Source organism: Luteibacter sp. RCC_6_2 (assembly GCF_041360655.1).
In the GTDB taxonomy this organism is placed as follows: domain Bacteria; phylum Pseudomonadota; class Gammaproteobacteria; order Xanthomonadales; family Rhodanobacteraceae; genus Luteibacter.
On sequence record NZ_JBFUPQ010000022.1, the window covers coordinates 1 to 41392 of the forward strand.

Sequence of the window (41392 nt, forward strand, 5' to 3'; positions counted from 1 at the left end):
GGGCCGGCCTGGACGGCCGGCCGTTTTCGCTGAGGCAGGAGCCGAATCGAAAACCCCGCCCGGCGCGACGGGCGCGATGGGGCGCCAGCCATCAGACACGGCCGCGCAGCGGCACCCCTTCCCGAGCGACGGTGGAACCGGAGCGACGAGGGTGGCGGCCGACGGCTCTGCTCCGCACATCCCAATGCGAGGGCGAAGCCGAGCCGCGCAGAAGAAACTGGCCCGCTGCCGCGGGATCGCCGACAAGGTCGGCTCCCACAAAAGTCGGCTCCCACCAGGTTTTCGCTTGCCGGCAGGTCAGTAGTCCTAATCCGGCGGAGTCAGTGGTTCTTATAGCGCGAGCACGTCGCCGAGCAATGCCTGGGCCGTGATCTCCGGCCCCGCTCCCGGTCCCTGGATGACCAACGGTGTCGCGTGATATCGGGTGGTCGTCAGCGCGAACTGGTTGTCGGTGCCCGACAGCCGCGAGGCCGGATGATCGTGACCCACCTCGACCAATCCGACACGCGCACGGCCTCGCTGGTTGAGCCGCGCCAGGTAGCGCAGCACCTTGCCGTTCGCCTTTGCCTGCGCGTGACGTTCGCGCAGCGGCTCGTCCAGCTCTTCCAGCCGCTCCAGGAACACCTTCGTATCCACGCCGCGCAGCGACTCGGGCACCAGGCTTTCGACCTCTACCTCATCGCTACCGAGGGCGAAGCCCGCATTGCGCGCGATGATCAGCAGCTTGCGCGCCACGTCTTCGCCGGAGAGGTCCGAGCGCGGATCGGGCTCGGTGAAGCCGAGCCGCCGCGCATCGCGCAGGAGGGATGAGAACGGGCGGCTGCCGTCGTACTGGTTGAACAACCACGATAGCGAGCCTGAGAAGACGCCTTCGAGGGTGAGCAGGCTGTCGCCACATTGGCGTAGCCGGCGCAGGGTCGAAAGCACGGGCAATCCCGCGCCGACCGTGGCGGCATCACCGTATACGGCGCCTCCCGCCGTCGCGCTTTGCAGCGCGCGCCAGCCTGACAGGTGTCCACCCGCCAGGGCCTTGTTCGCGGTCACGACGTGGTAACCGGCGGCGAGCCACTCCGCGTGGCGGCTCGCTTCGATGGCGCAGGCCGTGGCGTCGACAACGACCTTCCGCGTCGCACCGGCCGCATCGAGCGCGGCCAGCAAGGGCAGGTTGTCCCGGCCTTCGCGCACCTTGGCCAGACGCTCGGCCACCTCGCCGGGCGTGACGCCATCGGCCAGCACGTGCTGGCGCCGGGAGTTCGCCGCCCCCACCAGGCGCAGCGAACGCGCCGCGGGCGTACCGAGCAAGGTCAGCAAGGCGCGTCCGACCACGCCGGTCCCCAGAAGCACGATGGCGGTGCGTGGTGCGGCCCCGGCCAGCGGGGCGATCGCCACCGCGCTCATGCGCCGACCTTGCGTTTCGAAGTCACCGAGGCCACCGCGGCGGCGCGAGCCAGGCCGGCTTCGATGTCGGCGATGAGGTCGTCGCCATCCTCGATGCCGATCGACAGGCGCAACAGGCTATCGGAGATGCCGGCGACACGTCGCGCTTCCGGCGCCATGGAAGCATGCGTCATGGTGGCCGGGTGCGCCACCAGGCTTTCCACGCCGCCGAGGGATTCGGCCAGCGAGAAAAAACGCAAGCCGTCGACGAAGGCCTCGATGGCATCGGTGCCACCGTCCAGTTCGAAGCTCAGCATCGCGCCGAAGCCACCTTGCTGACGCTGCGCCAGCGCATGGCCCGGATGCGAGGCCAGGCCGGGGTAATACACGCGCTGCACGGCCTCGTGGGTATCGAGGCACGCGGCGACGCGATGCGCGTTCTCCTCGTGCGCGCGCAGGCGCACGGCCAGCGTGCGTACGCCACGCAAGGTCAAGTAGCTGTCGAACGGCGAACCGGTGAGGCCATTGCAGTTGCCCCACCACTTCAACTGTTCCGCGACGGCCTGATCCGCGGCGATCACCGCGCCACCGACGACATCGCTATGGCCATTGATGTACTTCGTGGTGGAGTGCACGACGAGGTCGGCGCCGAGCTTCAGCGGCTGCTGCAAGGCGGGCGAGAGGAAGGTGTTGTCGACCACCACGAGCGCACCTACCGCATGCGCGGCCTGTGCGACATGGCGAACGTCGGTGATCCGCAACAGGGGGTTCGAAGGTGTCTCGATCCAGACCAGGGAAGGCTTCGCGGCGAGGCCCTCGGCAAGGGCGGACGGATCGGTGAAGTCGACGAAGCGCACGCTGAAGCGGCCTTTCTTCGCCCATGCGTCGAGCAGGCGCCAGGTACCGCCGTAGCAGTCGTGCGCGGCGAGCACCAGCGATCCAGCGGGAACCAGTTCGAGCGCGAGCGCCACCGCCGACATGCCGCTACCGGTGACGACGGCGCCGGCACCCTCTTCCAGCTCGGTGAGTGCGTCCGCGAGCAGGTCGCGGGTGGGATTGCCGCTGCGCGAATAGTCATAGGCGCGCTTGCGGCCGAAACCGTCGAACGAATAATTCGTGGACAGGTGCAGCGGCGGTACCACCGCGCCGTGCTGTGTATCGGATTCGATGCCGGCGCGCACGGCGCGGGTACAAAGACGGGAATCGGTCATGGCTTAGCGGTCTCCGCGACAGTCGTTGAGTGCGTGACGCAGCACGGGAGCGAGCTGCACGGTTTCTTTCAGGAAGGCGTCGTGGCCGTAGGGCGAATCCACGACCTCCAGGGTGGCGGTGCCGCCGAGGCGGCGCTGCAATTCGCACAGGTCGGCCAGCGGAACGAGACGATCCGACGGGAAGCCCACGAGCGTGGTTGGCGTGGAAACGCATTCGGGCGAGATGTCGTGCAAGTCGATCGACTCGGAAAGCGCGAGGAAGCGCTCCGCTTCGAACCGTTCGACGAAACGCCGGCCGGCATGCTCCAGATAGTCTTCCACCGGAAAATGAAAACGGCCGTCGCGCAACTCGGGGCCTGCGGCGAAGCGGCGCGAAAACTCCTCGCTGCCGCGATAGGTGGTCATCGCCAGCTGCCGTGCCAGCGCCAGCGCCTCGTCGGTACGGCCCGAGGCGATGCCCAGCCGCACGATGCCACGCTGCACCGAACGCTGCGCGGTCGCCAACGGATGCGGGCGGTGCGCGCCGGCGAGCAGCACCAGCGATTTCAACTTTTCCGGATACAGGGCCGCGAAGGCCAGGCCGGTCATCGCGCCGTAGGACGAACCGACGAAGGCGTGCACGCGACCGATGCCGAGTTCGTCGACGAGCGCGGCCAGCGCCGAGGCCTGGTCTTCACTGGAGACCGAGGCGACGTTGCCCAGGTCCTCCGGCACCAGCCAGTCGATCGAGAGTACGCGGCATGCCGCGAGATCGATCGCGGCGCCCTGCCCCACCAGCTCCTGCCACCAGCCAGCGGCACGTTCGCGGCCGGCGCAGACATCGCGATCGGCCGAGATGCCACCCTGCACGATCACCGTCGGCGCATGCGGCGCGCCGCACCAGAGGTAGCGCACGTCCACCGCGACCGTGTCGCTGCCGTACTTCGGCGTGAAGGATACGCGGCGGGTACCGCGCTGCTCGGTGAGGTCGGCCGCGCAACGCGGCGCGGCGGGGGCGGCCGCTTCGGGGAGGGAGATCACTTTGAGGGGCTCAGCTGACATGTCCGGGTTCCTGCGTTCGGGATCGAGCCCTGCGGATACCGTGTACGGACTGTCGGCGTGGCGGGTACGCAAGAGCGCGCCCGAAACGGACATCCCATCTATCGGCTGACGTGAAACACGCCCCGCAGGAGTTGGCACCGTCGCGGAAATCCGCAGGTTGCCCCGGCTTCAAAGGGCCTGTCCCTCAGCCGGTCTCGATGAGTGGAACCGACGATACGCCTCGATATGGTTGGTGTCAACAGCCGTTTAGACGTCCAGATGTCCATACTTCCATTTCTTGCGAACAGGCCCGGCGGGAGCCGAGAGGGCCTGGTGGGAGCCGACCCTGTCGGCGATGGGTGCTTGCCGAGGCCTGGCCCGCTGCCGCGGGATCGCCGACAAGGTCGGCTCCCACCAGGTTCTCGGCTCCCGCAAGGTCGGTTCTCACAAAGATTGATTCCCACGAGGGCCGGCTCCCTACCAGGGCGCGCCTTGAAAGCGGCTTGCGGGTGGGCGGGTTAACATCCGGGCATGACCATGCATGCCTCCTTCGCCGCCGCCATCGGCCAGACGCCGCTCCTCCGCCTGCGCCATGCATCGGAGGCCACCGGTTGCGAGATCCTGGCAAAGGCCGAGTTCCTGAACCCGGGTGGCTCCGTGAAGGACCGCACCGCCCTGGGCCTGCTCGATGACGCCGAACGGCGCGGCCTCGTCCGGCCGGGATGCGTCCTGGTGGAGGGCACGGCCGGCAATACCGGCATCGGTCTGGCCCTTCTCGGCGCCAGCCGCGGCTACGCCACGCTGATCGTCATGCCCGAGACCCAGAGCCGGGAGAAGATCGACGCCCTGCGCGTCACCGGCGCCGAAGTACGACTGGTTCCCGCCGCCCCTTTCAAGGACCCCGGGCATTACGTGCATGTCGCCCGGGCCCTGGCCGAGAAGATGAACGAGCAGGCGCCGGGGAGCGCGTGGTTCGCCAACCAATTCGACAACACGGCCAACCGCGACTGGCATGAAGCCCATACGGGGCCCGAGATCTGGGAACAGACCGGCGGCAAGGTGGACGGCTTCGTCTGTGCCGCGGGCACGGGGGGCACCCTGGCCGGCGTGGGTCGCGCCCTGAAGGCCCGGCGGCCGGATATCCGCATCGCCCTGGCCGATCCCGGCGGTTCGGCGCTGGCGGCTTTCGTCAACACCGGCGAGCTGATCGCCGAAGGCACCTCGATCAGCGAGGGCATCGGCAGCAGCCGGATCACGGCCAACTTCGCCGACGCCCCGGTCGACCTGGCCTGGACGATCCCGGACACGGAGTCGGTCCCGGTCCTGCACGACCTGCTCCAGCGCGAGGGTTACTGCGTGGGCGGCTCCAGCGGCGTCAACGTGGCCGGGGCGATCCGCCTGGCCCGGGAACTCGGCCCGGGCCACACCATCGTCACCGTGCTCTGCGACGGGGGCATGCGCTACCAGACCAAGCTGTTCAACCCGTCCTTCCTGCGCGGCAAGGGCATCCCGGTGCCGGAATGGCTGGACCGGGCGTTCCCCTAGCCGGCGGCTCCCCCAACCTTCCCTGATAGAATAGGGGGTTAGCCAGATCAGCGACCCGAGAACGATGTCCTCACACCTCACCGAAACCCGCCGTCGGCGCAGCTTCGCCATCGTCAGCCATCCCGACGCCGGCAAGACCACGTTGACCGAAAAGCTCCTCCTGTTCGGTGGCGCCATCCAGATGGCCGGTTCGGTGAAGAGCCGCAAGGCCGCGCGCCACGCCACATCCGACTGGATGGCGCTGGAAAAGGAGCGCGGCATCTCGGTCACCTCGTCGGTGATGCAGTTCCCGTACAACGACGCCATCGTCAATCTGCTCGACACCCCGGGCCATGCGGACTTCTCCGAAGACACCTACCGCGTGCTCACGGCGGTCGACTCGGCGCTGATGGTCATCGACTGCGCCAAGGGCGTCGAGGAACGCACGATCAAGCTGATGGAGGTCTGCCGGCTGCGCGATACGCCGATCATGACCTTCATCAACAAGCTCGACCGCGAAGGCCGTTCGCCGATCGAGCTGCTCGACGAGGTCGAATCGGTGCTCGGCATCGCCTGCGCGCCGCTCACCTGGCCCATCGGCATGGGTTCACGCCTGAAAGGCGTCTACCACGTACTGCTGGACGAAGTGCATGTCTTCGAGCCGGGCAAGAACTTCACCCGCCAGGATTCCACCATCTTCAAGGGCCTCGATCATCCGGACCTCGCCGCCCGCATCGGTCAGGCCGCGCTGGACGAACTGCGCGACGAACTCGAGCTCGTGCTGGGCGCGTCCAATCCGTTCGACATCGACGCCTACCTCGCCGGCAAGCAGACCCCGGTGTTCTTCGGCTCCGCCGTGAACAACTTCGGCGTGCAGTTGCTGCTCGACTTCTTCGTCGAGCATGCGCCGTCGCCGCGATCGCGTGAAACCCTCACGCGCGAGGTGGAACCCGAGGAAGAAAAACTCACGGGCTTCGTGTTCAAGATCCAGGCGAACATGGACCCGGCGCACCGTGACCGTGTCGCGTTCATGCGCGTCTGCTCGGGCACCTACACCGCCGGGATGAAGATGCAGCAGACCCGTACCGGCAAGGAAGTGCGCATCGCCAATGCGCTCACGTTCATGGCTTCCGACCGCGAGATCGTCGAGCGGGCGTTTCCGGGCGATGTCATCGGCCTGCACAACCACGGCACGATCACCATCGGCGACACCTTCACCGAAGGCGAGCCGCTGTCGTTCACCGGCATTCCCAACTTCGCCCCGGAACTGTTCCGTCGCGCGCGCTTGCGCGATCCGATGAAGATGAAAGCGCTTCAAAAGGGACTCGCCCAGCTCTCGGAAGAAGGCGCCACGCAGTTCTTCCGTCCGCTGATGTCGAACGACCTCATCCTCGGCGCGGTGGGCGTGCTGCAGTTCGACGTCGTGGCCTATCGCCTGAAGGACGAATACAACGTCGACGCGACGTTCGAACAGGTCGGTGTCGCCACGGCGCGCTGGATACATTGCGACGATGCCAAGAAGCTCGAGGAATTCCGCGAGAAGAACGCCGGCAACCTCGCCGTCGACGGCGCGGGCGAACTGGTTTACCTCGCACCGACCCGCGTCAACCTGCAACTTGCGCAGGAACGCTGGCCGGCGGTGCGATTCTCGGCCACGCGCGAGCACGCGTCCGCGGTCGAAGTCTGAGTTCGCCTCCCGGCGAACCCGACGGTCAAACGGGAGACGGGCTGAGGAACCGGTGGATCGCCTGCACGACCACCGAGCCCTCGCCCACGCTGGACGCCACGCGCTTGATCGAACCCGAGCGCACGTCACCCACCGCGAACACGCCACGCAAGGTCGTCGCGAACGGTGAAGGCGTGGCGTAGCCGTCGGCGTCGCGTCCGGTCAGCACGAAGCCCTTGCGGTCGAGGTCGAGGCATCCGTCGAGCCAAGCCGTGTTCGGTTCGGCACCGATCATCACGAACAGGCTACCCGCCTTGATCCGCGTCTGCGTCCCGTCGACACATTTCCAGCCCACTTCCCGCAGATAGGCATCGCCGTCGAGGTGGTCGATCTGGCAGCGGGTATGCAGGGTGATCCGCGGCGATTGCGCGATGCGCTGCACGAGGTAGTCCGACATGGTGGCGGCGAGACCGTCGCCACGCACGAGGATATGCACGTGGGCCACCGTGCGCGCCAGGAACACCGCCGCCTGGCCGGCGCTATTGCCGCCGCCGACCACCACCACGTCCTCGCCTGCGCAGAGCGTGGCTTCCATCGCCGTGGCGGCGTAATGGATACCCTGGCCTTCGAACCGTTCGTAGTCCACGTGGTCGAGCTTGCGATAGCGCGCACCGGTGGCGACGACGACCGCACGGGCGGCCACCGATGTGCCGTCGTCCAGCAAGAGGCGGTAGGGGTGTCTGGAGCAATCCATGCCTTGTACGGAGCGCGCTATCGCCATGTGCGCGCCGAACTTCATCGCCTGCACCTGCGCACGACCGGCCAGCGCCTGGCCCGAGATGCCGGTGGGAAAGCCGAGGTAGTTTTCGATCTTCGAGCTGGTACCAGCCTGCCCGCCTGGTGCGAGCGCCTCGAGCACCAGGGTATCCAGCCCTTCGGATGCCGCGTACACCGCCGCGGCCAGGCCGGCCGGGCCCGCGCCGATCACGGCCACGTCGTGCACGTGATCGCTGTCCAGCACAATGGTGATGCCCAGTTCATCGGCCAGTTCGGAGGTGGTGGGACAACGCATCACGCGGCGGTCCGGCATGATCACCACGGGGCATTCGGACGGATGCAAGCCGAAGCCATCGATCAGGTGCCGGGCATCTTCATCGATGTCGGTGTCGAGCAAGCGGTAGGGATAGCCGTTGCGGATCAGGAAGCTGCGCAGGCGCACGGTATCGGCGGCATGCGCGGAACCGGCAAGGGTCACCCCGCCCTGCCCGCTCTGGATCAGGCCCACGCGGCGCAGGATGAAGGCGCGCATGATGATCTCGCCGATGTCCGGCTCTCCCGAGACCAGCTTGCGGAAGCTCGACGGATCCACACGGACCAGGCGTGTGTCGGAGCCGGTCCGGCCGTTCACCATGATCTGCCGTTCGCTGAACAGGTCCACCTCGCCGGTGAACTGGTTCGGTCCATGGACCGTGAAGACGTTCGGGTGGCCGTCCTCGCCGATGTCGTAGATCTCGATGCAACCGTCGATCACGAAGAAATAATCGATCCGCCGGTCGCCCCGCCGGAACAGGACCGTGCCCGCCGGGACCACTTCCTCCACCCCGTACTTCACCAGGCGCGCCGCCATCTCTTCGTTGAGATGGGGAAACGTTTGCTCGCGTCGGTTCGTCGGGCTGGAAGGGTCGTTTTCGGAGGGAATGGCCATCGCGTGAATTCCAGGTCCGGGCGTGCCCGCCCATGGCCGCGACCTTAATGGAAGCGGCGTCGCACTATCTTGTATCGGAGCACCATCATGCCTGCGTAGACTGCGTGCGCAAGCCCCTCCATGCGAGATGCCCATGTCAGCCGAGCCGACCGTCGTGACCCGCCCCGCCTTGCCCTTGCGCTTGCTCCGCTCTCCCTTGGGGCGGATCGTGGCCTTCGCCGTGACGGCCTTCCTCATCGGCATGGTCCTTGGCCGGATCTACGATGGCCTCGGCCTGCCCAAGGGCGCCATCCCTTTTCGCGACGTCACGCCGCTAATCGAGCTCTTCAGGCTGGCACCGGTGGTGCTGGCCTACTGGCTGCTGGTCCGGACCATCGAGAATCGCCGGGTCGACGAGCTCGCGCCACGCAAGGCCGTGCCTCACGTGCTCCTCGGCATCGCCGGCGGCGCCGTGCTCTTTTCGCTCGTCGTGGGCGCCCTGTGGGCCCTGGGGGCTTTCGTGGTCGATGGGGTGAACCATGACGTGCCCTGGCTGGGCCCGATCCTGGTCCTCGGCGTCGGCGCGGGAGTCGGCGAGGAAATCGTCAGCCGCGGCGTGATCTTCCGCATCGTGGAGGAAGGCCTCGGCACGTGGGCCGCGTTGCTGCTTTCGGCTGCGGTGTTCGGCGGCCTGCATGCGTGGAACCCCAATGCGACCGCCTGGAGCGCGCTCGCCATCGCCATCGAAGCCGGGCTGCTCTTCGGCCTGCTGTATCACGTGACCCGCTCGCTGTGGATCTGCATGGGTGCGCATGCGGCCTGGAACGTGGCGCAGGGACCCGTCTACGGCATCCCCGTGTCCGGCTTCGAACAGCACGGCCTCCTCGCCTCGCACGTGCGTGGCCCCGACTGGCTCACCGGCGGGGCGTTCGGCGCCGAAGCGTCGGTGGTGGCGCTGGGCCTGTGTTCGGTCGCCACGGCGGCCTGCCTGGCGATCGCCGTGCGTCGTGGCACACTGGTTCCACCACCATGGCGCCGGAATCGTGCGCAAGCCGCCTGAGCCATTTCGATAATGTGATGAACCGGGGCGAGCCGCCCCTATCCTCCTCCCTGGGTCGTCCCATGCCTTCGACTGAAAAGAAATACTCCTGGCTGGCCAACCAGCCCCTTCAGCGCAAGATCGTGCTCGCCATCGGCATGCTGCTGATCCTCTTCGTGGCGGTCGGAGTCAGCAACCTCGCATCGCTCGGCCGGGAAGACGACTCACGGGAGTGGTCTTCGCATACGTACCTGGTGCTGCTCACGCTGGCCGAGGTGAGCGACGACGCGCAGACCCGGCAGGCCGGCGCGCGCGGCTACATGCTCAGCCAATCGGAGGATGAATACGCCGATTTCGAGGCCGCCGATCGAGAACTCGATCGCGACATGGCGAGCCTGCGCCAGCAAACCGCGGACAACCCTTTGCAACAGTCCCGCATCGACCGCCTGCAGGAGATGCTCGACCGGTGGAAAAGGGAGGTGCTGAGCATCGGTCTGGAACCCATGCGGGCCATCGGGGACGCCGCCACACCGGAAGGCATCGCCGCTCGCGAAGCCATCCGCCGGGGCTATTTCGTGCAGCGCACGGTGTTGATGGACGATATCCGCAAGCACATGCACGAGATGGCGGACACCGAGCGCGCACTGCTGGCCAAGCGAAACGCCGCCCTCGACGCCGAAATCAAGACGATCCGTTACGTCGACATCGCCTCGCTCGTCCTTTGCGCGATCATCGGCGGCCTGGTGATCGCCATGACGTTCCGGCTCATCACGCGGCCGATCGTACGCATGACCGGCTTGATGACACGCCTGGCCAGCCACGACCATTCGATCGAGGTGCGCCAGCTCGAGCGCAAGGACGAAATCGGCGAGATCGCCCGTGCCCTCCAGGTCTTCAAGGAAATGGCCATCGAGACAGCCGGGCAGACCTGGCTGAAATCGACCGCCACGAGCATATCCAACCGGCTGCAGGCGACCACCTCCTACCGTGAATTCGCCGATACGCTGCTCTCCGAACTGGTGCCGAACCTGAAGGCCGGCCTGGGCGTGTTCTATGTCTTCCGCGAGGAAACCGGCCGGCTCGAGTTGCTCGGCAGCTACGGCTACAAGCAGCGCCGCCACCTCACCGTCGACTATGCCCTCGGCGAGGGACTGGTCGGGCAGGCCGCCACCGAACGGCGGACGATCGTCCTCCAGGATGTCCCCGACGATTACACGCGCATCCATTCGGGCAGCGGGGAAGCGCCGCCACGCAGCGTCGTCGTGGTGCCGGTGCTCCTTCGCGACACCCTGCTCGGCGTCATCGAGATCGCCAGCTTCGCCCATCTCACCGACGTGCAGGAGCGACTGCTCGACGAGTTGACGCCCATCGTCGCCCTGTCGCTGGAGAACCTCGCCCGCGCCCTGCGCACCCGGGCGCTGCTCGAACAGACGCAAAGCCAGGCCGACGAGCTGCGGGCTTCCGAAGAAGCCTTGCGCAGCCAGCAGGAGGACCTGCGCAGCACCAACGAAGAGCTGAAAGCCAAGACGGCCGAGTTGCAGGAGCAGTCGCAGCGCCTGGTCGCATCGGAAGAGGAACTCCGTGTGCAGACCGAGGAATTACACGCCTCGAACGAGGAGTTGCGCGAAAAGAGCATCACGCTGAACCAGCAGAAGGACGCACTCGAAGCGCTTCAGCGCGAGACCCAGGAAAAGGCCGAGGAACTGGCGCGCGCGAGCCAGTACAAATCCGAATTCCTCGCCAACATGTCGCACGAACTGCGCACGCCGTTGAACAGCCTGCTGATCCTTTCGCGCAGCCTGGCCGACAACGACGAAGAGAACCTCAACGCCGAACAGGTCGAATCCGCCCGGATCATCCACGACGCCGGGTCCAACCTGCTGCGCCTGATCAACGACATCCTCGATCTCTCCAAGGTCGAGGCCGGAAAGATGGAACTGGTGGTGGAGCCACTGCCCCTGGCCGACCTCGCACGCACACTGGGGCGCACGTTCCGGCACGTGGCCCAGGAGAAGAAACTCGACTTCGACATCCACCTCGACCCCCGTCTTCCGACCACGATACGTACCGACGGTGGCAAGCTGGAGCAAGTGGTGAACAACCTGCTCAGCAATGCGTTCAAGTTCACCGCCAGCGGCCGTGTCGGCGTGACGATCTCGCGACCGGCCGCGGATGCCCGCCTGCCGGAAGGGCTGGACCCCACGCGGGCGATCGCCATCGCCGTGACGGATTCGGGTATCGGCATTCCCGCGGACAAGTTCCAGCGCGTCTTCCACGCCTTCGAACAGGTCGACGCCAGCACCAGCCGCCAGTTCGGTGGCACGGGGCTCGGCCTGGCCATTTCGCGGCGCATCGCCATGCTGCTCGGCGGCGACATCTCGCTGCGCAGCGCTCCCGGTGAAGGCAGCACCTTCACGATCCATCTGCCCGAGGAAGCGCCGGAAAGCGACGGCCGTCCGGCGCCCGCCCCCCTGCAGCAAGCCGCGGCGGAGGCCACGCTACCGCTTTCGCCCGGCCTGCTCGCCGAGACGATCGAAGACGACCGCGATTCATTGAATCCCGGCGACACCACCATCCTCATCGTCGAGGACGACCCGGCCTTCGCACGCATCCTGGCGGCGATGATCCACCGCAAGGGCCATCGGGTGCTCGCCGCGGCCGACGGCGAATCGGGGCTCGCCCTGGCGAAGCGCTATCGCCCGACCGGCATCCTGCTCGACGTGATGTTGCCGGGCATGGACGGCTGGACGGTGATCGAACGGCTGAAAGCCGAAGCCGCCACGCGGCACATACCCGTGCATTTCATCTCGGCCACGGACGACGCCACGCGCGGCCTGGAGTTGGGTGCCGTGGGATTCCTCACCAAACCCGTCAGCCGGGAATCGATCACGGCGGCCTTCGAACGCCTCCTGCACTTCGCCGAGGGCCGCACGCGTCACCTCCTCGTCGTGGACGACGACGCCAGCGCACGTGCCGCCGTGCGCACGCTGCTCAAGGACGATTCCGTCCTCATCGAGGAAGCGGCCTCCGGTGAGGAAGCGCTCGCCATGACCGCGGAAAAACCGTTCGATTGCATCGTCCTCGATCTCGGATTGCCGCACATGTCCGGCTTCGAATTCCTCGAGCGGCTGTCGCAGGCCGGGCATACGCCACCCGTCGTGGTGTACTCGGGGCGCGACCTCTCGCGCGAAGAGAGCATGCGCATCCGCCAGTACACCGACAGCATCGTCGTCAAGGGTGCCCGCTCGCCGGAGCGCCTGCTCGACGAGGTGAGCCTGTTCCTGCACTCGATCCGCCACGGTGGCGGCGCGCGTGCCGAAGCGTCGGCCACGGTGGACGGCCTGGACGACGGCGACCTGCGCGGCCACCGCCTCCTCCTTGTCGACGACGACATGCGCAACCTGTTCGCGCTGTCCAAGGTGCTGCGTGCGAAAGGCGTGGACGTGGTGATGGCCCAGGATGGACGGAAGGCCCTCGACACACTCGACAAGGACCCCGAAATCGAGCTCGTGCTGATGGACATCATGATGCCGGTGATGGATGGATACGAGACCATGCGGTCCATCAGGGCGAAGCCGGCGCTGGCACAGGTGCCGATCATCGCACTCACCGCGAAGGCCATGCGCGGCGATCGCGAGAAGTGCCTCGAAGCAGGTGCCAACGATTACCTGTCCAAGCCGATCGACGTCGACCGCCTGTTGTCGATGATCCGCGTATGGTTGCCGGCGCGGGCCTGACATGGACGTCGAGGACATCGAGATCCAGCTTTTCGTGCGCGCCATGCAGTTGCGCCACGGTTACGACTTCCATGACTACGCACCTGCGTCGCTGAAGCGCCGCATCCAGCAACTCGTGCGCACGCACGACGCCGGCACGATCAGCGAGCTCACCACGCGCTTGTTGCATGACCCGAATTTCGTGCGCAAGGTGATCGAAGGCCTGTCGGTACCGGTGTCGGAGATGTTCCGCGACCCATCGGTTTTCCGCGCCCTGCGCGACAAGGTGTTCCCAGTGCTGGCCTCCTATGCGGAGATCAATATCTGGCAGGCCGGCTGCGCGCACGGCCAGGAAGTGTATTCACTGGCGATCATGCTGGAGGAAGCCGGCCTCTACGACCGCACCCGGATCTACGCCACCGACTTCAACGACGCCGCGCTCGCGGCGGCGGCCGAAGGGATCTATGCGACGCGCGAGGCGCGGGACTGGTCACGCAATTACCTGGAAGCCGGCGGCAGGCACTCCTTCAGCGACTACTACAGCGCGCGCTATGAGTTCATCAAGCTCGACCGGCGCCTGCGCCGTAACGTCACCTTCGTCAACCACAACCTCGTCACGGACAAGGTGTTCTGCGAGGCGCACCTGATCCTCTGCCGGAACGTGCTGATCTATTTCAGCAACGCCTTGCAGGACCGTACGCTCGGCCTGTTCAGGGACAGCCTCGTCCGCGGCGGATTCCTCTGCCTCGGCACCCGCGAGAACATCGATTTCTCCCCGGCGGCGGCGGGATTCGCCGATGTCGACCAGGCCATGCGCATCTACCAGGCGGGTGGACCCGGCGCGAGGCCATTGGCCAGATGAGCACGCACGACGCCGTCGTCATGGGTTGCAGCGCGGGCGGGCTCTCCGCCCTGCAACTCGTGTTGCCGGGCCTGGACCGCCACCTCACCGTGCCGGTGGTGCTCTGCTGCCATACCGGCTCGGCCGATGTCTCATTGCTGGTGGAGCTGCTCGCGCGTGTTTGTCCGCTGCCGGTGACCGAAGCGCAAGAACGTGCGCCGGCCGATCCCGGTGTGGTCCACGTGGCGCCCAGCGGCTACCATTTGCTGGTGGAGGATAACTTCCGGTTTTCCCTGAGCGTCGATGCGCGCGTGGCTTATGCGCGGCCGTCGATCGACGTGCTGTTCGAAACCGCGGCGGAAGCATGGCGCGAGCGATTGGTCGCCGTGTTGATGACCGGGGCGAATTCCGATGGTGCGAACGGAATCGCCGCCGTGCGCCGGGCTGGTGGTTACGCTGTCGTACAAGACCCGGCGACCGCCGAAGCCGATGTGATGCCGCAGGCCGCGCTGGAACTCGCGGGCGCGGATGCCTGCCTGCCACTGGACGCGATCGCCGCGAAGATCAACCAATTGTGCCTGCCATGAATCCGCTCCGTCCGAAAATCCTCGTCGTCGACGACACGCCCGCCAACCTGGTGGCCATGCGCCGCCTTCTCGCCCGAGCGGATGCGGATATCTTCGAGGCCAACAGTGGCAACGAGGCACTTGCGCTCTGCCTGGACCACCAGTTCGCGCTGGTGTTGCTCGATGTGAACATGCCTGAGATGGACGGCTTCGAAGTGGCCCAGTTCATCTCCGAAACCGATCACCTGAGCGAGACGCCGATCATCTTCGTCACGGCCGCCTATGCGGACGACATCAACCGGATCAAGGGATACACATCCGGTGCCATCGACTACATCGCCAAGCCGATCAACGACGTGATCCTGCAGTCGAAGGTCAAGATCTTCCTCGAACTCTATCGCGCACGCGCCTTGCTGCAGCAGGCGCTGGACGAGTTATCACTGCGCAACCGGCAGCTCACCAGCGAGGTGGCCGAGCGCACTCGCATGGAGCAACTGGTACGGCACCAGGCCACCCACGATGCGCTGACCGGGCTGCCGAACCGGGTGCTGTTCCGCGACCGCCTGGAAGCGGCTATCGAAGCGGGCGGCGATGGCGGAGCACCCTTTGCGCTGGCGTATATCGATATCGATGGATTCAAGGGTGTGAACGACGCCCATGGCCACGCCGCGGGCGATGAACTGCTCAAGGCGATCGCCGCGCGGGTCGATGCGTGCACGCGAGGCACCGATACGGTCGCCCGACTCGGTGGCGACGAGTTCGCCGTGCTTCTGCATGACGCCGCCGACGCGGAGGGTGCCCTCGCACGTTGCCAGTCGTTATGCGACACGGTGGGCGAGCCGTACATGCTGCATGTGGGCGACTTGCCTGTTCCCGCCAAGGTAGGCGCCAGCATCGGCGTGACCATGTTCCGGGCGGGCGCGAGCTACGACGACATCGTCGCCGCCGCCGACGGGGCGATGTACGAGGCCAAGCGCGGCGGGAAGAACCGCTGCGTCCTGGGGTGACCGGAAGAGCGGGATGGTTGGGGGATGGGTGGCCGGGAGATGGGAACACGAGGTCGCCTGCGGCTCCATCGCCGACAAGGTCGGCTCCCACCAAAGCAGGATTCCAGCATCCGGACACAGGCTCTGGTGGGAGCCGACCCTGTCGGCGATAGGCGCTACAGGGTCGCCAAAAACGCCTCCAGCACCGCCCCACGATAACGCTGCCGATGCAACAACACCGACAGCATCCGCCGCAAGTCGAGAAACGGCGTCGGCAGCACCGCGATCCGCCCTGCCCGCACCGCGTCGCCCACGGCCACCTCGGGCAGGCAAGCGATGCCCAGTCCCGCGATCACCGCCTGCTTGATCGCCTCGGACTGGTCCAGTTCCAACACGATGCTTCCTTCCGGCAGTTCCGCCAGCGCGCGTTCGCTCAACGCGCGCGTCGCTGAGCCGCGCTCGCGCAAGACCCAGCGCTCCCCGGCGAAGTCCTCCCGGCGCAACCGCTTCTTGCGCGTCAACGGATGCTCGGGCCGGGCGCACACCACCAGGCGATCCTCCTTCCATGGTCGAACCTCCAGCGCCGGATGCGCTACCGGTCCCTCGACGCAGCCGATATCGAAGTCATGGTCGAGCACCCCCTGGGCGATGCGCGCGGTATTGGCGACACCCAACCGAAGCGACACACCCGGATGCGCCGCCGCGAATACCCCAAGCAGGTCACCAACGAGATAATTGCCCACGGTATTGCTCGCGCCGACGCCGATCTCACCGGCGAGTTCGGCGATCGTGCCTTGCGCGCGCCGACCGAATTCCGCGTGCCGCTCCAGCAATTCGCGCGCGAGCGGCAACAGGTCGCGACCGCGGTCGTTGAGACGCAGCCGACCACGTTCGCGGGCGAAGACCGGCGAGCCGATCTGCCGTTCCAACTCGGCGAGCGCCATGCTCACGGCCGGTTGGCTGAGAAACAGGCGGTCCGCCGCGGCTCGCACACTACCGGCCGTGGCGACGGCCACGAAAACATCGAGTTGGCGCGGGCTGATCGCATGCATAAGCAATACTTATACCTTCGATAAAGTATTTTCAATATGCTTATCGATTGTCGTCGCCGAGAATGGGCTGGTTCCCCCGTCCAGGATGTCCCGTGTCCGCCGTCGCCGCTCCCTCTCTCCCCTCTTCTCGCCTGCCCGGCATAGGCCTGGCCTTCGCCGTGGCCGCCGTCGCGTTCTGCCTGGGACGCGTCATGCCCCTGGTGGGTGGCGCCGTGTTCGGCATCGTGCTCGGAATCCTCGTCCGCCAGTTCGCGCCGCCATCGGCCCGCTTCCTTCCCGGTATCCGCTTCGCCTCGAAGCAGGTCCTGCAATGGTCCATCATCGCCCTCGGCTTCGGCCTCAGCATCACGCAGGTCGCCCATACCGGCCTGGAGTCGCTATCGGTCACCCTCGCGACCGTCGCCGCCGCCGGTCTCGCGGCATGGCTGCTTGGCCGTCTCCTTCGCGTGCACGACACCCTCAAGCTGCTGATCGGCGTGGGCACGGCCATCTGTGGTGGCTCGGCCATCGCGGCGATCGTGCCGATCGTGAAACCGGATGAGCACGACACCGCCTTCGCGATCTCGACGATCTTCCTGTTCAATCTCGTCGCCGTACTGCTGTTTCCGGCGCTCGGGCATTGGATGGGACTGTCCGACCTCGGCTTCGGCCTGTGGGCGGGCACGGCGATCAACGATACGTCGTCCGTCGTCGCCGCCGGGTACAGCTACAGCCACGCCGCGGGAGACTACGCGACCATCGTGAAGCTGACGCGTGCGACCCTGATCATTCCCATCTGCCTGGTCATCGCCCTGGTCGTGGCCTGGCGCGAGAAGCGCGGCGGTGCCACCGGCTTCAGCCTGGCCAGGATCTTCCCGTGGTTCATCCTGTGGTTCCTCGTGGCCTCGGCGATCCGCACGGCGGGCGTGATTCCCGAGGCCGCCTTGCCGGTGATCCATTTCGCCGCCGAGTGCCTGATCATCGTGGCGCTCACGGCCATCGGCCTGTCCGCCGACCTGCGCCGGATGGCGTCGACCGGGCCGCGGCCTATCCTGCTAGGGCTGGGTGTCTGGGCGGCGGTGGCGTTGACCAGCCTGCTTGTGCAGCATCTTATCGGGCGGTGGTAAGAGCATCGCCGCTGAAGCGGCTCCCACGACAGCCCGCATGCCACAGGACAGTGGCGGGCTGCCACGACATGGCGACCATGGTGGGAGCCGCTTCAGCGGCGATGGCCTTCGATCAAGGCCAGCAGCCGCAGGTTCAACGCATGCTGCTGCGCCTGCCACTCGGTGAGCTTGTGACCGTCCGCCTCGACCTGCCCATCCATCGCGCTCAGCCGCCGCTTCCACCAGGACTTGTAGCGATACCTCGAGATCTCGCCGGTGATATCGCTGCCGATGAGCCGGCCGCGCACGGCGCCGATGATCGCCGCGCCGCCAGCCTCGCTCAGCGTGCCCTGGTCCCAATTCGTCATCGCGACATCGGGGGCGTAGGCATCCTTGTCGATCGACAGGTAGACGGGCTCGCGCTGGGTCCGCTGCGAGTCGACGAAGGCATCGACCATCGCCTCCGTGCCGTCGAACGAACGAAACGCCGCGCCAAGCCCTAACCGTGCCGCCCAGGCCACATCCACGCCAGCAGACCAGTAAGTGAGCCGGCCCGCGCGCAACGGCGCCAGATAGTTTTCCCACGCATGCTTGCGGCCGATATCGCCGGATGTGATGCCCACGACATGCACGTGGCTGACGCGCGGCAACGCGGCCACCCGGCGCACCCACGACCCGCAGTGCACGCCGAACGGAAAGCGCATGTTGTCGGGGTGGTTGTCGATCACCACCACCTGGAAACGCCAATCGCCGGGGACGCGCTGCACCAGCGGCAACGTCAGGTGATGGAAATCGCCGCTGCCGAGGAACACGGTGCCGTGTTCGCGTGGCAGCGTACCGGCGAGCAGCTGGCTGAAGCGGTGAAGCCGGCGCATGGAACAGCCGAAGCGGATCGGCTCCTCCCAATCGCGCAGCGGCAACAGGACACGTCCGGCCAAGGGGCCGACGGAATCGTCCAGGTCAAGAACGACGGGCTGCCGCATCGGGAACCTCCCACTGGCCATCCGGCTCGAAGCGATGCGCGAAGCGGCGCAGTAGCGCGCGCAACAAAGGATTACGCACGAACACCGCATGCCGGGTCAGGTGAAAGCGCGCTCCCAGCGACGCCTTCACGGCAGGATCGCTCCAACCCGCCACGTAGTGGGTCAATCCCCGCGCCAGCGCGTACTCCAGGTTCACGAACCAGCTCACGAAATAGAGGTCGAGTTCGCGTGCCGCCGGATAGGCGAAACCGACGTACTTATCGAGCAACTTGCCTTGATGTTCGTAGCAAAGATTCCACCCCACCAACGCACCATCGGCATGGTAGGACATGACGATCCCGCCCGGATCACGCAGCGCGGCAGCGAAGAAATCGCGCGAGAGCTTGTCGAAGTGGACGTCGCTTTGCGCGTACACGTTCTCGAAGAGTGCGTAATACGCGTCCACGCCGGCATCGCTCGTGAAGGCCTCGCCGGTAGGAGTCACCGACACGGACAGGCGATCGCGCGAGCGGAGCTTCCGGCGCAGGTTCTTCCTTCGCGACGACGACAGGCGACCGAGGTATTCCTCGATCGATGCAAAATCGATCGGCACGTAGGCGAGCGCCTGGCCCTCGACGATCAGGTAGCCACGCGCACGCGCGGCATCGACGAAGCGGTTCGTCCAAGCCCGGTCGGTGACGGCGGTCAGCGGCGAATCGAGGGCGAGATCCTTGACCACCAGCAACGGATGCGCGCGACCCGGCCCACGGGCCAAGGCCTCCGCGACGGCGACGGGATCACTGTCCCTGGCGAACAGGGAATATTCGGAAACAGTGGTTCCGGCGAAGCAGGTGCGAGGGGTCGACAACCGCTTCAGCAGCCGCTGGAAGGGCAAGGCCGCCACGCGTCGCCGCAGGTCGTCGTCGGCGGTGGTCAGCAGGTCGAACGGCGCCACGAAAAGTGGCGCGCCATCCGCCGCACGGACAGGGATGAAACCGTGCGGCGGATGACGCTCGAAGTGCCCGAGCAAAGCATCCGGCTCGAGCTGGTTCACGAACGCCATGGTTGGCTGCCGGGTATCAGCCGCGCTTGGCCAGCGTGAGGAGCTGGTCGAGCAACGCAATGGCGAGGTCGATTTCGTCGTGGCTGATATCGAGCGACGGTGCGAACGTGATCACGTTCTTGTACCAGCCGCCCACGTCGAGCACGAGACCGATCTTCTTGCCTTCGTGAGTGAGACCGCCGGCCAGGCCGATGTCGACCATGCGGTCGAGCAACGCCTTGTTCGGCGTGAAGCCGTCGTCCGTGCAGATCTCGGCACGCAGCGCCAGGCCGAGGCCGTCCACGTCGCCGATTTCCTTGTGACGCTTCTGCAGGTCACGCAGACCGTCGAGGAAATGCTTGCCCTTCTCGGCCACCCGCGTGCCGTAATCGAGTTCGTAGCCCATCTTGATCACTTCGAGACCCAGGGCGGTGCCCAGGGGGTTCGAGTTGAAGGTGGAATGCGTGGAACCGGGCGGGAACACCGTCGGGTTGATCAGCTCCTCGCGAGCCCAGATACCCGACAACGGATTGAGCCCGTTGGTGAGGGCCTTGCCGAACACGAGCACGTCGGGCGTCACGCCGAAATGCTCGATCGACCACAGCTTGCCGGTGCGCCAGAAACCCATCTGGATCTCGTCGACCACCATCAGGATGCCGTACTTGTCGAGCACCTTCTTCAGGTCGATGAAGAAGTTCTTCGGCGGGATGACGTAGCCGCCGGTGCCCTGGATCGGCTCGACGTAGAACGCCGCGTATTCGGCTTCGTTGACCTTCGGGTCCCATACGCCGTTGTATTCGGTTTCGAACAGGCGCTCGAACTGTCGCACGCAGGCATCCGAATACTCCTCCGCCGTCATGCCCTTCGGGCGCCGGAACGGATACGGGAACGGGATGAACATCGCGCGCTCGCCGAAGTGGCCGAAGCGGCGGCGATAGCGGTAGCTGGACGTGATGGCGGAGGCGCCCAGGGTGCGGCCGTGGTAACCGCCCTCGAACGCGAACATCAGGCTCTTGCCACCACGTGCGTTACGCACGAGCTTGAGCGAATCCTCCACCGCCTGCGCACCGCCCACGTTGAAGTGCACGCGGCCGTCGAGGCCGAACTTCTGCTTCGCGTCGACCGCGATGGTCTTCGCCAGTTCGATCTTGCCCTGGTGAAGGTATTGGCTGGCCACCTGCGGCAGCAGGTCGATCTGCGCCTTCAGCGTGTCGTTGAGCCGCTTGTTGCCGTAGCCGAAGTTGACCGCCGAATACCACATCTGCAAGTCGAGGAACGGGATGTTCTCGCTGTCGTAGATGTAGCTGCCTTCGGCGTGGCGGAAGATCTTCGGCGGATCGACGTAATGCACGGTATCGCCGAAGGAGCAGTACTTCGCCTCGTCGGCGAGCAGGGTCGCATCGTCGATGACGAGGGGCGCGTTCTTGGTGAGGATGTTCATGCAGGCAGTTCCTGGGGGTTCGCCGCGGGGAGGGGCATGACGGTTCGCGGAGGCAGGCGTCCGTCGAGAAGATCGGGAAGGAGTTCGAGCGCCTCGTCGAAGCTGGCGATGGGCGCGTACGGGATGCCGGCGGCGCGGCAATGTTCGATCAGGCGATTCTTGGCGAAGACGAAATCGACGCGGTCGGCTGCGCAGAAGTCGGAGGCGCCGTCACCGATCAGCAGGGTCTTGCCACCGCGCGCCCGCGCCGCGTCGACACGCGCGCACTTGCAGGTGCCGCTGCGGCAGCCCTGCACGCTGTACGGCGAGGTGAGGTTCCAGTCGCGCTCGCCGACTTGCAGCAGGTGGTTGGCGACCGTCGGCAGGCGCGGGATGCCGTGGTTGGCCAGGATCGCGTGGATCGCATGGTCGATGCCGTCGCTCACGATCTCCATCGGGATGCCGTGCTCGATCGTCGCCCTCACGAAGGCGGCGAAGCCGTGGTCGATGCGCAGGCCACCGAGATGGCGCTGGAGTTCGATGTGGCTCATGTCGAGCAAGGCGACCTGCCCCGCCATGCAGACCGCCGAGCCGATCGTCCCGGCGCGCCAGTCGCGCTCGAGGATTTCCCACCCCGGCCGCCCGTAGCGGTCCAGCAGCGAGTCGATGACGTCCTCGACAGCTATCGTGCCGTCGAAGTCGCAGAGGATGTTCCAGGAGGGGCTGAGCACGTGGATGAGCCGTTGACCAGTTTGCAGCGAAGGCTAGGGCCGCATCCTTTCCAAGCCCTTTCCCCGTGCCGGAAGCCATATGTAAGAATCGATGTGGCATGCTTCGGTGCTCATCCGGCTCCGGTTCCCGCGCATGCGCCGTTCGCGCCTCGTTTTCCCCGTCCTGCTCCTGGTGGCCGCGACCGCCCACGCCGGCGACGACGACACCCCCAGCTATGCCTTCGGCGCCGGCATGCAGCGGATGCCCGCGTGGCAGGGCTCGAAGGACCGGCGCAACCAGTCCCTGCCCTACGTGGACATCGACCTGCCCGGCAAGGGCGAGCTCTCCACCGCCGACGGCCTCACCATCGACCTGATCTCCGGCGAGCACTGGCACGGCGGCGTCTACGGGAACTGGTTATGGGGCCGCACGCATGACGACCTGGGGCGGCTCGGCGGCAAGGTCGCCTCGCTGTCGCCACGTTTCCAGGGCGGCGGATACCTGGAATACGCCTTCGACAAACGCTTCAGCGTGGGAGGGCATGTCGCCCACGACACCAACGGCGCGGGCGCCTATGCGGCGCTGTACGCCGATTATCGGTTGCCGGACGTCTGGTACATCCAGCATTCGATCGAATTGCAGGTGGAGGGCATGAATGGCCGGGCGATGCGGCGCTTCTACGGAGTGACCCCGGACGAGGCATCCGCCCTGGGCACGACGGCATGGCGGCCCGGCGCCGGCTGGCAATCGGCGGACCTGGAATACGACGCCTTCATTCCCACCTCGCGGCAGACCGGCTTCGCCCTGGCCGTTTCGTACGGACGGCTATACGGGAACGCCGCGGCGAGTCCATTGGTCCGCCAGTTCGGTTCGGCCCGGCAGGTGACGGAAACCCTCGCCTTCGTCTACCACTTCTAGACGGCGGTATCGGCGTTCAGGTCGTCGCGCTCCTGGGGCGCCGGGACCGCGAACAGCACGCCGATCATCACCAGGTGGGCTGCCGCCGAGAGGAAGGGCGACCACGCCGTCGAGATCACCTGGTAAGGAAGGATGTCGCCGATCAACACATTGGCGAGGTTCCAGCCCCAGTGCAGGCCCACCGCCAGCCACAGCGAGCCGGTACGAACCACGGCCGTGGCATAGGCCAGGCCGAAACAGAGCAGCATCGTCCACTCCGCGGGACCGGCGCCGAGCCGATGGACGTGGTTGAGCACGTAGAACGCGGCGGACGCGAGTACGAAGATCCATGGCAACCAACGGATGCGCGACGCGCGGAAAAGGAAACCACGCGTGAGGATGTCTTCGGCGACCGAGGGCACGAAGGTCGCGACGAGCGCCCACGGAATCGACGAGAGGAAGGAAACGGCGGCGACCCGTGGCGATTCCGGCGCGAGCGCGGCATAGACGTTGAAGACCATGCCGATGCACACGGCCACGTACTTGAGAAGCAGTGCCAGCGCGAGCCCGCCGGCCAGCAGGACGCCGGCCGACCGGCGCCACTCCAGCGCATACGCATCGTAGCCACGAAAGCCGAGCCAGCGCCCCAGCGGCCAGGCCGCCACGACCACGGCCACCATCAGGGCGGCCTGGACCGTGAAGCTGCCGAGCAACCGCCCGCCGATCCCCTCGGCGGCCTGGTACAGAACGAACAGGATCGCGAAGGCGGTTGCCGCGCGCCAACGATCGCTCTGCGCCATGGAATTCCCTGAAGGTTGCTTGTGCTGCGCGAAGCTTAGGGCCCGAAGGCGTTGCGCGCCATAGGATTTTGATGCTTCAGCGGTCGTCGCGGGTCCAGATCGCGCCTTCGGCTTCCTTCACCGGGAAGACCTGTACCGGCTCGTAGGCCGGTGGACAGGTGACCTCGCCGGACCGCAGGTCGAAACGCGCACCGTGCCGCACGCACTCCACTTCGAAGCCGACGACCGGGCCACCGGCCAGTTCGCCGCCATCGTGCGTACAGACGTCCTCGATGGCGTAGAGATCGCCGTCGATGTTGTAGACGGCGATCGCGGTGTCGCCGTCCCACACCACCCGGTACTCGCCGGGAAGCAGTTCGCTACGCGTGCCCACCCTGACCCAGTCGTTCATGAGCGCCATTCCTTCACCAGGTACTCGAAGCGCAGGTCGTCGCGCTGCGGGAGGCCGAAACGCTCGTCGCCATAGGGGAATGGTTTCGTCCGGCCGGTACGGAGATAGCCGCGCCGCTCGTACCAGGCGATGAGTTCGGCGCGGATATCGATCACCGTCATCTCGACGCGTTCGCATGCCCACTCGTCGCGGGCGATGCGCTCCACTTCCTCGATCACCCGCCGGCCGATGCCCGCGCCCTGTAACGGGGGGTGCACGGAAAACATGCCGAAATAGCAGGTCGCGCCTTGCCGTTCGATGTAGCAGGATGCGGCGACCTCGCCTTCCCGCTCGAACAGCACGAAGTGCCCGTTCTCGCTCGCGAGCAGTTCCCGTATCTCGGCGACGTCGGTACGCCGGCCGTGCAGGAAATCCGCCTCGGTGGTCCAACCCACGCGGCTGGCATCGCCGCGATAGGCGGATTCGACCAGCGCCGCGATGATGGGAGCGTCTGCCAGGGTCGCTTTGCGGAAGGCGTGCTTGGTGGTCATGCGGGTGATCTTAACGGTTCAGAGCAGCAGCTTGCGCACCCGGCCGACCGCCTCGATGAAGCCGTCCACCTCGGCCTTCGTGTTGTAGAAGGCCAGCGAGGCGCGCAGCGTGGCCGGTACGCCGAAGAACTGCATCAGCGGATGGGCGCAGTGGTGGCCCGAGCGGACGGCCACGCCCTGCAGGTCGAGCAAGGTGGCCATGTCGTTGGCGTGCGCTCCCTCGAGCAGGAAGGAAATGACCGGCTCCTTCTCCTTCGCACGGCCGAAGATGCGTACACCCGGCAGGTTCTCGATCGCGTCGGTGGCATACGCCAGGAGTTCCTGCTCGTACGCCTTGAGCCGGTCGAAGCCGATGCCTTCGAGATAGGCGATCGCCGCGGGGATGCCCGCGAAGCCCGCGATGTTCGGCGTGCCCGCTTCGAACCGGTGCGGCGGGTCGGCGAAGACCGTGCCTTCGAAGCGCACTTCGCGGATCATCTCGCCACCGCCGAAGAAAGGCGGCATCGCCATGAGGTGTTCGCGCTTCGCCCAGAGGGCGCCGGTGCCCGTCGGCGCCAGCATCTTGTGCCCGGTGATCGCGTAGAAGTCGCAACCGAGCGCCTGGACGTCGATGCGGCGGTGCGGTGCCGCCTGCGAACCGTCGACCAGCAGCGGAATGCCGCGCTTGCGGCACTCGCGGGCGATCTCACGGACCGGATTCACCGTGCCGAGCACGTTGGAAACGTGGGCGACGCAGGCGAGCTTCACCTCGGGCGTGAGCATCTCGATGTACTTCTCGACGATCAACTCGCCGTTGGCATCGATCGGCGCGGCCTTCACCGTGGCACCGGTACGTTCGGCCACCAGCTGCCAGGGAACGATGTTGGCGTGGTGCTCCATCACCGTGGTGAGGATCGCGTCCCCGGCCTTCAGGCGCGGCAAGGCGTAACTGTAGGCAACGAGATTGATCGCCTGCGTCGTGCCGGAGGTGAGGATCACCTCGTCCCGCGAGGGTGCGTTGACGAAACGTGCGATGGCGTCGCGCGCGGCTTCGTACGACGCCGTGGCTTCCTCGCCCAGCGTGTGCACCGCACGCGCCACATTGGCGTTGTGCTCGCGGTAATGACGGTCGACCGCTTCGATCACCGATACCGGCTTCTGCCCGGTGTTGGCGTTGTCGAAATAGATCAGCGGCTTTCCGTGCACCGTGCGCGACAGCAGCGGGAAATCGGCGCGGATGCGTTCGACGTCCAGCGGCAAGAGGACTGCTTCGGGCTTGGCGTTCATGGCTTGGCTCCGTACTACTTATTCGGCGGCGAGGCTGGTCGGCAGGTGCGCGACCAGCAGTTCGCCAAGATGCTCGCGCAGGGCCTCGTTCGGCAGCGATTCGAGCACGGCACGGCAAAACGCCAGCGTCAACAAGCTGCGCGCCTGGACCAGCGGAATGCCGCGGGAGCGCAGGTAGAAAAGCGAGCGCTCATCGAGCTGGCCGATGGTGGCGCCGTGCGCGGCCTTCACCTCGTCGGCGTAGATCTCCAGTTCCGGCTTGGTATCGATCTCGGCCTGCCCGGACAGCAACAGGTTCTTGTTGCTGAGCGAGGCATCGGTGCCGTCGGCACCCTCGGAGACCACGATCGCGCCACGGAACACCCCGCGCGAGCGCCCGTCGGCGATGCCACGCCACAGGGCATCGGACGCGGTGTTCCGTGCGTTGTGCCGGATCTCCAGCTGCGTGTCGGCATGCTGCCGGCCCGACAGGGCGAACACGCCGCGCGAATCGAAACGCGCCCCGTCGCCCACCAGTTCGGCGTTCACTTCATGGCGGACGAGTGCGCCACCCAGTTCGAGGGCGTGCAAGGTCACCTCGGCCCGCTCGTCGAGGCGAACGTGGCTGCGGCGAACCAGCGTGGTGGCGACCGAGGCGTCCTGGACCACCACGAGGCCCAGGCGCGCGCCTTCGCGGGCGACGACATCGGAGACCAGCGTGCCGAGTTGCGTGGCGGCGCCCGCCGAGACGAAATGCTCGACGATCTCCGCACTCGCGTCCTTCCCGATTTCCACGAGCACGCGGACGTGCCAGGCGCTGTCGCCCTGGATGCCGCTGGAGACGTGCACGATGTGCAACGGTTTCGCCAGGGCGGCACCATCGGGTATGCGGAGCACGAGGCCGTCGGTAGCCAACGCCGCGTTCAAGTGCGCGAAGGCATCGGCGGCGGCGCGGCGGTAACGGTTGGCCAGCGCGAAGCGCAAGGGCTCGGGATGGGTGGACAGCGCACCGGATAACGGGGCCAATTCGACACCGTCGGCATCGAGCGAGGAAAGATCGGCACGAAACGCCCCATCGACGAAGACGACGCGACCGCCCTCGACGCCTGGCAAGGCATACAGCGAGGGATCGATGACGGCGGCAACGGCGGTGGCATGGTCTGCGAGCGCGAACCCACGCTGCGACAACGCACGCAGCGGCGTGTACTTCCACGCCTCGTCACGACCTTCCGGCAGGCCGGTGGCGGCGAAGGCTTCGAGATTTTCCGCACGCGCGGCGTCGAGCCATGCGATGCCGGTCGAGGGAAGCGTGGCGGCGGCGTCCAGTGCCGCCCGCACGAACGGGGACGGCGCGTTGCTCATGCCGGCGCCCCGGCGAGATCCGCCTTGCGCAGTTCCGGATGCGTGTCGGCGAGCCACGCATAGCCCTGTTCTTCCAGCTTCAGGGCGAGGTTCTTGTCGCCACTCTCGACGATGCGGCCACCGGCGAGCACGTGGACGAAGTCCGGCTCGATGTAGTCGAGCAGGCGCTGGTAATGGGTGACGATCACGAAGGAACGATCCGGCGAGCGCAAGGCGTTGACGCCTTCGGCCACCTGCTTCAGCGCATCGATGTCGAGGCCGGAGTCGGTTTCGTCGAGGATGGCCAGCTTCGGTTCGAGCACGGCCATCTGGAAGATCTCGTTACGCTTCTTTTCGCCACCGGAGAAACCTTCGTTGACCGCGCGATGCAGCAGTTCGTCGGAAATCTGCATCACCTTCAGTTTCTCGCGCACCAGCTTGAGGAATCGCATGGAGTCCAGCTCGGCTTCGCCACGGAACTTCCGCTGCGCGTTGAGCGCGGCACGCAGGAAGTAGGTGTTGTTCACGCCGGGGATTTCGACCGGGTACTGGAAGGCGAGGAAGATGCCGACGGCGGCCCGCTCTTCCGGTTCCAGCGCGAGAAGGTCGCGGCCGTCGAAGGTGACGGAACCTTCGGTCACCTCGTAGCCGTCGCGTCCCGCGAGCACGTTGCCGAGCGTGGACTTGCCCGCGCCGTTCGGCCCCATGATGGCGTGCACCTCGCCGGGCTTCACGGCGAGCGAAAGGCCTTTGAGGATCTCCTTGCCCTCGACGCGGGCATGGAGGTTGTCGATCTTGAGCATGTGCATGGCGGTGCTGTCCAATCAGGGCGTGAGGTGCGAGAGCGCGTCGAGCGCGTCGTCGCGGCGATCCCAGGGCACGAAGATGTGGTCGTGCAGGAACGCGGATACGGGGTTGCAGGGAATGCCGCGCTTGGCCAGCGCGGCGGATACGGCGGCCATCATGCCGACGGCGGTGAGGCTGGATTGCACGCGCAACGTGATGCGCGCCCAGAGCAGGCGGTCGCCCTGCGCATCGTCGCCGTCGACATCCACGATCAGCGTCGTGCCCTCGGCTTCGCGGAACATCATCAGCGCGTCGGCCAGGCGCGTCCGCGCCTTCTCGTGCGAAACATGGAGGAAGCGCTTGGGGATCGGGTCGACCTCGGGGTCCAGCGCGGCGAGCAGCGCGCGCAGGTCGGTCAGGCCCGGTGCGGAACCGGCGATACCCATCGTCAGCCCACCGCGCCTTCGAGGGAGACCTCGAGCAGCTTCTTGGCCTCGACGGCGAATTCCATCGGCAGTTCGCGGAACACCTGCTTGCAGAAGCCGTCGACGATCATCGACACGGCGTCTTCCTCGCCGATGCCGCGCGAGAGGCAATAGAACAGCTGGTCGTCGGAGATCTTCGAGGTGGTGGCCTCGTGCTCGACGATCGCGTTCGGATTCTTCACTTCCATGTACGGGAAGGTATGCGCGCCGCACTTCTTGCCGATGAGCAGCGAATCGCACTGGGTGTAGTTGCGCGCACCATCGGCACCCTTCTCGATCTTCACCAGGCCGCGGTAGCTGTTCGAACTGCGGCCGGCGCTGATGCCCTTGGCGACGATCTTCGACTTGGTGCCCTTGCCGATGTGGATCATCTTGGTGCCGGTATCGGCCTGCTGGCGGTGGTGCGTGAGCGCCACGGAATAGAACTCGCCCACCGATCGGTCGCCGCGCAGCACGCAGCTGGGATACTTCCAGGTGATCGCGGAGCCGGTCTCCACCTGGGTCCAGGAGATCTTCGAATCCGCGCCACGGCAATCGCCGCGCTTGGTCACGAAGTTGTAGATGCCGCCGACGCCGTTCTCGTCGCCGGGGTACCAGTTCTGCACGGTGGAATATTTGATCTGGGCCCGCTCCAGCGCGACCAGTTCGACCACCGCGGCATGCAGCTGGTTCTCGTCGCGCATGGGCGCGGTGCAGCCTTCCAGGTACGACACATAGGCGTCGTCCTCGGCCACGATGAGCGTGCGCTCGAACTGCCCGGTGTTGATCGCATTGATGCGGAAGTAGGTGGACAACTCCATCGGGCAACGCACGCCCTTGGGGATGAACACGAAGCTGCCGTCGGAGAACACGGCCGAGTTCAGCGCGGCGAAGTAGTTGTCGCCCGTGGGCACGACGCTGCCGAGGTACTGGCGCACGAGGTCGCCGTGCTCGCGGATCGCCTCGGACATCGAACAGAAGATCACGCCGGCCTCGGCCAGCTCCTTGCGGAAGGTGGTACCCACCGACACCGAGTCGAACACGGCGTCCACGGCGACGCCGGCCAGCTTGGCCCGCTCGTGCAAGGGCACGCCGAGTTTCTCGTAGGTCTCGAGCAGCTTGGGGTCGACCTCGTCCAGCGACTTCGGGCCGGCCTTCGGGGCCGAGTAGTAGCTGACCGCCTGGTAGTCGATCGGTGCGATGTCGAGCTTCGCCCAGTCCGGCTCCGGCATGGTCAGCCAGTGGCGGTACGCGGCGAGGCGCCACTCGGTCATCCACTCGGGCTCCTGCTTGATCGCGGAGAGCTGGCGGACGATGTCCTCGCTCAGGCCGGGAGGCAGGCTGGTGGATTCGATGTCGGTGACGAAACCGGCTTCGTAGCGGCGGTTGAGGGCCGCTTCGACTTCGGCGTTGTCGCGCACCGGGGCTGCCACGTCGCGTGTCATGTTCTCACTCTCGTTCATGCGTTTGCCTGTGCGGCCTGGGCCGCATCCTTGGCCGGCGCCACGGGGCGCCCGGCCAGCATCTGTGCCAGGGTCATGGAACGCAGCACGCCGTCGATGGCCCCGGAGACCGACCGCCAGCTGTCGCTGACACCGCACTGGGACTGCCGGTCGCAATGGCCCTGGGCCACGCTGCATTCGGTCATGCCGATCGGACCTTCCATCGCCTCGACGATGTCGGCGAGGCTGATCGCCTCGGCCGGACGGGCGAGGCGGTAACCGCCGTTGACCCCACGAAACGACTCCACCAGCCCGGCGTGCCCCAGCAGCTTCAGCAGCTTCGAGACCGTCGGCAGCTCCAGGCGCGCCTCTTCGGCGATCTGGGCGGTGCTCAGAACGTCGGCGGGATGCGCGGCGATGCAGGTCATCACCACGGTCGCGTAATCGGTCAATCGGCTGACACGGAGCATGGGGAGGGGATGTCGTCAATACCGGACCAAAATGGTACTGATTTATGGCGGGCAACGCAATGTCGGAAGGCGAACAGGGCCACCCTTCGAGAGGAAATTACCAGTGCCAGCCCTTGTGGAAGTCCTGGTGAGCGCCGTTGTGGGAGCCGACTTTGTCGGCGATCCCGCGGCAGCGGGCCAGTTCGAGGCGAGCACCCATCGCCGACAAAGTCGGCTCCCACAAAGGCGCTTTTATGGTGCAATTTGTCGCACCTTCATGGTGCGTCCGATCATTGCCGAGGTCACCGTCGCAAGCCGCTGCCGCGCCGCACAACGCGTGCAGCCGCTCGCGCCCCACTGGCACGCATCCTGCTCTCCCTCCGGCAGGCCAATCGAAGGGGAAGCGCGCTCCATGAAGTGGATCAACGCGATCATCAAGCCGTTCACGCTGGACGACGTCCGCGAAGCCCTCTCCGAAGTCGGGGTGCAGGGGATGACGGTGACCGAGGTGAAGGGCTTCGGCCGGCAGCACGGGCACACGGAGCTCTACCGCGGCGCCGAGTACGTCGTGGATTTCCTGCCCAAGCTGAAAATCGAGATCGCCGTGACCGACGAGCAGTTGGAGCGGGCCATCGAGGCGATCACCAACGCCGCCCGCACGGGCAAGATCGGCGACGGCAAGATCTTCGTCATCGACCTGGAACAGGCCATTCGTATCCGCACCCAGGAGGTCGACGCCGATGCGCTCTGATGTCATCCGCAAAGCCCTCGCGCCGGCACTCGTCGCCGCCCTCCTCCCCTGTAGCGCCCTCGCCCAGGCAGCCGCTCCAGCGAAACTCGATTCCGGCGACACCGCCTGGATGCTCACCGCCACGATGCTCGTGCTGCTGATGACCATCCCGGGCCTCGCCTTGTTCTACGGCGGCATGGTCCGGGCGAAGAACCTGCTCTCCGTGCTGATGCAGTGCTTCGCCATCACCGCGCTGGTCACCGTCCTGTGGGTGGTCTACGGCTACTCGGTCGCGTTCGACACCACCGGCATGACCGCGGGAACGACCAACCTGCATTCCTTCGTCGGCGGCCTGGGCCACGCCATGCTGGCCGGCCTCAAGCCCGGCAGCCTCTACAACACGATTCCGGAAGCGGTCTTCGTGATGTTCCAGATGACCTTCGCGATCATCACGCCGGCACTCATCGTCGGCGCGATCGCCGAACGCATGAAGTTCTCCGCGCTGCTCGTGTTCACCGCGCTGTGGTTCACGCTGGTCTACCTGCCGATCGCACACATGGTGTGGGGTGGCCCGGGCTCCTTCCTGGGCGACCTCGGCGTGCTCGACTTCGCCGGCGGCACGGTGGTGCACATCAACGCGGGCATCGCGGGCCTGGTGGGATGCCTCGTGATCGGCAAGCGCCGCGGTTATCCGTCCACGCCGATGCCGCCGCACAACCTCGGCTATACGCTGGTCGGCGCGAGCATGCTCTGGCTCGGCTGGTTCGGCTTCAACGCCGGCTCCGCGGTCGCCGCCAACGGCAGCGCCGGCATGGCGATGCTGGTGACGCAGATCGCGACGGCCGCCGCGGCGATCGGCTGGACGGCCATCGAGTGGATCACCCATCGCCGCCCCAGCGTGCTCGGCATCGCCTCCGGTGCCGTCGCCGGGCTCGTCGCCATCACGCCCGCCGCCGGCACGTGCGGCCCCGGCGCAGCGCTGGTGCTCGGCCTCGTCGCGGGTATCGTCTGCTTCTTCTGCGCCACTCGTCTCAAGCGCAAGTTCGGTTATGACGACTCGCTCGACGTCTTCGGCGTCCACGCCATCGCCGGCATCATCGGCGCATTGCTCACCGGTCCGTTCGCGGCCCCCGCACTCGGCGGGTTCGGCACGGTGACCGACCTCGGCCTGCAATTGTGGATCCAGTTCAAGGGCGTGGCCTTCACCGTCGTCTACAGCGCCGTGCTGAGCTACGCGATCTTCAAGGGCATCGCCGTGACGATGGGCCTGCGCGTGGATGAAGAGCAGGAACAGGTGGGCCTGGACATCGCGCTGCATGAGGAGCGCGGTTACAACTTGTCGTGAGTTGCCCCCGGGTGGGAAGCGGCCTTGGCCGCGATCGGGTGTTCGGCAAGAACCGATCGCGGCCAAGGCGGCTTCCCACCCTTCCTACCCTCACCACCCTTCCCCCACCACCCCTCCTACCCATCTCACTCTTACCACTGAAGTGGGGTGGGTTACGGGCGGACGGCGGTTACTTCGATTTCGACGAGGAAGTTCGGGCTTGCCAGTGCGGCCACCTGCATCGCCGAGCGCGATGGCAGGTTCGGTTGCGCCGCGGTGCCGAAGAACTGCGTGTAGCCTGCCATGAAGCCGGCGAAATCCATCTTGCCGCCCTTGGCGGGATCGCCGACCAGGAAGACCTGCATCTTCACCACGTCGCCCATCGACAAGCCCATGCCCTTCAGCTGCTTCTCGATCGAGGTCAGCACGCCGACGGTCTGTGTCTTCGTGTCGCCATAAGCCTGCGGACTGTCCTTCGGGACATTCGCATCGGCCACCGGCGGTACCACGCCGCTCAGGAAGACGAGTGTCTTGCCCGCGGGGATTTCCACCGCGGCGGAAATGGGAAACGTGCTGTTCGGGATCTTGTGCCGTACGACGTCGGCGGCGAGCGCGGGCGTGGTGGTGGTGGTGGCGGCCAGCAGCGATGCGATCAAGATTGGCTTGAGCATGGGTCAGTTGTCCTCGTCGGTGGGAGCGGCAGGGGGACGGAACGGCTTCACGTCATCGGGCTTCAAGGTGTCCGTGTACGCGTTGCCGAAGTGGCTGCGCACATAGTTGACCACGTCCGCGACCTGGGCGTCCGACAGCAGGGGGCCGAAAGCCGGCATGGCGCCACGGCCGTTCATCACCATCACGACCGGGTAAGCCGCCGAGGCGAGCTTGGGGTTGCTCGCCAGCGCCGGATAATGGCCCGCGCCGACGGCACCCTTCGCGTCCGCCATGTGGCAGCCCTGACAGATGTGCGTGAAGATCTGCTGGCCGGTGGCGTGCGGAGCCTCCTTGGCATCGATGAAATCCGCGTCGGTCTTTTGCGCCAGCGCGAGGCCGGGCGTTGCGAGCAAGGCGATCGCAAGGATGATCGTTTTCATGCGTGACCTCCGGCCCGGGCCCGCTGGTGCAGGGCATCGATCGCGGACAGCGACGAAAGGATGGCGCCCTCCTGCCAGGCCGGCAGGTACGACGCGTGCTCTCCCGCCAGGATGATACGGCCGTCCATCGAGCAGATGTCCGCGTAGTGTTTTTCGCGCAAGGCATCGGTCCACCAGCCGAAACAGCCGAGGGTGAACGGGGAACGGTGCCAGGCCACGGCCATGCCGTTCTCGAATGCCGCCGTGTATTGCGGATGGATTCGCGCGCCATATTCGACGGCCTTGCGGATACGCGCCGCCGGGTCGAGCGAGGTGAATTCGTAGGCTTCGGTGAAGAAGGTATATGAACCGAGCAACACGCCTTTCTTCGTGCCGATGCCGTGGCTCGGATAGGAGATCATCCCGATGGGGAGATCGGTGCTCGTGATGCCGCCGTAGATCGCCTCGTCCTCTTCCCAGAACCGTCGCTTGAACTGCAAACCGATTTTCGACGACGCCATATAGGGCACCGCGGAAATCGCCGCCGCCTTCGCCGCCGATACCTGGATCGGAATCTGGCTGAGGATGGACAGCGGGATCGTGCACACGCACCAGTCCGCCTTCGCCTGCCGCGGGGCACCGGGCGTCGTCGTGTCCTCGTAGGTCACGGTCACGCCGTGGCCGTCCTGCGCGATGCCGGTCACCTTCGCGTTGTAGCGGATCACGTTGCCGCCGATCTCGCGCACGAAGGCCTTGCCGATCGCGTCCATGCCTCCTACCGGTTGCATGAGCGTGGTCTGGTACTCGTAGAGTTCGCTCATGCCCAGCGCCTTCCACAGGCGGCCGTTGAGCATGTCGGAGAGTCCGACCGGCGCGGAGAATGCGGGCTTGCCATCCGGACCACCCCCGGCGTCTTTCGCATAACCGCGGTGTTCACTGCTTTCACGCCCGGCGGCATAGCGGTATTTGCGGTCGAGCCCGCCGAAGTCACGCATCGCCTCGAGCAGGATCTCACGATCCTCGCGGCTCACCAGGTCGTCCAGCCGGCCCTTCCCCGCCGCCTTCGCAAGCAACTCGGCCACGCCGCCGTGGAAGTCCGCCTGCACCTCGCGCAGACGCTGCGGCTTGCCGCCGAATGCGTCCTTCCCGTGGATGTAGGCGTTGTGATTCACCTGCACGAAGGGTTCGAGCGGGACGCCGAACCGGCGGCAGTAATCGAGCACGCCGTGGTGGTGGTACGGAATCCTCCACGGCCCGGGATTGAAGTATTGCCCTTCGTCGAAGCGGCATACCTGCTGGTGGCCGCCCAGTTCGGTATAGACGTCGCCGCCGCGGAGCGTCCAGTTACGGCCGCCCGGCCTCGCGTTGTATTCCAGGACCTGCACCGTATATCCGGCCTTGCCCAGTTCGTACGCAGCGACGAGGCCAGCCAGGCCCGCGCCCAACACCAGCACGTTGCCACGTCCGGTACCTTGCAACGGTGGTGGTCGTCGGTACGGGGACTCGGCGGCGAAGCCGAGGTTGGTCATCGCCTGGTACATGAGCGCGCCGCCACCGGCGATACCGATCATCCGCAGGAGATCGCGTCGCGTCATGGACGCGCTTCCACAGTCGTTTTCCACCTACCCGTCCCCCGATAGAAACCCCTGGGTTCCTAGATAACCATACGCTGCACTGCACCACAAGAATCGGATGATATGCACCATGGCGGTGCTATGACAGCGCGCGGCAAAGGCTCTAAGCTGACCGGCGGTATCGTCCTCGCAGAATGTCCATGACCGCCTCCGACCGCTCCGCCCTCCGCCTCGCCTGGGCCCGACACGCCACGGGCGACACCACGCTCGCACTCGAGCCCGCCTCCGCCGATGCAAGCTTTCGCAGCTACTGGCGTGGATATGTCGACGGCCAGCCGGTGATCGTGATGGATTCGCCGCCGGAAAAGGAAAACCCTGCACCGTGGGTGGAGATCGGCGAGCGCCTCGCACGCGCCGGCCTTCACGTACCGAAAGTGATGGTGGCCGATCTCGAACAGGGCTTCCTGCTCATCGAGGATCTCGGCACGCGAACCTATCTTCCCGAACTGAACGACGCGAGCGTGGATGCGTTATACGGCGATGCGCTGGATGCGCTGCTACGCATGCAAGCGCACGTCGATACACAGGGCCTGCCTTCCTTCGACCATGCGTGGCAGACGATGGAACTGGAGATCATGCCTTCCTGGTTCCTGGAGAGACACCTGGGCGTGACCCTGGCATGCGGCGAATGGGACGTCGTGGAAAACGCCTTCACGGCCATCATGCATGTCATCGCGGAGCAACCGCGCGCCTTCATGCATCGCGATTATCACAGCCGCAACCTGCTGGTCACCGAGGAACGGTCGCCCGGCATCATCGATTTCCAGGGTGCGATGTCGGGGCCGATCACCTACGATCTCGCTTCGCTGCTGCGCGATGCGTACATCGTCTGGGACAACGAGCGTGTCGAAGGCTGGGTCGAGGCCTACCGCCTGCGCCTGCTCGACGCGCGGCTGTTGGACGAGACCGTCGACACCGACCGTTTCCGCCGCTGGTTCGATCTCACCGGCCTGCAACGCCACATCAAGATCCTCGGCCTGTTCTGCCGGCTCTGCTATCGCGACGGAAAACCGGGTTACCTCGACGACCTTCCGCGGGTGCTCCGTTACGTGCTCGACACCGCACGGCGCCATGCCGACACCGCACCGCTGGCCGACCTCATCGAGGCGATGGTCGGCGATCGCGACCTGCGCGTCGCGGTGATTGCATGAGGCACGCGTTGATCCTCGCCGCAGGCCTGGGCGAACGCATGCGTCCGCTCACGGAGCACACTCCCAAGCCCTTGCTCGAGGTGAACGGCAAGCCGCTCATCGTGCACCATATCGAGAAGCTCGCCGCCGCGGACGTGCGCTATATCGTCGTCAACACCTCGCACCTCGCGGACCGCTTTCCGGAAGCGCTCGGTGACGGATCGCGCTGGGGCGTGCGTCTCCGCTATTCGTACGAGGGACCCGTGCCACTGGAAACCGGCGGCGGCATGCTCAAGGCATTGCCGCTGCTCGGGCCCGAGCCTTTCATCGTGGTGAGCGCGGATATCTGGAGCGACGTCGACTACGCGGCACTCCCCCGTGAACCGCGGGGCCTGGCCCACCTGGTGATGGTGCCGAATCCCGGCTTCCATCCCCTCGGCGATTTCGCCCTGGCGGCGGGACAGCTTTACGAGGGCGACGGTCCGGCGGGCGCGGAGCGCCTCACCTTCGGCAATGTCGGCGTGTATCGTCGCGAGATCGTCGAAGGAGAATCACCGGGACGATTCAAGCTGTTGCCGATGTATCGGCGAGCCATCGCCGCCGGAAGCCTCACCGGCGAACGGCATGATGGCTTCTGGCGTAACGTCGGCACGCCGGCGCAACTGGATGAACTGCGCCACGTGCTTACGGCAGCCTAGCGGCTACTGGACTGTATCGACACCGAGTTCGCGCAATCGTTCGTGGCCCAGGGCGAACGCTTCGTTGAATGCGCTCGTGATGTCGATGAAATCGTTCGTGCCGGTGCTGGCTTCGATTTCCTCGCCGATGTGATCGAGAATCCGGTAACTGCTGCGGTAGACCTGCTCACCGGCGTTGTCGTATTTCACCGCCTTGGCCACCACTCTGTACTTACTGTGATTTTCCACTGCGCTTCCCTCCCCTATGCGTCGATACTGCCGGGGTAACATGACCGTTGCAAGCGACTTCGACAGCGGAATGGGTTCAGCGTTCCCGTTCACCTCAGCCCGGCGAATGCAGATTGGGCACCGCGGGCAGGCTGGGCTCCGTGGCCACGTCCGACGAAAGCGCCGCCCGCGCCGCTTCACGTGTCATCACCACGATACTGATGCGCCGATTGCTCGCCGCCGCGGGGTTTGCCCTGTCGAACGGCACGGAAGCGGCCAGGCCCACCACGCGTGCGACCTTGTCCGGCTGCATGCCACCCTCGATCAGGGTGCGGCGCGCGGCGTTGGCGCGGTCGGCGGAGAGTTCCCAATTGCCATAGGCGCTGTCCGCGCGGATATAGGGCGCGCTGTCGGTATGGCCCGATATGCTGATCTGGTTCGGAACCTGGTTCACGAAGCCGGCCAGCTCATGCAGGATCTGCACGGTGTAGGACTTCAGTGCACCGCTGCCCGTGTCGAACATCGGCCGGTTCTTCCTGTCGACGATCTGGATGCGCAAGCCTTCCGAGGTGATGTCGAGCAATAACTGGTCCTTGTAGGGCGCCATCGCCTGGCTCTTGGCGATCGCTTCGTTCAGGTCCTTCATGAGCTGTTCGAGGCGGCGCTTTTCCTGCGCCTTGGCCAGCTTGTCGACCTCGCTCTCCGCCGGCTTGGCGAAGGCTTGCTGGTCGCCCGGGCCCTTGGGCAGTTCCAGTGCGCCACCCAGCTTGATCATGCTGGTGCTGGCGCCGCCCGGTCCCATCTTGCCCGAGGGCGCCATGGTCGACTGGCCCTGGGTCATGCTCGGGTTCTTGAAGTATTCCGAGATGGCGGCGCGCTGCTGCTTGGTGCCCGCGCCGACCAGCCACATGACCAGGAAGAACGCCATCATCGCGGTGACGAAGTCCGCGTAGGCGACTTTCCAGACGCCTCCGTGATGGGCATGACCGCCCTTTTTCCGCCTGCGGACGACGATGATCTGTTTCAGGTCGCTCATGCTGGCTTACCGAACGGCCTTGAGGTGCGCCTCGAGGTCCTGGAAGGTCGGGCGGGTGCCCGAATGCAACGACTTGCGCGCGAACTCGACCGACACCATCGGGTTATAGCCGCGCAGGTTGGCGAGCAAGGCCACCTTCACGCATTCGAACGCCTTGCCGTCGGTGCCGACGCGCGCTTCCATCGCGGCCGCCAGCGGACCGACGAAGCCATAGGACAGCAGGATGCCGAGGAAGGTACCGACCAGCGCCCCCGCGATATGCTGGCCGATGACGACGGCGTCGCCATCGATCGATTTCATGGTGATGACGATGCCGAGCACGGCCGCGACGATGCCGAAGCCGGGCAGCGCGTCGGCCATCTTCTGCACCGCCAACGCCGGTACCAGCGCTTCGTGGTGATGCGTTTCCAACTCGACGTCGAGCAGTTGCTCGAGCTCGTGCGGGTCCATGCTGCCGCCCACGATGAGGCGCAGGCAGTCGGTGATGAAGTCGATGAGGTGGTGCTCGGCGATCAACCGCGGATACGCGCCGAACAACGAGCTGGCCGCCGGTTCCTCGATATGCGCCTCCATGCCCAGCTGCCCTTCCTTGCGCATCTTCACGAAGATGTCGTACAGCAGCGACAGGAGATCCACGTAATCCTGCCTGCGGTACTTCGGACCCTTGAACAGGGCGACGGTATCGCGACCGGCCGCCTTGACGACGTCCATCGAATTGCTGCTGATGAAGGCGCCGAACGCCGCGCCGAAAATGATGAGCAACTCGTACGGTTGCCACAGCGCGGCCATCTCGCCGTGCGAGAGCACATAGCCGCCCAGTACCGAGACCAGGACGATAATCGAACCGATGATGACCAACATGACTTCACTTCCTTCCCAGTCCCTTGCTGTATCGGCCGATCCGTCGGCAAATTGAGGAACGCGGTCACGTTTTTCGCAGGTTTCACTCGTCCAGGGCGAAGGGTCCGGGATAGCGGGGGAAAACCAGGCGGATGCGCGTGCCGACGCCGGTCTCGCTCTCGATCTCGATCGCCCCACCCGCCTGCGCCACCATCCCGTAGACCTGGGCGAGGCCAAGACCGGAACCGCCCTCCTTGGTGGTGAAATAGGGCTCGAACAGGCGCTGGCGCACTTCCTCCGCCATGCCCCCACCCGTATCCGCCACGCTGACGAAGACCTGGCGCAAACCACCGGCTTCGTGGGCGAGTCCGGGCAGGCGTTCATCGCCGACGCGCTCGCCGACCTCCATCACGATGTTCCCGAAGCCCCCCATCGCGTCGCGCGCGTTCAGGCACACATTCATCAATGCCTGTTCCACGCCGTGGCGATCCAGCCACACGGGCAACGGGCCCGGCTGACGAAGCACCTCGATCCCCACGCGGCCGCCCAGGCCATGCCGGGCGAAATCCGCGAAAGCCATGACCAGGTCGCCGAGGTCGACCGCCTCCGGCTGGGCGTACTGGTTGCGCGCGAAGGCCAGCAGGCGCCGGGTCAACGCCGTGGCGTGCCTCGCCCCTTCCACCGCATACGTGATCATCCGGCGATGCCGGGGCGACAGTTCATCCGAGTCGTCCTGCAGGCCTGAGAGACTGACGATCACCGTCTGCAGCATGTTGTTGAAGTCGTGCGCGACCCCGCTCACCAGCTGGCCGATGGCCTGCTGCTTCTGGGCCTGGCGCGCGCCCGCCTCGGCCAGGTCGCGCGCACGGTTGGCCAGGTCCAGTTGTTCGCGGACGCCGGCGAGCCGGCTTTCGGCGTCGCGCCTCGCCCCATGCTCGGTCTCCAATCGTTCCAGCAAGGTGCCGTACTGCGTCGTGGCCGAGACCGACCGCGCCACGGTCTCGTTGAGCCGCTCCTGGAGCAACTCGATGATGGCTTCCAGGGCGGCCTGGAGTTCCACGCGCTCGGTCACGTCCCGGCTGATGACGATGAAATGGTCGAGGACATCGCCGGCCACGACCGGGGCCACCATGACCTCCCACCATCGGGAAGGCCCGTCTCCGGTTCTGCGTGCACTGACGAAGTCGACCCTTTCGCCCGCCCCGGCCCGGTCCAACACGCCGGTGACCATGTCGCGCGCCTCCGCGGGCCACAGGTCGAGCCAGCGCATCCCGACCAGTCGATCGGTACCTTCGGGAGCCAGCGCGGCGCAACCCAAACCCGCCACGAAGCGAATGACGCCATCGCGGTCGAGTTCCTTCATGCAGTCGGAGGATGCCTCGACGAACTGCCTGTAGCGCCCGTCCCCTTCGCTCATGTTATGTCGCTACCCCTCGTCGCCCGTCGGTATCACGCGCTGCGTGACGGCCCGCTGTCAAGTTGGACAAGCGGCAGGGAGCCCAGGGACTCACACGTCGTCATCGAAGCCGGTCTCGCCTTCGGCGAACACCGGCGCACCGTCCTCTTCGACACCCAGGACCAGGCCCAACGCCTTCTCCGCCGCCGCGGCGGCACTGTCCTCATCCCGGAAGCTGCGGTTCTCGTAGACGGCGAAATAGCTTGGAAAGCTACCGTCGGCCGGATGCGCGGACAGAAGCGCGGTGTATCGGGAGCCCTCGCGGGTGGCGCCGCTGCGCAATGTGAAGCCGGGAAATTCGCGTTCTGCCATGGATCGGACCTCGAAGGGGAACGAAAGTCTAGCGTAGCCGGGCGGTTGCCAGCGCTCTTGCATGGAACTCCTTATGAGTCAAGGAATTCGTTCAGGAAATCGGCACTTGCTCCCATGGAAGTTTGTAGGGTATTTCCTACAACAAGCGCCTCACCTATCGATGCACGAGGGCGCGATTCAGGGGAAAACAGGGGCAGTACAACATGAACGTCATCACCACCACGTCGCCGTCGCGGCGCCTTGCGTGGACCGTCGCCACCGTACTCGCGCTTGCCGGCATCGTCGGCTTGGCACTCGCGCCACGGGTGGCACTCGCCATCCCGCGTACGGCGATCCAGATGGTCTACGCCTGGCTTTGCGCGTCGCTCGTGGGCTCCGCCTACGTCGTGGTCACACTGGCCAACGACGCGGAAGGCGCCACCGAGGATAGCGACGATTTCTGATCTCAGGGATGGGGTATGACCAAGAAAGGAGCCCGCCATGCGGGCTCTTTTTTTTTGCGTTCGCCCCCAACCCTGGTGGAAAGCCGACCTTGGTGGGAGCCGACTTTTGTGGGAGCCGACCTTGTCGGCGATCCCGCGGCAGCGGGCCAGTTTCTTCTGCATGGCTCGGCTTCGCCCTCGCGTTGGGGTGTGCGAGCAGAGCCGTCGGCCGCCACCCTCGTCGCTCCGGTTCCACCGTCGCTCGGGAAAGGGTGCCGCTTGCGCG

General features: G+C 66.1%; 40 protein-coding genes and 1 riboswitch. Of the genes, 14 read left to right on the forward strand and 26 right to left on the reverse strand.

From position 1 onward, the window contains the following. Positions 1–330 precede the first annotated feature (330 nt). Genes AB6730_RS18095 through AB6730_RS18105 form a run of 3 tightly spaced genes read right to left on the reverse strand, consistent with a single transcriptional unit; the run spans position 331 to position 3629 of the window. Positions 331–1398: a homoserine dehydrogenase gene (locus AB6730_RS18095; RefSeq protein ID WP_371024988.1), complete on the reverse strand. Its 1068-nt coding sequence runs from the start codon at positions 1396–1398 to the stop codon at positions 331–333. Continuing rightward, complete coding sequence (gene metB, locus AB6730_RS18100; RefSeq protein WP_371024989.1) at positions 1395–2588, reverse strand: cystathionine gamma-synthase; 1194 nt, start codon at positions 2586–2588, stop codon at positions 1395–1397. The genes AB6730_RS18095 and metB overlap by 4 nt, the downstream gene beginning before the upstream one ends. A gap of 3 nt (positions 2589–2591) precedes the next feature. Then, the gene (locus AB6730_RS18105) at positions 2592–3629 is read right to left on the reverse strand and encodes a homoserine O-succinyltransferase (RefSeq protein WP_371024990.1); all 1038 of its coding nucleotides are present in this window, start codon (positions 3627–3629) and stop codon (positions 2592–2594) included. Between the two features lie 91 nt (positions 3630–3720). Then, positions 3721–3833, reverse strand: a riboswitch (SAM riboswitch). 306 nt (positions 3834–4139) lie between these two features. On the opposite strand from AB6730_RS18105, the gene AB6730_RS18110 reads away from it, so the two are divergent. Together AB6730_RS18110 and AB6730_RS18115 are read left to right on the forward strand one after the other, a co-directional pair. Continuing rightward, the gene (locus AB6730_RS18110; RefSeq protein WP_371024991.1) at positions 4140–5153 is read left to right on the forward strand and encodes a cysteine synthase A; all 1014 of its coding nucleotides are present in this window, start codon (positions 4140–4142) and stop codon (positions 5151–5153) included. Between the two features lie 64 nt (positions 5154–5217). After that, positions 5218–6819, forward strand: coding sequence for a peptide chain release factor 3 (locus AB6730_RS18115; RefSeq protein ID WP_371024992.1), 1602 nt, complete (start codon positions 5218–5220; stop codon positions 6817–6819). A 25-nt stretch (positions 6820–6844) separates the two neighbouring features. Here AB6730_RS18115 and AB6730_RS18120 read toward each other — a convergent pair whose 3' ends face one another. Next, a complete protein-coding gene (locus tag AB6730_RS18120) occupies positions 6845–8503 on the reverse strand; it encodes an FAD-dependent oxidoreductase (protein ID WP_371024993.1) in 1659 nt (552 codons plus the stop codon). 133 nt (positions 8504–8636) lie between these two features. Between AB6730_RS18120 and AB6730_RS18125 the strand changes: the two genes are divergently transcribed. The 5 genes from AB6730_RS18125 (at position 8637) to AB6730_RS18145 (ending at position 15651) form a co-directional block, all read left to right on the forward strand. Continuing rightward, complete coding sequence (locus AB6730_RS18125; RefSeq protein ID WP_371024994.1) at positions 8637–9542, forward strand: lysostaphin resistance A-like protein; 906 nt, start codon at positions 8637–8639, stop codon at positions 9540–9542. 62 nt (positions 9543–9604) lie between these two features. Further along, a complete protein-coding gene (locus tag AB6730_RS18130; RefSeq protein WP_371024995.1) occupies positions 9605–13258 on the forward strand; it encodes a response regulator in 3654 nt (1217 codons plus the stop codon). A 1-nt stretch (position 13259) separates the two neighbouring features. Next, positions 13260–14099: a protein-glutamate O-methyltransferase CheR gene (locus AB6730_RS18135; RefSeq protein WP_371024996.1), complete on the forward strand. Its 840-nt coding sequence runs from the start codon at positions 13260–13262 to the stop codon at positions 14097–14099. Then, positions 14096–14665 (forward strand): chemotaxis protein CheB, encoded by a 570-nt coding sequence (locus AB6730_RS18140; RefSeq protein WP_371024997.1) that lies wholly within the window; start codon positions 14096–14098, stop codon positions 14663–14665. The genes AB6730_RS18135 and AB6730_RS18140 overlap by 4 nt, the downstream gene beginning before the upstream one ends. Then, a complete protein-coding gene (locus tag AB6730_RS18145) occupies positions 14662–15651 on the forward strand; it encodes a diguanylate cyclase domain-containing protein (protein ID WP_371024998.1) in 990 nt (329 codons plus the stop codon). The genes AB6730_RS18140 and AB6730_RS18145 overlap by 4 nt, the downstream gene beginning before the upstream one ends. A 155-nt stretch (positions 15652–15806) precedes the next feature. Here AB6730_RS18145 and AB6730_RS18150 read toward each other — a convergent pair whose 3' ends face one another. Then, the gene (locus tag AB6730_RS18150; RefSeq protein ID WP_371024999.1) at positions 15807–16682 is read right to left on the reverse strand and encodes a LysR family transcriptional regulator; all 876 of its coding nucleotides are present in this window, start codon (positions 16680–16682) and stop codon (positions 15807–15809) included. A 62-nt stretch (positions 16683–16744) separates the two neighbouring features. Here AB6730_RS18150 and AB6730_RS18155 point away from each other — a divergent pair, with 62 nt between their 5' ends. Further along, the gene (locus tag AB6730_RS18155; RefSeq protein WP_371025000.1) at positions 16745–17788 is read left to right on the forward strand and encodes a YeiH family protein; all 1044 of its coding nucleotides are present in this window, start codon (positions 16745–16747) and stop codon (positions 17786–17788) included. 92 nt (positions 17789–17880) lie between these two features. On the opposite strand, the gene AB6730_RS18160 is transcribed toward AB6730_RS18155, so the two are convergent. Genes AB6730_RS18160 through AB6730_RS18175 form a run of 4 tightly spaced genes read right to left on the reverse strand, consistent with a single transcriptional unit; the run spans position 17881 to position 21922 of the window. Beyond that, on the reverse strand, positions 17881–18750 hold the full coding sequence (locus AB6730_RS18160; protein ID WP_371025001.1) for a hypothetical protein: 870 nt from the start codon (positions 18748–18750) through the stop codon (positions 17881–17883). Beyond that, the gene (locus AB6730_RS18165; protein WP_371025002.1) at positions 18728–19792 is read right to left on the reverse strand and encodes a GNAT family N-acetyltransferase; all 1065 of its coding nucleotides are present in this window, start codon (positions 19790–19792) and stop codon (positions 18728–18730) included. Before AB6730_RS18165 ends, AB6730_RS18160 begins: the two co-directional genes overlap by 23 nt. Before the next feature lie 16 nt (positions 19793–19808). Next, positions 19809–21212: an aspartate aminotransferase family protein gene (locus AB6730_RS18170; protein WP_371025003.1), complete on the reverse strand. Its 1404-nt coding sequence runs from the start codon at positions 21210–21212 to the stop codon at positions 19809–19811. Beyond that, positions 21209–21922 carry an HAD-IB family phosphatase gene (locus tag AB6730_RS18175; protein WP_371025004.1) on the reverse strand — a complete coding sequence of 238 codons (714 nt, stop codon included), beginning with the start codon at positions 21920–21922 and terminating at the stop codon, positions 21209–21211. The genes AB6730_RS18170 and AB6730_RS18175 overlap by 4 nt, the downstream gene beginning before the upstream one ends. A gap of 133 nt (positions 21923–22055) precedes the next feature. Between AB6730_RS18175 and AB6730_RS18180 the strand changes: the two genes are divergently transcribed. Then, positions 22056–22820: a MipA/OmpV family protein gene (locus AB6730_RS18180; RefSeq protein WP_371025005.1), complete on the forward strand. Its 765-nt coding sequence runs from the start codon at positions 22056–22058 to the stop codon at positions 22818–22820. Here the strand turns inward: AB6730_RS18180 and AB6730_RS18185 are convergent. From AB6730_RS18185 to AB6730_RS18225, 9 genes are all read right to left on the reverse strand, one after another. Continuing rightward, complete coding sequence (locus tag AB6730_RS18185) at positions 22817–23599, reverse strand: lysostaphin resistance A-like protein (RefSeq protein ID WP_371025006.1); 783 nt, start codon at positions 23597–23599, stop codon at positions 22817–22819. The genes AB6730_RS18180 and AB6730_RS18185 overlap by 4 nt on opposite strands. A gap of 76 nt (positions 23600–23675) precedes the next feature. Further along, positions 23676–23990, reverse strand: coding sequence for a non-heme iron oxygenase ferredoxin subunit (locus tag AB6730_RS18190; protein ID WP_371025007.1), 315 nt, complete (start codon positions 23988–23990; stop codon positions 23676–23678). Beyond that, positions 23987–24520: a GNAT family N-acetyltransferase gene (locus AB6730_RS18195; RefSeq protein WP_371025008.1), complete on the reverse strand. Its 534-nt coding sequence runs from the start codon at positions 24518–24520 to the stop codon at positions 23987–23989. The genes AB6730_RS18190 and AB6730_RS18195 overlap by 4 nt, the downstream gene beginning before the upstream one ends. An 18-nt stretch (positions 24521–24538) precedes the next feature. Then, entirely contained in the window at positions 24539–25786 is a 1248-nt protein-coding gene (locus tag AB6730_RS18200; protein WP_371025009.1) for an aminotransferase class V-fold PLP-dependent enzyme, read from the reverse strand. Between the two features lie 18 nt (positions 25787–25804). Beyond that, positions 25805–27127, reverse strand: a complete 1323-nt coding sequence (gene sufD / locus AB6730_RS18205; RefSeq protein WP_371025010.1) for a Fe-S cluster assembly protein SufD — start codon at positions 27125–27127, stop codon at positions 25805–25807. After that, positions 27124–27909, reverse strand: coding sequence for a Fe-S cluster assembly ATPase SufC (gene sufC, locus AB6730_RS18210; protein WP_371025025.1), 786 nt, complete (start codon positions 27907–27909; stop codon positions 27124–27126). Before sufC ends, sufD begins: the two co-directional genes overlap by 4 nt. Before the next feature lie 21 nt (positions 27910–27930). Beyond that, the gene (locus AB6730_RS18215) at positions 27931–28338 is read right to left on the reverse strand and encodes an ACT domain-containing protein (RefSeq protein WP_371025011.1); all 408 of its coding nucleotides are present in this window, start codon (positions 28336–28338) and stop codon (positions 27931–27933) included. A 2-nt stretch (positions 28339–28340) separates the two neighbouring features. Next, complete coding sequence (sufB, locus tag AB6730_RS18220; protein ID WP_371025026.1) at positions 28341–29801, reverse strand: Fe-S cluster assembly protein SufB; 1461 nt, start codon at positions 29799–29801, stop codon at positions 28341–28343. 14 nt (positions 29802–29815) lie between these two features. Further along, positions 29816–30268, reverse strand: a complete 453-nt coding sequence (locus tag AB6730_RS18225) for an SUF system Fe-S cluster assembly regulator (RefSeq protein WP_371025012.1) — start codon at positions 30266–30268, stop codon at positions 29816–29818. A 391-nt stretch (positions 30269–30659) separates the two neighbouring features. On the opposite strand from AB6730_RS18225, the gene AB6730_RS18230 reads away from it, so the two are divergent. After that, positions 30660–30998, forward strand: a complete 339-nt coding sequence (locus AB6730_RS18230) for a P-II family nitrogen regulator (RefSeq protein ID WP_371025027.1) — start codon at positions 30660–30662, stop codon at positions 30996–30998. Then, positions 30988–32322 carry an ammonium transporter gene (locus tag AB6730_RS18235; RefSeq protein ID WP_371025013.1) on the forward strand — a complete coding sequence of 445 codons (1335 nt, stop codon included), beginning with the start codon at positions 30988–30990 and terminating at the stop codon, positions 32320–32322. Before AB6730_RS18230 ends, AB6730_RS18235 begins: the two co-directional genes overlap by 11 nt. Before the next feature lie 152 nt (positions 32323–32474). Here AB6730_RS18235 and AB6730_RS18240 read toward each other — a convergent pair whose 3' ends face one another. From AB6730_RS18240 to AB6730_RS18250, 3 genes are read right to left on the reverse strand one after another with little or no spacing between them, the layout of a single operon-like run. Further along, positions 32475–32972 carry a RidA family protein gene (locus tag AB6730_RS18240; protein ID WP_371025014.1) on the reverse strand — a complete coding sequence of 166 codons (498 nt, stop codon included), beginning with the start codon at positions 32970–32972 and terminating at the stop codon, positions 32475–32477. A gap of 3 nt (positions 32973–32975) precedes the next feature. After that, positions 32976–33392, reverse strand: a complete 417-nt coding sequence (locus tag AB6730_RS18245; protein ID WP_371025015.1) for a cytochrome c — start codon at positions 33390–33392, stop codon at positions 32976–32978. Further along, positions 33389–34966 carry a flavin monoamine oxidase family protein gene (locus AB6730_RS18250; RefSeq protein WP_371025016.1) on the reverse strand — a complete coding sequence of 526 codons (1578 nt, stop codon included), beginning with the start codon at positions 34964–34966 and terminating at the stop codon, positions 33389–33391. The genes AB6730_RS18245 and AB6730_RS18250 overlap by 4 nt, the downstream gene beginning before the upstream one ends. Before the next feature lie 179 nt (positions 34967–35145). On the opposite strand from AB6730_RS18250, the gene AB6730_RS18255 reads away from it, so the two are divergent. Together AB6730_RS18255 and murU are read left to right on the forward strand one after the other, a co-directional pair. Further along, positions 35146–36156, forward strand: coding sequence for an aminoglycoside phosphotransferase family protein (locus AB6730_RS18255; protein ID WP_371025017.1), 1011 nt, complete (start codon positions 35146–35148; stop codon positions 36154–36156). Beyond that, a complete protein-coding gene (gene murU / locus AB6730_RS18260; RefSeq protein WP_371025018.1) occupies positions 36153–36833 on the forward strand; it encodes an N-acetylmuramate alpha-1-phosphate uridylyltransferase MurU in 681 nt (226 codons plus the stop codon). The genes AB6730_RS18255 and murU overlap by 4 nt, the downstream gene beginning before the upstream one ends. 3 nt (positions 36834–36836) lie before the next feature. Here the strand turns inward: murU and AB6730_RS18265 are convergent, their stop codons facing one another. The 5 genes from AB6730_RS18265 to AB6730_RS18285 all read right to left on the reverse strand — a co-directional run bounded on the left by AB6730_RS18265 (position 36837) and on the right by AB6730_RS18285 (position 40684). Beyond that, the gene (locus AB6730_RS18265) at positions 36837–37061 is read right to left on the reverse strand and encodes a hypothetical protein (protein ID WP_371025019.1); all 225 of its coding nucleotides are present in this window, start codon (positions 37059–37061) and stop codon (positions 36837–36839) included. A 94-nt stretch (positions 37062–37155) separates the two neighbouring features. Then, positions 37156–38076 (reverse strand): flagellar motor protein MotB, encoded by a 921-nt coding sequence (gene motB, locus AB6730_RS18270; protein ID WP_371025020.1) that lies wholly within the window; start codon positions 38074–38076, stop codon positions 37156–37158. A 6-nt stretch (positions 38077–38082) separates the two neighbouring features. Continuing rightward, a complete protein-coding gene (motA, locus tag AB6730_RS18275; RefSeq protein ID WP_371025021.1) occupies positions 38083–38937 on the reverse strand; it encodes a flagellar motor stator protein MotA in 855 nt (284 codons plus the stop codon). Between the two features lie 82 nt (positions 38938–39019). Continuing rightward, on the reverse strand, positions 39020–40333 hold the full coding sequence (locus AB6730_RS18280) for an ATP-binding protein (protein ID WP_371025022.1): 1314 nt from the start codon (positions 40331–40333) through the stop codon (positions 39020–39022). Between the two features lie 90 nt (positions 40334–40423). After that, the gene (locus tag AB6730_RS18285) at positions 40424–40684 is read right to left on the reverse strand and encodes a hypothetical protein (RefSeq protein ID WP_371025023.1); all 261 of its coding nucleotides are present in this window, start codon (positions 40682–40684) and stop codon (positions 40424–40426) included. 203 nt (positions 40685–40887) lie between these two features. Here AB6730_RS18285 and AB6730_RS18290 point away from each other — a divergent pair, with 203 nt between their 5' ends. After that, complete coding sequence (locus tag AB6730_RS18290) at positions 40888–41127, forward strand: hypothetical protein (RefSeq protein WP_371025024.1); 240 nt, start codon at positions 40888–40890, stop codon at positions 41125–41127. Positions 41128–41392: the final 265 nt, after the last annotated feature.

What these genes read in the sequence shown, in the direction of transcription:
- AB6730_RS18095 (WP_371024988.1), bottom strand. Translation starts at nt 1,398, where the DNA reads ATGAGCGCGGTGGCGATCGCCCCGCTGGCCGGGGCCGCACCACGCACC.
- metB (WP_371024989.1), bottom strand. Translation starts at nt 2,588, where the DNA reads ATGACCGATTCCCGTCTTTGTACCCGCGCCGTGCGCGCCGGCATCGAA.
- AB6730_RS18105 (WP_371024990.1), bottom strand. Translation starts at nt 3,629, where the DNA reads ATGTCAGCTGAGCCCCTCAAAGTGATCTCCCTCCCCGAAGCGGCCGCC.
- AB6730_RS18110 (WP_371024991.1), top strand. Translation starts at nt 4,140, where the DNA reads ATGACCATGCATGCCTCCTTCGCCGCCGCCATCGGCCAGACGCCGCTC.
- AB6730_RS18115 (WP_371024992.1), top strand. Translation starts at nt 5,218, where the DNA reads ATGTCCTCACACCTCACCGAAACCCGCCGTCGGCGCAGCTTCGCCATC.
- AB6730_RS18120 (WP_371024993.1), bottom strand. Translation starts at nt 8,503, where the DNA reads ATGGCCATTCCCTCCGAAAACGACCCTTCCAGCCCGACGAACCGACGC.
- AB6730_RS18125 (WP_371024994.1), top strand. Translation starts at nt 8,637, where the DNA reads ATGTCAGCCGAGCCGACCGTCGTGACCCGCCCCGCCTTGCCCTTGCGC.
- AB6730_RS18130 (WP_371024995.1), top strand. Translation starts at nt 9,605, where the DNA reads ATGCCTTCGACTGAAAAGAAATACTCCTGGCTGGCCAACCAGCCCCTT.
- AB6730_RS18135 (WP_371024996.1), top strand. Translation starts at nt 13,260, where the DNA reads ATGGACGTCGAGGACATCGAGATCCAGCTTTTCGTGCGCGCCATGCAG.
- AB6730_RS18140 (WP_371024997.1), top strand. Translation starts at nt 14,096, where the DNA reads ATGAGCACGCACGACGCCGTCGTCATGGGTTGCAGCGCGGGCGGGCTC.
- AB6730_RS18145 (WP_371024998.1), top strand. Translation starts at nt 14,662, where the DNA reads ATGAATCCGCTCCGTCCGAAAATCCTCGTCGTCGACGACACGCCCGCC.
- AB6730_RS18150 (WP_371024999.1), bottom strand. Translation starts at nt 16,682, where the DNA reads ATGCATGCGATCAGCCCGCGCCAACTCGATGTTTTCGTGGCCGTCGCC.
- AB6730_RS18155 (WP_371025000.1), top strand. Translation starts at nt 16,745, where the DNA reads ATGGGCTGGTTCCCCCGTCCAGGATGTCCCGTGTCCGCCGTCGCCGCT.
- AB6730_RS18160 (WP_371025001.1), bottom strand. Translation starts at nt 18,750, where the DNA reads ATGCGGCAGCCCGTCGTTCTTGACCTGGACGATTCCGTCGGCCCCTTG.
- AB6730_RS18165 (WP_371025002.1), bottom strand. Translation starts at nt 19,792, where the DNA reads ATGGCGTTCGTGAACCAGCTCGAGCCGGATGCTTTGCTCGGGCACTTC.
- AB6730_RS18170 (WP_371025003.1), bottom strand. Translation starts at nt 21,212, where the DNA reads ATGAACATCCTCACCAAGAACGCGCCCCTCGTCATCGACGATGCGACC.
- AB6730_RS18180 (WP_371025005.1), top strand. Translation starts at nt 22,056, where the DNA reads ATGCGCCGTTCGCGCCTCGTTTTCCCCGTCCTGCTCCTGGTGGCCGCG.
- AB6730_RS18185 (WP_371025006.1), bottom strand. Translation starts at nt 23,599, where the DNA reads ATGGCGCAGAGCGATCGTTGGCGCGCGGCAACCGCCTTCGCGATCCTG.
- AB6730_RS18190 (WP_371025007.1), bottom strand. Translation starts at nt 23,990, where the DNA reads ATGAACGACTGGGTCAGGGTGGGCACGCGTAGCGAACTGCTTCCCGGC.
- AB6730_RS18195 (WP_371025008.1), bottom strand. Translation starts at nt 24,520, where the DNA reads ATGACCACCAAGCACGCCTTCCGCAAAGCGACCCTGGCAGACGCTCCC.
- AB6730_RS18200 (WP_371025009.1), bottom strand. Translation starts at nt 25,786, where the DNA reads ATGAACGCCAAGCCCGAAGCAGTCCTCTTGCCGCTGGACGTCGAACGC.
- sufD (WP_371025010.1), bottom strand. Translation starts at nt 27,127, where the DNA reads ATGAGCAACGCGCCGTCCCCGTTCGTGCGGGCGGCACTGGACGCCGCC.
- sufC (WP_371025025.1), bottom strand. Translation starts at nt 27,909, where the DNA reads ATGCTCAAGATCGACAACCTCCATGCCCGCGTCGAGGGCAAGGAGATC.
- AB6730_RS18215 (WP_371025011.1), bottom strand. Translation starts at nt 28,338, where the DNA reads ATGGGTATCGCCGGTTCCGCACCGGGCCTGACCGACCTGCGCGCGCTG.
- sufB (WP_371025026.1), bottom strand. Translation starts at nt 29,801, where the DNA reads ATGACACGCGACGTGGCAGCCCCGGTGCGCGACAACGCCGAAGTCGAA.
- AB6730_RS18225 (WP_371025012.1), bottom strand. Translation starts at nt 30,268, where the DNA reads ATGCTCCGTGTCAGCCGATTGACCGATTACGCGACCGTGGTGATGACC.
- AB6730_RS18230 (WP_371025027.1), top strand. Translation starts at nt 30,660, where the DNA reads ATGAAGTGGATCAACGCGATCATCAAGCCGTTCACGCTGGACGACGTC.
- AB6730_RS18235 (WP_371025013.1), top strand. Translation starts at nt 30,988, where the DNA reads ATGCGCTCTGATGTCATCCGCAAAGCCCTCGCGCCGGCACTCGTCGCC.
- AB6730_RS18240 (WP_371025014.1), bottom strand. Translation starts at nt 32,972, where the DNA reads ATGCTCAAGCCAATCTTGATCGCATCGCTGCTGGCCGCCACCACCACC.
- AB6730_RS18245 (WP_371025015.1), bottom strand. Translation starts at nt 33,392, where the DNA reads ATGAAAACGATCATCCTTGCGATCGCCTTGCTCGCAACGCCCGGCCTC.
- AB6730_RS18250 (WP_371025016.1), bottom strand. Translation starts at nt 34,966, where the DNA reads ATGACGCGACGCGATCTCCTGCGGATGATCGGTATCGCCGGTGGCGGC.
- AB6730_RS18255 (WP_371025017.1), top strand. Translation starts at nt 35,146, where the DNA reads ATGACCGCCTCCGACCGCTCCGCCCTCCGCCTCGCCTGGGCCCGACAC.
- murU (WP_371025018.1), top strand. Translation starts at nt 36,153, where the DNA reads ATGAGGCACGCGTTGATCCTCGCCGCAGGCCTGGGCGAACGCATGCGT.
- motB (WP_371025020.1), bottom strand. Translation starts at nt 38,076, where the DNA reads ATGAGCGACCTGAAACAGATCATCGTCGTCCGCAGGCGGAAAAAGGGC.
- motA (WP_371025021.1), bottom strand. Translation starts at nt 38,937, where the DNA reads ATGTTGGTCATCATCGGTTCGATTATCGTCCTGGTCTCGGTACTGGGC.
- AB6730_RS18280 (WP_371025022.1), bottom strand. Translation starts at nt 40,333, where the DNA reads ATGAGCGAAGGGGACGGGCGCTACAGGCAGTTCGTCGAGGCATCCTCC.
- AB6730_RS18285 (WP_371025023.1), bottom strand. Translation starts at nt 40,684, where the DNA reads ATGGCAGAACGCGAATTTCCCGGCTTCACATTGCGCAGCGGCGCCACC.
- AB6730_RS18290 (WP_371025024.1), top strand. Translation starts at nt 40,888, where the DNA reads ATGAACGTCATCACCACCACGTCGCCGTCGCGGCGCCTTGCGTGGACC.